This is a genomic window from Acinetobacter sp. YH12129, assembly GCF_013418685.1.
Lineage (GTDB): Bacteria > Pseudomonadota > Gammaproteobacteria > Pseudomonadales > Moraxellaceae > Acinetobacter > Acinetobacter amyesii.
In genome coordinates this window covers 1-56,736 of sequence record NZ_VPBP01000005.1, presented here as the reverse complement: position 1 = coordinate 56,736, position 56,736 = coordinate 1, and the positions used below count along the sequence as shown (strand labels likewise).

Genomic DNA, 56,736 nt, shown 5'->3' with positions numbered 1-56,736 from the left:
CTGAATCGCCTAAAAAGCCCCTAATAAGGGGCTTTTTTTATATTTAGTGAATGATATGACGCAGAGGTTTGTAGACAAATCTCTGTCCTATTTGCGTGTATAATTTTCTCCATTGATCGACATTTTCCAATGGCCTTGATCATCTTGATAAGGCGAGCGCTGAATGGTGAATTGTTGAGAGAAATTATCCTGACCGATGCTAAAGCTCTGATCACCAAAACTGCTCAAATGGGCTTTTATTCGCGACTGTTCAGCACCACTGAAGGTTTGGTTGGCAATACTTTTTTCAGTATGTTCTTGATGGTAATACGTCACTTCGCCCGACGATTTGATCACTAATTCACTGTGGTTGTTTTGCCAAGTCCCCACATAATTTTCATGGCCTTTGAGGAGCGGACTGTTTTGTGTACAGGCAGAGAGCATGAGCAGACAGAGGGGTGCAAATACGAGATGTTTTTTCATAATGAAATCTACCACGCAGGAGATTTCTTTAAATGTGCGCCTGAATGCTGAAACTTACAATAGGCTTTTTGAGGCTCATAGGTGATAAAAAAACTGAGGCAGAACAGTAGGCATATGTGATGTTTTTCAGGACACGCTCAACAAATCTTTGCAGTAGAAGAAACTTGCTTCATGCTAATTTAAAATCAATCAGTTGATGATGCTTCAGATTGATCATTTCAGCGCATGATAAAAAAATATAGAGATTGAACATAATGCAAGGATTCGTGGATTTTTGGAAAAGCTTTAGACTTTTACCCTCAGCATGGCTGTTACTGGTGCAGTTTCTGATCTTGGTTTTAACCGCGATTACCCGAGAAAGTCTGTCTTTTCGTGCGCTAATTTGGGTACTTGGGGTGTCGGTACTATTGATCATTGCCAAAGTGATTCGCCAAACTCCAATGTTTACGATTCTAGGACTGAGTTTTGTTGGCTGCGCCGTATTGTTTTCTACTTTGATTATGCTCGGTGTAAATCATCCGAATATTCAAATTATTGCGCATGGTTTTGAAGCCTGTGCGTATTTTAGTGCAGCCTATGGCTTATTACGCTATATGTTTGCCGATCGCTATTTAACCAAAGATGAACTTTTTGCAGCAGGGGCAGTATTTACCCTCATCGCATGGGGTTTTGCTTTTCTCTATAGTATTTGTCAGCTGATTTATCCGGATAGTTTTGTAAATCCTGCAGAGCCGGGCATGCAGTCGTGGTTAGATTTATTATTTTTAAGTTTTAGTTTGCAGTCTGCCACGGGCTTGTCGGATCTCATGCCTGTGAGTGCGCCTGCACGGGTCTTGGCTATGCTTCAAATGTTCTGTGGGGTGATGTATTTGGCTCTCATCGTTTCACGCTTAATTGCATTGCAATATATTGCCCATTTACCGGAACGCCATGAGCCCAAAGACAAATAATGGCAGGAAAAAAAAGGACGCAATTGCGTCCTTTTCTATATTCAGTATCTAATATGAATTAGAAACGGAATTTAGCATTTACGCCAACAGTTTGAGTGTCAAGCGCTACAGCATCTTCAAATGCATCGTTTTTAGCTTCATAGTTAGCATTTACATAGCTAGCACCAACTGAAACAGCTGGAGTAACGAAGTAGTTTACGTTAGCAGCTAAAGCTTTGTCAGGAGAACCAGCATAGCTAGATTCCATGTAAGAAACGCCAACGCTTAGTTTAGGGTTAAGGTAAAGTGTAGTGCCTAGGTTGTAAGCAGTAGATTCGCCATAAACTAAACCAGAATCAAAACCGATTGACATGTTAGTGCCATCGATTGGACCTACATATTTAGCACGTGCAGTGATTGCGTCTTGATCTTCAGAAATTGTTAACGTTTCAAGAGCTGCTTTAGCAACACCATTTGAAACAATGTTGAATGCATCTAAAGAAGCTTGATCAGCAACGCTTGTATAACCAACTGCAACTAAGAAGTTAGGTTTAAGAAGAGCACCAACTTCTAAAGCATAACGGTCGCCATTGTCATCAGCATTACCAGTTTTGCTATCTACGATAGTGTGGTTATAAGAAGCACTTGCATAAGCAGGTACTACTTTAGTTGGAATGTAAGCTTCACCTTTCACGCCATATACGTGAACAGCATCGCGTTCACCAGCTTCACTAGTTTCGCCATAGCTATAAGCAGCAGAAACATTAGATGCATGGTTTAGGAAAGCAGCTTCAGCTAAAGGACCTTTTGTAGAGTCAACGTTTTTAAGGTAGTAAGTACCTTGAACAGCGCCTGTGAAGTCTTTGTCGTTTGCAGTGTTGTCGATGTATTCTGCTTGGCCTTGAACTTCAAATTGGTAAGCTTGAGCACCGGTCATGGCTAATAATAAAGCAGTGGCTAAACCGAGTTTTTTCATGATTTTCTACCAGTTGTTACAAATGGATTAAACATTGAGCATTGTATTGTAACAATATATTAAGTCAATGATCCTAAAGGTTATTATTCAGTCTCTGACTCAGATCTTTATTTCATAATAAGAAATTCAGTTTTTACTCTAACTAATAAGTCACTGAAAAAAAATCATTGAGAACAATTAAGTAAGTTTGATTAAATTCTTAATTAAAAAAATACACTTGAAAAAATACACAACTTTTCAATCTGAAATAACAATTATTATTGTTATTTTAATTCAAAATAACATTTATTGTAGTGGGTAAATTCTAACGCTTTTCACGCATTTGAAGCGATAAATTGCGGCTTTGACTGCCGAATTGTTGGGCAAAAACTGTTTATTTGCATAGTAAATGGACGTTTTTGTTTTAAATCTGAGGTCTACTTCACTTAAATATGTGTCTTTGTGATAAATTTAATATCCTTGTGAAATACTTGGCTTTACATCAGGTTTTATTTGATTCATAATTTGCCAATCGAGTCGTCACACAGTTTAAAAGTGTGACTTTGACCCTGGTTCTCCATCATTTGTTTTTTATTCGCCCAGCTTTCCCCAAGGTTGGGCTTTTTTTTTGTCTAAAAATGGAACTTTACCGCAAAGATTATAGATAAAACGGAGATGGAATAAAAATAAATGCCCTTTTATGGTGCATATATTATTGAATTTATCATCGAGTTCAGTAGGTCCAGACAAAAAAAATCCTGATTTTCATGGAAAATCAGGATTTTTTAGCCAAAATTTTCGGGAAACTAAAATATTCTGCTGAGGAAGAAATTTAGTGTGCCCTAATACGGTGCATTCTGCACCAATTTATTGCAATTGTAAATATTTATTTAAGCAAGTTCATAAAAAAATTTATTCCTTTCAAATATGTTGCTGTTTTTTAGCAAATTATCTCGTTTTAAAATGATAAAAATGTGACAGATTCAACACATTTGTATAGAATTTAGCTGTATAAATGTTCATTTTATAAATTAATAAATTATTGATCATTAATTTAAATATTCCCGCGTTTAGTTGATAAGTGGGTTGGGGTATGCAACAAGTGTGGGGCATAAAATAGATGGAAACATTACGAACAGAGCATATTAGTAAGCGCTTGCAACTTGCGATGCTAGTAATCGTCTTGTCTATCGTATTTATTAGTGTTCCACTGATTGTGAGCAGTTATCAAAACTACCTCAAAAATGCTCAAGCGCTGAAAGAAATTCAGATGCTAAAAATGGTGGCAGATTTAACCAACCAAATTTCTCGTGAACGTGCGCCAGCTAACAGTGCAATGTCGAGTCAAGGTCTTCAGCGCGAGCAAAAAATTATTGAGTTGGCTGAATATCGTCAAGGCGTTGATCGGCAATATCAAGATACACTGAAAGTTTTAAAAGAAACGGGCTTTGCACCGATCGCCCAGCAGTTAGAGTCCAATTTATATCCATATTTGTTGCAGGGTCGCAAAACGGTCGATCAATATATTGCGCTGCCGACACAACAGCGTGAAGCTAAAAAATTGGATCATGCCATTTTGGCGATGTTCCAAGCTTGGGATCAAAGCTATATTGCCATGCAGAAATTGGTCAATCATTCACATGGTAAAGATACCCGTGTATCGAATTATTACACGCTGATTTTATTACTGGCAGAATTACGTGATCAGGCGGGACGAGTCGCATCAAATATTATGGCTGCGGTATCATTTCAACAGGAAATTCCAGAGCAAAATTTAGCGCGGAGTTTACAAACCCAGCGTCAAACACGCTATCTATGGGAATTGATCAATGTCGTGCAGTCCGAACATGACAAAACACCCGAGTTTAAACAGTTACATCATGCGGTACGAACGGAATTTTTAGATAAAGGTTTGCCAATTATTGATGGTTTGGCTCAAAAAAGTCTTCAACATCAGCGTTATCACATGGATGGCACCCAGCTCACTGATGCAATGGTCAATAAATTTGTCACAGTGGTGGAATTGCAAAGTTATATTTTAGATTACAGTCTCAAAGTAGCTGCGGATGAACAACGTGAAGCGCGAAATAAATTGATTTTCACGCTTTTTGTCTCGCTCGTGTCATTACTGACTGCATTATTAACGATGTTCTATGCCAAGAAATGGGTGTTTGAACCTTTAATTCGTGCTCGTAATCAGTTATTTAAACTGGCTCGGCACCGACAAATGGATCAAGGCGTGATTGAACCTGCCAAAGTAGGTTATCTCAGTTTATTTGATGCCATTCAGCATATTGAAAACATGTTGGAACAACGTGATGCCTTTGAATTTCAGCTTAAACATATTGCCAATACTGACTCACTCACCAATGTCGCCAATCGTTTTGCCTTAGATGAATATATTAAATTTCGCGACAGCCAAAATTCAGGCTTTTTACATACAGCACTGATCGTGATTGATATTGATCACTTTAAACAGGTGAATGATCGCTATGGGCATATTGTCGGCGATTTGGTGATTCAACATGTTGCCAATCAATTACGACAACATATTCGTTCATCCGACTTGGTGGTGCGATATGGTGGAGATGAGTTTTTAGTCCTGATCGAGGGGATTGATATGCTCAAAGCCCAGCACATTGCCGAAACCATACGGCATGATATTCAGCATGTGAATTTCAATTTGGCAGAAGACGAAGCAGATCTCATCGTGACGGTGAGTATTGGTGTTGCAGTGGGTGTCAAAAGCTGGATCGATTTATTAGAGCGCGCAGACCAAGCATTGTTTAAAGCCAAAGCTGCGGGGCGTGATCGTGTTTCAGCCTAAACGCAGCTTGGCAGATTCATATAGTTAGCCAGAAAAATCAATTAATCTTCATCTTTATATAATTTATTGCAGGCTTGTTGGTTCATTTGGCTGCCGTCTTCATTCCAACACTGGGCTTGGGTAATTTTGCCTAAATCGTACTGAAGCACCGCTTCAGGTTGCCCATTGTCATACCAAATTTTATAACTGTTATGACGAACGCCATTACGATAATAACCTTGGCGTTCTAGTTTGCCGTTTTCAAACCACATTTTCAGCTCGCCAATCAGTTTATTGTTTTGAAAATTGGCATAGGTCCACGGTTTACCATTACTGTACCAGCGTTGGCGCAGGCCATTTTCGATCCCATTTTTATAATTTTGAGAAAAAGCCAGTTGGCCATTCGTATGCCAAATTTTGTAATCCCCCTGCGACTCACCATTGATGATGCTACTTTCTTGCTCTTTTATCCCATTGGCAAACCAAAACTCAAGTTTGCCCTCGTACTCCCCATTTTTATAAGCAATGCGGCTACGGGGTTTGCCGTTGGGGAAGAAACTTTCAAATACGCCTGAGCCTTGAATACCATCTGGAAAGTGAATGAGATGTTCACATTCACCATTTTTAATTTTGCTATTACTCAGAAAGATGGTGGTCAGGGCATTGCCATTGGCATAGACATATTGATTTTCAAAGATCCCATTGTGTGGTGTCGGGGTGCTGAGGGCTTTACACTGCAGCTTATCTTTCCATGGGCTAAGATCGGGGTCTTCTTGTGAGACAAACAGCACCATGTATTCGTTTAGATAGCCATCGGCAAAGCTATATATCGGACATAATAAGAGGCTGAAACTTAAGATAAATTTATTCATTGTTAGTATGCTTTTATATTTTAAAAAATTAAAAATTATTCGTTGTTGAGTCCACGATAGGCGTCATCATAAGGATGTTTTGTTTAAAAATAAATAGTCGATATGCTGAGTTTTCGACAGATTGAAGACTGTTGAAAAGTAAACAATTCAGGTTTGAACTTCATCTTATACTATGGACTTTAAACACCATAAAAATAGTGCAATGAAAAAAATATATCTATCGTTGATGACTGTCCTGAGTTTGACAGCATGTACAGCAAATGAAGGCATGTTGGATTCATCTCAACACTTAAAACAAACGGCTCAAGCCAATTTAGAAAATTCACGGGTGAGTGAGATTCTGTCTTTATTTAATCAAGCACAAACACAGGCAGTTTTTGTCACATTTGATGGTCAGCGCATGAGCCATTATGGCAATGACTTACAGCGCGCCCAGACAGCATACATTCCTGCATCTACCTTTAAAATGTTAAATGCTTTAATTGGTTTGCAGCATCAGAAGGCGACAACCACTGAAGTTTTTAAATGGAAAGGTGAAAAACGTGCTTTCCCGTCATGGGAAAAAGACCTGACTTTGGGTGAAGCGATGCAAGCGTCTGCGGTGCCTGTTTATCAGGAACTGGCAAGGCGAATAGGTTTGGCGTTAATGCAACAAGAAGTCAAACGGGTCGGTTTTGGCAATGCCAATATTGGCAAACAGGTGGATAATTTTTGGTTGGTTGGGCCGTTAAAGATTACGCCCGAGCAAGAAGCCAAATTTGCGTATCAGCTTGCGACAGAGAAATTACCGTTTGATGTCGCGGTACAAAAGCAAGTCAAAGACATGCTTTATATTGAAAGTCGTGGCGATGCGAAGTTGTATGCCAAGAGTGGTTGGGGTATGGATGTAGAGCCGCAAGTTGGGTGGTATACCGGTTGGGTAGATGATGGTCATGGCAAGATTACAGCGTTTAGTTTGAATATGCAGATGGCAGCAGGGGATGATGTGGCGGAGCGTAAGCAGTTGACGTTGGATGTGTTAGATAAGTTAGGTGTATTTCATTATTTACGTTAATTTTTTGAATTTTGAATTTTGAATTTTGAATTTTGAATTTTGAATTTTGAATTTTGAATTTGCATGTCTTCACTGTAGATTGGGTTTGAGTTTCCATTACGTGGGAGATTCCTATTTTTGAAAGCACAGAAGTAAGCAAAATGCTTTTGTTTGGCTGAGGGCACATCCGTGCTGCCCCACTCAAACAGGCGACATCCATGTCGCCGTCATGTGATTGAATGTAGTGAAGTACAAGAATTTATGTAGAAATGGCTTTGTTTAAGCTCGTATAAAGTAATTTTCTAGCCTCTAAAATTTTAAATCTATATTGAGCAGTTGTTTCAACATTGATAGCTCCATTTTTACAAAGTGTATAAGCGTTAAATTTTCCGAGTAATTCGCCATAAATTCTTAGCTTTTCTTATTGTTCAATATATCCATGTAAAAGAATTAAACCTTCATTTTTGCTAAGTAAATTAAAGTCATTAAAAAGTGCGTGTCTTAGAGGTTAAAGTCTGTCTGAAATCTCATTAAGAGCTGGTTGAGATTGTTTTGTTTCAAATTCAAAAAATGCCCAAATTTTTAAAACGAGATGATTTATTTCCTCGAGATCTTTGGAAATATTGGTCAATAAATTACGATTATATAGAAGGTTATCTTTTGCTACTGATGCTGAAATATTTGCCTTTTGATTTAAGTAGGTAATTACGCCAGTTATCAGTGCTCCTAAACCAATTTTTACGGCTGTATCAATTATCTCTAATAAAGTCATATAAATAAAAAACGGTGAATGAATCACCGTTTTATCATGCACTTAAAGGAAAGAGAATCTTATTTCAACATCGGCTTTAAAAATTTCGCTGTATGCGACACTTTATTCTTCGCAACAACTTCAGGTGTACCTTCCGCAATAATCATACCGCCACCTGCACCACCTTCAGGGCCTAAATCCACAATCCAATCGGCCGTTTTAATCACATCCAAGTTATGCTCAATCACCACGATGGTATTGCCCTTATTACGTAGCTCATGCAGGATGTCGAGCAATTTGGCAATATCATGGAAGTGCAGACCTGTCGTCGGTTCATCAAGCACGTACAAGGTTTTGCCTGTATCGCGTTTCGCCAACTCACGTGCCAATTTCACACGCTGTGCTTCACCACCTGAAAGTGTGGTTGCAGACTGACCCAAGCGGATATAGCCCAAGCCCACTTGGTTCAAGGTTTCCAAACGACGGTGAATCACAGGAATGGCATCAAAGAAATGCATGGCATCTTCAACCGTCATTTCTAAGACATCTGAAATATTACGACCTTTATAACCAACTTCTAACGTTTCACGGTTATAGCGCTTGCCGTGGCAGGCATCACAAGGCACATACATATCAGGTAAGAAGTGCATTGCAACCTTAATCATACCGTCGCCTTCACAGGCCTCACAGCGACCGCCTTTCACGTTAAACGAGAATCGACCTGCAGCATAGCCACGTGCTTTGGCTTCAGGGGTTTGCGCAAACAGTTCACGAATAGGGGTAAACAAACCGGTATATGTTGCAGGGTTTGAACGTGGTGTACGACCGATTGGGCTTTGGTCAATATCGACGACTTTATCGAGGAACTGTAAGCCATCAATCGAATCAAATTTCTCAGCCGTTAATGTGGTTGCACCATTCAATTGAGTCGCTGCAAGCGGCAATAATGTCCGGTTAATCAGCGTCGATTTACCTGAACCTGATACACCTGTCACACAGGTCATCACACCTAAAGGAATAGTCAAATCGACATTTTTCAGGTTATGACCCGCAGCGCCCATTAACTTAATTTGCTCTTCAGGTTTTGGCGGTTGTGTGCGTGTTTTCGGCACATCAATACTGAGCTTTCCTGATAGATATTGACCAGTTAATGAATCTGGATTTGCCAAAATTTCATCATACGTCCCTTCGGCAATCACATGACCGCCATGCACACCTGCACCGGGGCCAATATCAATAATATGGTCGGCGGCACGGATCGCATCTTCATCATGTTCTACAACTAATACGGTATTACCTAAGTCACGCAAACGTACTAGGGTTTCCAATAGGCGGTCATTATCACGCTGATGCAAACCAATAGAGGGTTCATCCAGCACGTACATTACGCCCATCAGGCCCGCGCCAATTTGCGAAGCCAAACGAATACGCTGAGCTTCACCACCCGACAGTGTTTCTGCCGAACGCGATAAACTTAAATAGTTCAAACCGACAGAGACTAGGAAGTGCAAACGTTCACGAATCTCTTTGAAAATCTTGTCAGCAATTTCGCCTTTGGCACCACTTAAGTTGAGGTCTTGATAATAGCTTTCAGCATCGCCAATCGACATTTTGGTGATTTGCGCGATGGTTTTATCTTTAACTCGAACATGACGTGAAATTTCATTGAGACGTGAGCCACCGCAAGCATCACATGCGGCATTGGATAAATACTGTGCTAAATCCTCACGCACATAGTTCGACTCCGTTTCACGATAGCGACGCTCTAGGTGAGGTAGAATCCCTTCAAAGGCTTGCACACGTTTGTGCGAACGACCACGTTCATCAATATAGCTGAGGTCAACTTTTTCCTTGCCTGTACCATACAGGAATTTCTTTTTGGTCTCGGCATCGAGTTCATTCCACGGTGTGTCTAGAGAATAACCAAAATGATCGGCAACTTTTTGGATCATGCTGTAGTAATACGGACGTTGACGGTCCCAACCACGGATTGCCCCTTGGCTAATCGAAACTTCATTATTGGGAATCAATTTGTCAGCACTAAAATGGCTGCGTGTGCCTAAACCATCACAAACAGGGCATGCACCGAATGGATTGTTGAAGGAAAATAGCCGTGGTTCAAGTTCACCAACGGCACGTTCACATTCAGGGCAAGAGTGTTTCGCAGAAAATACGCGATCTTCTTGTTCGCCTTTCATCCACGACAAAATGGCAATATCGCCACCCATACGTAGTGCAGTTTCAAAGCTTTCTGCAATCCGGTTACCGAGGTCATCACGAACTTTAAAACGGTCAACAACGACTTCGATGGTGTGCTTTTTCTTTTTGTCGAGTTCAGGCGGAGTATCAATATCAATGACTTCACCGTCGACACGCGCACGGACAAAACCTTGACCTTGTAATTGTTCAAATAAGTTGGTGTATTCGCCCTTACGCTCTCGCACCACAGGGGCAAGCAACATAAGCGCTGTGCCTTCTTCTAGACCTTTGACGGTATCGACCATTTCAGACACAGTCTGAGCCACCATCGGGAGGTCATGTTCAGGACAGTATGGCGTGCCGACACGGGCATAGAGTAGACGTAAATAGTCGTAAATTTCGGTGATCGTTCCCACCGTTGAGCGCGGGTTATGGCTCGTTGATTTTTGTTCGATGGCAATCGCGGGACTTAAGCCTTCAATCGAGTCGACTTCGGGCTTTTCCATTTGCGAAAGGAATTGACGCGCATAGGCAGATAAGGACTCAACATAGCGACGTTGACCTTCAGCATACAAGGTATCAAAAGCCAAAGAGGACTTCCCTGAACCAGAAAGACCCGTAATGACCACAAACTTGTCGCGTGGAATATCGAGTGACACATTTTTTAAGTTATGGGTACGTGCGCCTCGAATACGGATATGGCTTTGGCTCATGCAAGGGGTCCTAAAAGATTCATCGAAAAACCTATATATGATAGCGCATGAAAAATGTTCAAGCTTTATTTAAATGAAATTAAACGTCAGCCTATGACGGCTAAATTAACCTATTGTCAAAGCTGTAAACTTTATCTAGGGTAATTAATAGAAAAATTGCATTCATCCAGTTTGAGCTGTTAGGGATGGATCATCATTTTGCAGTTTAGGCAATCTATCCTAAGCGAGTTAAAACAAAAAGGAAAATCACATGATTGTTGGAAAATTTTTCATCGCCCTGATTGCACTCTTACATATTTATTTTTTAATTTTGGAAATGTTTCTCTGGGATAAACCTTTAGGCATGAAAGCCTTTGGCAATAGTGCAGAAAAAGCAAAACTGACCAAGGTGCTGGCACAAAATCAGGGACTCTATAATGGCTTTTTAGCAGCAGGGCTGATTTGGTCACTGTTTGCACCTGAAAGCTATGCCGTTGCACTGGCGAATTTCTTTTTGGGCTGTGTGTTGGTTGCAGGGATCTACGGCGGCATCACGGCGAGTAAAAAAATTATCTATATTCAGGCGCTGCCAGCCTTAATTGCTTTAATAGTGGTGAATTTGGTCTAAGCAAATTATGTTTTGAAGCGTAGACTACGTGGCTTGATGAATTGATGTGTGGAAATGGCTAGGCATGCTGTCCTTATTTCTCAAAAGCTTAATGGGTGCATTTGTTGTGGTATTAATTGCCTTGCTATCTAAAAGTAAGGCGTTTTATATCGCAGGTTTGGTCCCATTGTTTCCGACTTTTGTGCTGATTGCCCATGTGATCGTGGCAAATGATCAGGGTGCATCCGCATTACAAAAAACAGCGTTGTTTGGACTCTGGTCTCTCATCCCATATTTCATTTATTTATTAATGGTGTACCTGCTCGCTACACGTATGAGCTTAACGGCATGTTTGAGTGTAGCAACGTTGAGTTGGGTGCTTGCTGCGGCTGTTTTGATTTATGCATGGCAGAGTTTTCAGTAAGCATCAAAAGCCTATATCGATGCTGATTTAGATCAATTTTTTATGGGTTCTAGATCATTTATAAAACTATAGATTTGGCTAAAATTATGATGAATTTCCAATCGTTAAATGTGTGATTTTAAATGTAAGTATTTGAATAATTAATTATAATTCTGACAGAACAGCAAATAATCATGATAAGAGCAAATAATGTTAAAACAATTTTGGGTGATCATCAGCCTCATGTTTTCAAGCCAAATCCTGTGGGCTGAAGACAGTCAAATCCTCGCGTTTGAACAGTTTATTGACCCTGCAGCCGAGCAGCGTTATAGCGTGAGCGTGCCTGCGGTCGCACAAAATGAACAGCTATGGTCTGTGGTATATATGGTGCTACAAACCAACCAAGTTCCTGACAATACTGTTCTGGACTTTAAAGTCGTTCCCCAAGGCTTATTGTTGAAAAATAATCCTGCACAAAAAATACAAGAGTATGCTTTTGATGGTGTACAGTTGGCACAGAAAAAAGACTATGTACTGTCCCAATTCTCCGATTTGAGTGAACAACTGAAAGATCAAACGGGCAAGAAAGTGCTGGATGCATCACTCTTTGATACCAGTCGTGCCCATGTATATGCCCGCGTAGAAGATTGGGTGCCTGACTATAATGCACAAGCAACTCAATTGAATATTGAACTGGGTAAACTTAATGAAATGCAGGTGAAAGGGCTGTATTTGATTTTAGGCAAAGGTGAAAAGCCCAAGGATTTATTGGCCATTGCTCAACTAGATCCGATGGTCAAATCACAATTTCATTCAGAAGAGATGCAGGAACGCAAAGCAGCGCGTAGTGAATTGCGTGAAGCACGTTTTGCGATTTTTTTGGTGATTATCGCGATGGGGATTTTTCTCGGATGGTATCGTTTTAAACGCTAATGCTTAAAATGATCATGCAAGGTCATTTTAAAAACCGAATCCAACCGTATTAAAAAAAGGATCTAAAAGTAATTTTAGATCCTTAAATTTTTATACAGCTAAAATCACAGGTTTATTCAATGGGCCAAGTCCGCTGTTGATACGCGCTGTCCCAGAACATCCATTCTAATTTTGCGCCGTTCGTGTAAGCCGCATGCATTTTTTCACGTGTATCTGCATCACAGCGAGCCGCCACTCGATCAATGGTTTGAATCACATTTTGTACAGCGCTGTTGAAGTCTTTACCTGAGTAGGTGTCGATCCATGCTTGGTAAGGGTTATTCGGCACAGATTGGCTGACAATGGCTTTGCCGACTTCCGCATAGATCCAAAAGCAAGGCAGGAGTGAGGCAAGGACCACAGGGTAACTTTCTGACCATGCTGTCGCTGTTAGAAACGAAGTGTAATGATGGCAGGCAAGGGTCAGTGGAGTATTTTCAAACTGTTCTTTGCTAATGTTGAAACCTTGCATAAAGTCATTGTGCAGACTGCGTTCCACCACGATGGCAATTTTTGCCGCTTCAGAAAACTGAATCACATCGTCGGCATCAAATGCCTTGGCTGCACACACTGCAAGTGCACGACCATAGGCCAATAAATAATGGGCATCCTGAATGACATAGTGACAAAAGGCGTCGCGGCTTAAGCTGCCCTGAGCCAATTCCTGATTAAACGGTAGATGGAGTATCTGCTGATATAACGCGGTATTACGTTGCCAAACTTCTTCAGAAAAACGCATTGAACATTCCTGTCGTTAAAAATGAAAGACGGGTCTACACCATGATGCGATGTAATTGAGAGACTCCATCTTAGAGTGTTTATTCAAAATGTAACGAATAATTTTTGGTTTCAATCCTGAAAAGCGGCATAATTGCGCCATAAACTTAGCTTCAAACTGGGTATTCCCTCATTTTGAAATCTTATTGAATGAATAGGTCGATCTATCATGATGAAACATTTTGGTTTCTCAATCGTCTTTACAATCGTGTGTCTTGCCATTTCTGCATATTGGGGTCTGAATCATGGCCCAAATGCAGGTGTGCAAGCCATGCTGACAGCACTGACCATTACTGCAATTTTGGCAGTGATGGAAGTATCATTATCATTTGATAACGCTGTAGTGAATGCATCGGTACTCCGTGGTTGGGATCATTTCTGGAAAATGATTTTCTTAACTGTCGGGATCGTGATTGCTGTATTCGGTATGCGTTTGATTTTCCCAATCGTCATTGTTGCTGTAACGGCTGACATGGGCGCTATGGAAGTGGTGCAATTGGCATTGAATAATCCAATTGAATACTCTGCAAAATTGATGGCACATCATGCAGAAATTGCGGCCTTTGGTGGTGCTTTCTTATTGTTGGTATTCCTGAACTTCTTCTTAGATGAAGGGAAAGATACCCATTGGTTCCGTTGGCTAGAGCGCCGTTTGGCCAATCTTGCAAACGTTCCTGCGATGTCCGTGTTTATTGCCCTAATTGCGTTATTGGTAATGGCAGCAAACGTGGCCGAAGCCTCTCGTCTAGCGGTAGTGATGGCGGGTATCTGGGGGATCGTGGTGTATATCGGTGTCCAAGTACTGAGTCATTTATTGGGTGGTGAACCTGAAGTTGATGAAAACGGTAATGCGGTTGGACATGACGCAAATGGCGTACCGACGGGCGTGATCAAAGCAGGTTTTGGTGGTTTCCTTTACCTTGAAGTACTCGATGCCTCATTCAGTTTTGATGGTGTGATTGGTGCATTTGCGATTACCTCTGATGTTGTGATCATTATGCTCGGTCTTGCCATTGGTGCTATGTTCGTGCGTTCGATGACCATTTACCTGGTGGATAAAGGCACCTTAGATGCTTATATCTTCCTTGAACATGGTGCGCATTATGCGATTGGTGCTTTGGCCTTCATTATGTTGGCGAGTGGCACAGGTCTGCATGTCCCTGAAGTGGTAACAGGCCTGATTGGTGTGGCATTTATTGTTTGGGCGGTGATTGCCTCAATTCAATATAAAAAGCGCCAAGAAAGTCTAGGCTAATTTAAATTTGCCTGAAATCTCCCAAAAAGCGCAGCATTAGCTGCGCTTTTTATTTGTCCAATTATCAGGATATTTAAAATCAATAAAAATCCTGCTTCGTTTTAAGCTGAATGTCCTATAATCCCATTCCAAGATTAATGAATTTTTAACCAGCTATGATGAATGCTCTTGAACGACGCTCAACTTTTGCTTTGAGTAGTATTTTTGCCTTACGTATGCTGGGGCTGTTCATGATTATTCCTGTTTTCTCTGTGGCAGGTCAGCAATATGCAGGGGCTACACCGGCACTCATTGGTTTAGCGGTGGGTGTTTATGGTTTAACTCAAGCGATTTTACAGATCCCGTTTAGTCTAATTGCAGACCGTTATAGTCGTAAACCGTTGGTGGTAATTGGGCTGCTGTTGTTTGCTTTAGGTGGTGCAATTGCTGCAATGTCCGATAGTATCTACAGCGTAATTATCGGGCGTGCGATTGCTGGTGGTGGTGCTGTATCTGCGGTGGTGATGGCTTTGTTAGCCGATGTTACACGTGAAGAACAGCGTACCAAAGCCATGGCCATGATGGGGATGAGTATCGGTTTGTCCTTTGTGGTCGCGTTTAGCCTTGGGCCTTGGCTCACAGGTTTAGTCGGCATCTCGGGTTTATTTTGGGTGACCACCATCATGGGACTTGCCGCGATTGCGATGTTGCTATTGGTACCGAAAGTAACGCGTCATCATAAAAATTTTCAACAAGGTTATCTGACGCAGTTAAAGCAAGTACTGAAAATGTCTGATCTAAATCGTTTACATGTTTCAGTCTTTTCATTGCATTTACTGCTCACAGCGATGTTTATCTATGTGCCGTCTCAGTTGATTGACTTCGCCAATATTCCCTTGCATTCGCATGGTTTGGTGTATTTGCCGCTTTTGGTCGTGAGCCTGTTTTTTGCATTTCCAAGTATTATTTTGGCGGAAAAATATCGCAAAATGCGCGGCATTTTCTTGACCGCCATTGGTGGCATTATTTTAGGATTGGGCATCTTAATTTTTGGTTTCGAATCAAAATATATTTTGCTGACAGGCTTAGGTTTATTCTTTATCGCATTTAATGTGATGGAGGCATTATTACCGTCATGGTTGTCGAAAGCAGCTCCAATTCAATCCAAAGCGACTGCCATGGGGGTGAACGCCAGCAGTCAGTTTCTGGGGGCATTTTTTGGTGGTATGATTGGTGGGCAACTTCTGTTGCTAAATGATACGGCAATGGGATGGGGCATCCTGACAGGGCTAGCCATTTTATGGTTGATCATTAGTTTTGGGTTGGCTCAGCCGCGTTATTTATCGTCTATGGTTTTCAGTTTGCCTGAAGATAAAGAAACGGATGAATGGACTTCTCAGCTTTTAGCAATTCGTGGTATTGAAGAAGTTGTGGTGATGTCTGACCAGCAAGTGGCTTATGTAAAAGTGGATAAGCAGCAGATGGATGAATCTGCGCGACAACATTTAACGCACTTGTTAGGGAAAGAGGTAGCCATTTAAGCATAACTCTTATAAAGTAAATAATAGAAACAAATAGGAAGAATACGTCTGATGCGTGGTGTAAATAAGGTCATTTTAGTTGGTACTTTGGGTCGTGACCCTGAAACAAAAACTTTCCCAAATGGTGGTTCTCTCACTCAGTTTTCAATTGCAACGAGTGATTCATGGACAGATAAAAATACAGGTGAACGTAAAGAGCAAACAGAATGGCACCGTATTGTGTTACATAACCGCTTAGGTGAAATTGCACAGCAATATTTGCGCAAAGGTTCTAAAGTTTATATTGAAGGTTCATTACGTACTCGTCAGTGGACAGATCAAGGCGGTCAAGAGCGTTACACGACTGAAATTCGTGGTGAACAAATGCAAATGCTTGACAATAATCGCCAACAAGGCGAACAAGGTCAAGGCGGTGATTTTGGTCAGCCTCGTTTTAATAATCAACAAGGTGGTTATAACAATAACCAAAACCAAGGTGGCTACGGTAATAGCTCAAACCAAGGCGGTTATGGCAATAACCAACCGGCTCAAGGCAATAGCTATGGCAATAACAACCCAGGTGGTTTTGCGCCAAAACAACAGCCTGCACCGACACCGGCTCCTGCAGCAGCAGATTTAGATGATGACTTACCGTTCTAATGAACCTTAAACACAGCGTTTAAAACGGTAGATCATCATCAAAAAAAGCCCTCAATCTTGAGGGTTTTTTTTCGCAGGTCTCATCTTGAAAGATCAGTTTCATTTTGCAATTGAGTCGATGACTTATTTTTTTGCAGAAACCCACATGGTAATCACGGCTTTAAAAACTGCTTCATTACGTGTGTTGTTCACCACGACATTCACCAAATAATCACTCCCTGCATTCCAGGTAAAATTAACATCGACAGGCGTGGCAATGGCCGTTAAATCTGTATCAGCTTTTTTCAAATATTCCACAGTCATGCCTTTGGGAATCCAACGATGGCTGCTCGGAACGGTCACATCGGTCATGGTTCCGCCAGCCAATTCAGCCATATTACACATGGCAATCGCGTGGACAGTGCCAATATGATTCAGCACGCTGCGCTGTTTTTTTATATGTAGTTCACAGTATTGGGGCTTTAATTCATCAAAAACAGGCGAAATACTGCTGAAATACGGTGCTTTCAAACACAGCAATTTTGAAAAAGTCCATTTCCCTGCGGGTTTGTTTTGGAAGGTCTTCCATAATTTTAATGCTTGGCTCATGCTTAATTATCCGTCATTATTCAGAATATAATTCTAATACAGAATATTGTTCTGTTAATGGCGTAAATGACGTCACAGCTATTAAAAAAAGCCAACATTGTTTTAAAATGACCCGATCAAAGGGAAGGTATCGATGTCGTCAAATCAAGCATTATTGCAACGAATTTACAGTGGTCGCCGAGCGGAACTTAAACGGCAGATCTTAGGAGAAGCCCTTGCATGTTTTTTAGAGCAAGGGATTGAAACGACGACGATTGAATATGTACGAGACCGTGCAGAGACCAGTGTTGGCGCGATTTACCATCATTTTAAAAATAAAGATGGTTTAGTGGCGACATTGTATTTTGCAGCGTTGCAAGATCAATTTGCGAAAAGGGCAGATGCCTTGACACAGGCCCAATCGCTGCAGGAAGGCATTCAAGCCATTTTGTGCTCGTATATAGACTGGGTCGAAGCCTATCCTGATTTTGCAGAATTCTTATATGCTGCAGGGTTTAATATGCGTAAGGAAACGCTACAAGCCGAGTTAAAACAACATAATCTACAACGCAATACCGCGCTGCTGGATTGGTTGACCGCACAATCCGATTGGCATTTGATCGAGCATTTACCCAAAGAATTAATGATGTCTTTGGTCTTAGGGGCAACGGAAAATTATTGTCGGGCATGGTTATCGCATAAAGTCAAAACGCCACCATCACACTATAAACAACAGTTTATACAGGCTGCTTGGCAGGCCCTCTGTATGGATATAAAGCCTTGCTCTCATTGAAATTGATTGGTTTTCTCGATGGAAAGGCAAAGATTGATTTAAATAGTAAATCTAAAAATCCGATAGTTTTTATAAAAAAGTTCGGTTTTACCTATGATTTGATAAGTCGTATTCTAGCTTCAACAGATAAGCAATCCCTGAAATGAGTTAGAGGAATATCAAATGAGTTTAATTAATACTGAAGTAAAACCATTTAACGCTACCGCTTACCAAGACGGTCAATTTATTGAAGTTTCAGAAAAAGACTTCTATGGTAAATGGTCTGTGGTGTTTTTCTATCCTGCTGACTTTACTTTTGTATGTCCAACAGAATTAGGCGATCTTGCTGATCACTATGCTGAATTCAAAAAAATGGGCGTAGAAATTTATTCAGTATCTACTGATACACACTTCACGCATAAAGCTTGGCACGATTCTTCTGAAGAAATTAAGAAAATCGAATACCCAATGGTTGGCGATCCAACTTGGACACTTGCGAAAAACTTTGATGTTTTAATTGAAGCGGATGGTCTTGCTGACCGTGGTACTTTCGTAATTGACCCTGAAGGTAAAATCCAAATCGTTGAAATCAATGCAGGTGGTATTGGTCGTGATGCTTCTGAATTGATGCGTAAAGTAAAAGCTGCTCAATATGTACATGCACACCCAGGTGAAGTATGTCCTGCAAAATGGAAAGAAGGTGAAGCGACGCTTGCACCATCGATCGACCTAGTGGGTAAAATCTAATTTAGTGATCCAACCGTAGATTTAAAAAAGCCAGAACTCAGTTCTGGCTTTTTTTTGTGGTCTAGAACATTAAACTAAATAGCCATCATGCTCCGGAGCATAGTCACGAATTCCAGCGACTAAATAGTCAATTAATCTTTCCATGACTAGGCGCTGACCTTTTCGCGAAGCATATACCAATTGTACCGTACCGACATTTGAGCACCATTCGGGGAAGAGGTGAATTAAACGACCTGCCTCAATATCTGCTTGTACCGTTAAATACGGTAAGTCTGCGATGCCTAAACCATCGAGTACCGCATAATAAGCACCTGCTAAGTCATTGCTTTTAATCCGAGGTTGTAAGGCAATTTCAATCTGCTCTTGCTGTCCCGTATGATGCAAATGCCATTGATAGCGGTTTTTCTGTGTGCCCAAAACGATACTCGGAAATTCTGTCAATTCGGTAATATGCTTTAACTCGCGTCCTTGTAAAAGTTCAGGACTAATCACTAAGCAATGCACGGTTTTAATCACGTCACGTACAATAATGCTCGAGTCTTCATTCTTACTAAAATTGGTACGAATCGCTAAATCAATGTCGTCATGCAAGACATCTACACGGCGGCTAGACAGCTCGAGTTCAACCTGAACTTTGGGATGATCTTTTAAAAATTGATTTAACAAGGGGCGAATTTGATGTTCCATCATGACCGGTGGACAGCTAATTTTAACCAAGCCTTCAAGTTCACTTTTTTGCTTCAGGAGTACCTGATGCGCACATTCGACTTGTTCGATCACTTTTATGCATTCTTCATACAATTCTTGGCCTAATGTCGTGACCTTAAAGTGTCGGGTAGAACGCTGAATAAGGGTGACATTATATTTGGCTTCAAGATCTAAAATGCGTCGGCTTAATTTTGATTTTGTAATATTCGATGCTTCACTTGCAGCGCTAAAACCGCCATGTTTCACCACCAAGTAAAAGTAGTAATAGTCATCAAATGAATGCATGGATCACCTTATGCAGTGAAAAATTATTTCAATTCAAATTATCATACGTCAATTTATATATCAGGTATAAAAAAAGCGGCTCGGAGCCGCTTTTTACTACTGAAGGATTATTTCTTTTCAGTATTTTGCGTATAGCTGTTGATGAGGTTGCGGTAGTCCGGTATATGGTTGCCGAAAAGCGCACCTAAACCTTCAATATCATTACGCCAGTCGCGGTGTAATTCACACGCGGTACCAAACCACGTCATAAGCTGCGCACCCGCTTGCGTCATACGTTGCCAAGCTGAGTCACGGGTTAAATGGTTGAATGTACCTGAAGCATCGGTCACCACAAAGACGTCAAAGTCTTCTTCTAAAGCAGACAAGGTTGGAAATGCAACACAAACCTCAGTCACTACACCGGCAATAATCAATTGCTTTTTGCCTGTTGCTTTGACGGCTTTCACAAAGTCTTCATTGTCCCAAGCATTAATTTGACCTGGGCGTGCAATATAAGGTGCGTCAGGGAACATCTCTTTTAGTTCTGGAACCAATGGACCGTTTGGACCTTGTTCAAAACTGGTGGTGAGAATCGTTGGAAGATTAAAATATTTTGCGGCTGCAGCCAGTGCGAGCACATTATTTTTAAATTTATCTGGATCAATGTCGCGAACCAATGAAAGTAGACCTGTTTGATGGTCAACTAAAAGTACCGCGGCATTATCTTTGTCTAAACGAACGTAAGGTTTGCCCATTTTATTGTCCTCTTTCCTGTTTGCAAGTACGCAGGATCAGATGAAATCTGCGTGTTAACTAGATTTAGAATAGTTGTAAAAATGAGACAATGAAATGGGTTTAAATGAGAAGCTCAATCATAAAATTGGGATAATTCATCGTTATATATGACTTAAAGCTTAGAATTTCTGAATTAATGCTTGGTTTTGAGTGAGGTGCAGATTGTATGTCTGAGTATTGTTCTAAATTTGAGATATAGAATGCTATCTGGATGATGGCCATCAAGTATTTCAAAGCTTAAAATAAGCGCTATGTTCATCCTATCGTATGAATATAGGAGCTAAGAAATGAAAAAAGTAATAGGTGTTTATCGTAATCAGCAAATGCACTGGGTGGGCGATGGTTTTCCAGTCAAAAGCTTATTTTCCTATGATCGTCTAGGTCAGGCGATTAGCCCATTTTTGCTTTTGGATTATGCGGCACCTTATCAGTTCGATCCCACCACTGCACGGCATGGTGTAGGTTCACATCCACATCGTGGTTTTGAAACGGTGACTATCGCCTACAGCGGTGAAGTGACTCATAAGGACTCAAGTGGTGGTGGCGGCACAATTCAAACAGGCGATGTGCAATGGATGACCGCAGGGTCGGGTCTGGTGCATGAAGAATTTCATTCGCCTGAATTTGCTCAAGCAGGTGGTCTTTTTGAAATGGTTCAATTGTGGGTGAATTTACCGGCAAAAGACAAAATGACCCAGCCTCGTTATCAAGCGATCACACGCCAAGATATTCCTCGCATAGACATGGATGAAGGTGCAGGGCATATTCGGGTGATTGCTGGTGAAATGGGTGGTCACCTTGGGCCTGCACAAACCTTTAGTCCAGTGAATGTCTGGGATGGTGAATTGAAAGCTCAATATGAAACCACCTTACATGTACCTGAAGGGTATAACACCATTTTGGTGGTCTTGAAGGGTGAGGTTGTGGTGAATGAAAGCCATAAAGTTCAAGACAGTTCGATGGTCATGTTTGCCAAAGATGATATCGCCATTCAGCTACAAGCGTTGCAGGACACACAATTTCTGTTACTTAGCGGTGAGCCACTAAATGAGCCGATTCAAGGTTATGGCCCATTTGTGATGAATAGCAAAGCTGAAATTATTCAAGCCTTTGATGATTTCAATAACGGAAAATTTGGTGAAATTGCGCTAGCGCATGAGGCTTAAGTGAAATTCATGCCGTTGAAATAGCCGAAAAAAAAGCCTCTGAACAGTCAGAGGCTTTTTTATTGAGCGCTGTAGTATTTATAGTTGTCATGATTTAAATATCATTTTACTTTTTATAAATTGTGATGAATTTATCACTTTCTTATGTGGCGCATCTTAGCGAGACTTGGCTTTAAAGTAAACCGAAAGTTATAAAAATGGTTAATTTAATTGTTTGGTTTTATAGAGTAATTAAAATTTTAAAGAAAAATATGTTTAAAAAACAAAGCTTAAATTGTGTGCTTTTTGACTGTAAATATTTGTAAATTTAACTTAAAAACGGCTGTACTGAAATCCATACAAAAAGTGCGAATCTGGTATTTTTTAATAGCTATTTTTAACTTCTGATCAGTCATACTTTTAAACTGTGTTTTATAGATGGAAAAGAAAATTGGAAATTGCAGTCATCGGTAGTGGCATGGCTGGGCTGGCTACCGCAAGAATTCTTAAAGACGCAGGGCATAACATTACAATTTTCGAAGCTCTGCCTGGTCGTGGTATGGATAGCCACAGCACTGAGTTTGAAGGCGGCTTGATTGATGCCCCTTTGCGTGTGATGAATCCACACCTCTGGAAAAATACCTTAAGTTTGGCGACCCATTTAGGGATTAAAACTTTCCCCGTCCGTACCTATATGGCATGCAGTTGGCTATTTGAAGATCGTACAGAAACGTGGTTGACCACCAGTCGTAGCCGTATTGGTAATTTCCCAATTATTAATAACCGTAAAGGCTTACAACAATATGGCTGGCGTTTAGTCAAAGGGATGTTGCAACTCAAAGCGGCGATCACTCGATTTTTTAAATCAAAAAATCAGGACATCACGCTTGCCGAGTTCATTAATAAAAATGAAATTGAAGAAGTATTTTGGCATGGTGCGGTCATGCCTGTGTTGTATACCATTTGCACCTGTAACCCGAAAACGATTGGGGAATGGCCTGCGAAACCGTTGTTGATTTTCTTGCGTCAATTGACCAATGGCGATGCCTTGCTGCGTATCCAAGGTGGTACACCTGCGTTGGTTGATAAACTGATTGAAGGTTTAAATATTCAAAGTGGTACGGCAATTACCAAAGTGCTCGAGCAAGACGATAAAGTCTTGGTGGAAACTGAGGCCGGTGCACATCATCTATTCGATCGCGTGGTTGTTGCGACACCAACCACCAAAACGGAAGAATTTTTAGATTCTACTCAGTTTGCTGACGATATTGAGCTCTTAAAGAAATTTAAATTTGAGCAAGGTCAGTTGGTGATCCACACTGATCAAACGGTGATGCCGCCGAAGCGCAAAGATTGGTCTGTACTAAGTTATATGATGGATCGTAAATTTACTCGTCAGCAATTTACCGTGTGGCTTAACTCAATCGAGCCGAGCTTGGTGGGTAAAACCCCTGTGTTCCAAACCTGGCAGCCAGTGACACCGATTGATCCTAAAAAAGTGATCTCTTCGGTCAGTTTGACACGTGCAGTGGTGGATTCACATACCGTGGCGCTGAATAAAGAGTTACAGCAACGCCATTTATCCCCTGAACGTAAAGTCTTCTTCTGTGGTTCATGGTCTTGTGACGGTCTGCCGATTTTAGAGTCTGCGGTAACGTCTGCTATGCATATTGCAGAAATTTTTGGTGCGCCATTGCCGTTTGTGGGTTTAAAACCTAAAGTGGAGGTTGCCCCTCAACTCGGTTACTAACATGAAATGGCTTCAAGCAATTCGTCAGTACGTCCCTAGCCATAAATATGCGATTAACAGTCGACTACTCGGAGATGATGCGGAGCTTGCTTGGAGCAATTTGGGCTATTGGAATGATGCAAAATCATCCTATCCTGCAGCCTGTCAAAAACTCGCTTTCCATCTTGCCGAATCCATTCAATTAAAATCTACAGATCGTGTTTTAGACCTTGGTTGTGGGCAGGGCGCGAGCTTGGTTTTTTGGATGGAACATTTTCAAATTCAAAACTTATCCGCAGTCGAATTGCAAACCGAATGTGTGGAAAAAATCCAAAAAAATTTAAATTCAAAAATCAAAATACAACAAGATTCATTTTTGAATTTAAAAAATATTTATCCACAAAACTGTATGGATGCCGTACTGTGTATTGATGCTGCGTATCATAGTGATTTGAATTTATTGCTTTTATCAGTTGTTAATGTTTTGAATTCAAAGGGACGCTTTGCTTTTCACTATTTGATGTTGTCCGATGCGTTTTTGAATTTAAATTCAGTGCAACGATTGAAATATCAAAGTCTGTTGAAAGCAGCAGATGTGAATTTGAAAAATTTAAATTCAAAGCAAAATTTACAACACCAAGTGCAACAGGCAGGTTTCGAAAATATCCAGATTGAAGATATCAGCGAATTCGTATTTCAGGGTTTTGCCGATTATATTCAAGAACAAAAAAGTCAGATGAGCCTGAGTCATGCGGATCAATTCAAAATCAAGATGACGGCAAAATTGTGTGAGAAGTTGTATCGAGACGGGCTGATTCGTTATGTGCAGATTAGCGCGAGGAAGCCATAAAAAAGAGGCTTTAAAAACATCAAAGCCTCACTAAAAAGCGAGGCTAAGAAATGGTGCCGGCACACGGATTCGAACTGTGGACCTACTGATTACAAGTCAGTTGCTCTACCAACTGAGCTATGCCGGCGTTGTGGAATGCATTCTACAGATTTTTTGAAGTGGTGCAAGTTAAAAAAACAGCAAATCGAATGTAATTTATACGTTTGATTTATTCAGCATTCGACCGATGTTTGGCTCTAAAAACCAGAGAAATAAAAATAGGTAATGTTTCGCCCACAAGATGTGGGCGAAAAAATAGGATGGGTGAGCGTTGAGTGCTATTTCATTCTTAAAATTTGGTCTAGATCCTGTGCGCATTCTTCAAGTGTATATGCCATCTCCAGTTGCATTTGGGGGCGGAGTTCATTGGCGAGCTTTCGCCATTCGTCAATCAGACGCTGTGCTTTTTGAATTTTATGTTTATTGATGTCTTTGGCAAGGGTTGGGGTATAGCCACCACGTTTGGCGTTCTTGATCTGCTTAACATAATTCTGGCTGTTATTCATGTTCTCTCCCGAATAGCAGTGATATATGAAAGGTGTTTTTTTAAGTTTTTCGTTGATCAAGTTAAAAGTACCGCAATCGCGTTTCAGTTCTATGATGTTTAAATTAATGAATAATTTTTTGAATGGCACCTATATTGAGAGGATGATTTATTTTTAGCATAGGCTTAAGTAATTGTCTTTAGAATATAAAATTTGTATTTGTAAATATACGTGTACTTATTGCTGCCAATAAAAAATCCATAAGTCGTGCATTAGGAAAAAAACGTGTGATTTAAATCCATCAATCAGGACTTAAATACTGTGAAGTTATTGAGCTAAAAGGCTAAAAGATGAATTAGGGGGATATTTAATATTGAGGATATTACAATTAAAAAAGGCCTAAATATTATTAATTTAGACCTTCGTTCTGCTTGGCATTGCAGTTTATTCTGGCGGTGAAAGAGGAAGTCTGAATTTAGTTATAAGTTACTGAAAATAATAATTATAAAAATGCATAAAATTAAATATACCGACAAATATACCGACAAGTGAAAAAAGAAAAAAATATCAGATCACGTATCGTTAATTTGATTCCTTAATAATCGATATACGAAATCATATATATTGAATAAGGTTGATAGCAGAAAAAGATATAAGCGGCTGAGCACTGAATTTGATCCTTTATCTCTACTGTAAAGCTCATACCTTTTTACAAATCCTAATCGAAATCTAGGCTAATTCGGAGTTAACCAAGCATTCAAAGGTCCTACATGCTTCTTAACACCATGAGCATAAGAAGACTGATGGTAGGGAGCTCCTTGATAAAGAATATAATCACAAGTCTTCTCGAGTTCTTTGTAAACTGCATTGTCCGTAGCACAGCTATATAAAAGTGCTATACCTATATTTTTACTATCTTTTGAAGCTTGTACGGTTATGTATTCGCCTGATTTGATAGGTTGGCCAAAAAAATGACATTGCCACCCATTATCTCTGAGTTTTTTTACTATTTCATCGTTCATCTTAGTTGAGAGAATTGCTGCGCGACCTAACCAGCCATCATCAGAGGCAGTAGGGTTAAAAGGTAGGCAATGATCAATTTGTAATTGCTGCAAGATATGGTTTTTAATGGCCTGGGTATTTAAGCAAGCAAAGACATCATTACGAAAAGACTCTGATCTTCTATCTAAAGTTGGTGGGAAAATTGAAACCTTAGATTGTTTCATTGCAAAACATTCAATAAATGCTAATGCTTGAATTAGCCCCATGGCTCGAAAAAAATTAGAGGGATTTTGCCAAATTTCTGATTTAGCATGTGCAAAAAAGTGCCGGTTAAAACCAGAAGTATTTTGATAGTTATCAGTGTTTTCATAAAAACTATTTTTAAGCCAGTTTCCAATCAACATAATAATTCTAATACGTTCATTCATTACCTTTAGAACATCATCTTGGACATACTCTTCAGGAATCCAATCTACACCTAATATATGATCATGCTTTATATTGTCTATAGCACGTTTTATGCATCGATCAACTTTAGTTTTTAAATCAAGATTCTCAACGGAGTCCTCAATAATAGTATTTAAAATATCTTCAATTATTGGAATTAAAGATGCTATAGAAGTCACTTTCATTCCGCTATAAAAAGCTAAAATTGATTCTTTAATTAATGGTACATGTTTTGATATCGCTATTGAATCAGAGAAAGTTTGTACAGTTATTGGAATAATATTAGAGAAGTTATATACAGTTGGGAAAAACTCCTTAAAGCGGTTTTGGAGCTCTTCTCTAGACAAAATATCTTGATAACCAATTTTCAAATTGGTTATTTTGAACCCTTCATTTATTTGCTCACGAGTCATAAATACAGGTAGAAACCAGTCAACTTGAGTCCAGAAATTCTCTTCTTTTTGGAGTGGTAAAATATTATTTTGATAAATTTTAATTTCAGATAATTTATAACGTGGCATTAAGACGGTGGCATTCTCTAAAGTTGTAAGCTTAATTGCAGGAATAGTTTGATTAAAACCAAACTTAGTTTCTTCTATTTCTAATATTTCAATTTCTTGATCCATACAGTCAGAATGGATTTCTTCAAGAGTAATTGTTTGCATCTTATTTTGGTTGTTAAATTTAAACCAAATTCCTTTAATTTTATTTAATGATTCTTTAGGCATGATTTTTACTCTGATCTTAGAATTATGATCTCCAATCCTAAATTGGAGGTTGGACGGGATCTGAATGAACTACACTTTTAGTGCAGTTAAAAGGTGTGCTCTTGAGTGTATATCTGAACAAAATATCTTTAAACAGGAACTCTTATTTATAGAAAGACCATCAGTGCTTAAAAAAAAGCCTACTTCATGAATATGGCGTTTTTTATGCTTTTTGAATCAAAGATAAACTTTTATGCTTTCCGCATAAAAATACACTTTTGAATGAATAATGATCTACTACACCACAACGAAAACTGATTGTCTTTTAAGCTTAATGCAGTGCATTTCTAACGGCAGTGCAAAGTTTTGGTTCTCTGATTCTGTTAGTTTTTCAAAGTTCCATACTGTCATTCCAAAGTTGATCTTGGAGTATGGTCTCAATCTGGATGAATCTTTACGCAAGCGAAAATCAGATTATGGGGAACCAGTGTGGAGTTTAGTTATCAATTATGATCCGGCAAGGAATGATGTATTCCAGTTCTGGTTATTTACCACAGGCTATAGAGAAGCACGAAGAAGTAAGCTGACGCTAAAAGAAATACTCGCTAAAAATTCCAGCATGGTGCAAAAGCAAAAGCTCAACAGTATTTTGACTGTCAAAAAAGAGAAGCTGCTTCGCTATGGAGATTATGTACTTGGACAGTACATAGAGTTCAGCGACCTTAAACCTCAATTTGCTAAGACTTATTATCACCCGGAACAATTTGGAGTGATATTTAATACCAAGACAATCCGAACAAAGACAATTGATAGTAATAGGAATTCAACTTACCGGATATTTAAACCGTTCGATAATTTTGAATTAAATCGTCTGGCCGGCATTAATAAAAATTTTGGTTTCGCTTTTCTCGAAAATAAACATACTCGCTGGAATAAAACCTCCGTAAGTCAGTTTTTATTAAATCAGTTTGGAATTAAGTTTGATGCTAATACCGGTTATAACGACCGATTAAAAGAACTGACTAGGGTATTACGTGGAGTTCGTAAAAAGCACTTGGAGTTTTTCCAGCGTCATTCTCAGAAGAAAGTCCGCTACACCTGGTATTTATCAAAAGATTTTATGCAGTCGGCTGAAAGGGAGTTAGATAAGAAGATTGATTTAATCTCTACAGGTAAGGCAGATCGATTAAAAGAAGCTACATATCGACTAAGTGCACATGGTAATTTCCATGGTACCCGGCACCAAATTGGAAAGTTACAGGCCAAGACCAGATCAAAATTAAATAGTAGGGATCCAAACCATAAGAAACTAAATCAAATGTATTTCCCTCAAAACCTTCACTATGTACGGTTTACTGCTAAAAAGGCTCAGAATATGAAAGAGTTTGAATTGGCATGCCAGAATGCAGACAAGATTTATATAAATAAAAAGAGTCGGTCGAGAACTAAAGCTACTCACTAATCTATTTCAATCTCTAATAATCTTTGGAAATTGAAATCTACCCAATATTGGGATCATTCCGAAAACGGTAATATTCCCAATATTGGGATTTTGAACGATCCCGTTTTTGGGATTTTGAATGTACCCGTTTTTGGGATGCAGAACCTATCAATGAATCAACCATAGAATCTATCACTCTCTGAGAGCTATCTAGATCTATTTCTTGCCAGTGAATTATCTTGATGATAGGTACAGGTAAAACACAATTTATGAATGGATTTGATTTCTAGCCCAAAGATTGATTATGGATATAGTCAAATTTCTTACTGGTTTAAGCACAGTGAGCTTTTCTTTAGAAAAACAACTAAAGGTACATTAAAAATTATTTCACGCTTAGAACGCAAATCTGAGCGATATGTGGAAGCTCAAAATTATGCAAATGATATACAAGCTGCCAGCTAAAAAAAGATTCAGTTTTAGTGAAATTAGTGGAGTAAAAGAGGTGTTTCGCGCTCTCCCTCGCGCGCGCGCGCGTTTTGTTGGAAATACACCCATTTTTTAAGTGCTCAAATTGCTTATTAATGGGATCAAACGCATAGGGGGGGATATGGGTATTTTTGTTGAACTTAATAATTTTGAAGCATCAAAAAGATTAATTTTTTTAAAAACAGAAATCTGGTACGGCGCACCAAATTATTTGGAGATGATTAGGGAGTTGAAAGAGCATTATGAAATGACGAATGAAAAAATTGCTTTTTTGCTTCCAGTTTCAGGTCCATCAACGGTAAATGATTGGGAGTTTGGCAGCACGCCAAATTATGAAGCAGGCGAAGCATTTATTGATTTGTGGAAAGCTTTTACTGAAAAAACCGATCAGGACATCCCTCGAATTAATCACTGGAGAATATGATTGATGACTAAGCAGCCAGCGTATAGACCTTTAGATTGTGATGATATGGAGCGATCGATTCAGCTCTGCAATGGAATTGAATATTTAATTGACGAATTCCAAAGAGCAATTAATGGTAAAGAGCCCAACCAGTTATATGAATCTAGCTATCAAATGCAATTACTGAAGATTGCTGATAATTTGGAGGAGTTGATTTATCGGCTAACTTATTTGGCGGATAAAAATAATAAGGAATTCTATTTTCAACATTTGTTTTCAATCCTTAAAAGTTTAACTACTGCACCAAATGTATTAATTATCACGGCGTATTACTTAGATCCTAAGAATGAGTATAAGCGCATAGTCAATCGGAATACCTTCAACTTTGAAATAGAGCAAATTGTTAAAAAAATTCAGTTTATAAAACCTGTGCTGCAATCACTTTCTGTTGGGCGTAAGTCTGGCATTAAATACATTGCACGCTATGTTTAGCAATCTTTGATCGCACGGGAAAGGAGTAATTTGTGCTCCTTTTTTCATTCTAAATATACCCATTTTTTGAGGACTAACGCCGTTTTAATTTACAGGTATGAAATAGCATTCGATACAGTGCTTGATTACTTAGGAATTAAAAATGAAAGAACAATGTAAGCAGGCCGTAGCCAAGGCTTTAGGAAAAGCATCATTAAATGCTCAAGAAGTTCAGAATATTGAGGCTAGAATCAATCAGGCTATGGTTAATCTAGCGCGTAAGGATATCCAAAAATGGAGAGGGCTCACAGATTTAGAGAAGCTATCTGCAGCCAGCAAGCAAGTAGCGGAAGACATACAAGCTGACTTTGCTCGTAAGAAGCGAATAGCCGTACAAGACATTCTTATCCAAAATAAAAACCTAGCCATTCTTCAAGATCCAGCACTCAAGATAAGCGCATCAGAGCGTATAGACCGGATGGTTGCAGCGTATGGCGATATGTCAGGCATTCAGTCTGCAGACTCTAAGACCAGAGTGATAGCAGACCTTTACCGGGGGCAATTGGTAGACACCTATCTAAATATCAAAGGTGGCCTGGGCATATTCACCGATAAGGTTATGGTCCAAAACATCATCAAGGAACTACATGGGGAAAGCACTGGAGACGCTACGGCGCTTAAAGCTGCTCAAGGCATTAGTAAGACCTTTGATGACATTCTAGAGCGTTTTAATCGTGCAGGCGGTGACATTAAAAAACGCCGTGATTATGCATTGCCACAACACCACAGCCCACAAAAAGTAGCTGAGGCAGGTCAAGAGCAGTGGACTAATGACATTATCAACCTGATCAAACGTGAGGACTTTGTAGACGCTCAAGGCAATCTAATGCCTGATGATGAATTAAGAGGTGTATTAGGGAATATCTACACGTCTATTGTGACGGACGGTGCCAATAAAATCGAAGTAGGTAAGGGCTATGTCGGCGGCGGTGCAAAGGTCACTAGCAAGCACCAGGAGAGCCGTGTACTTAACTTCAAGAATGCAGATGCATGGATGGACTATCAATCCCAATATGGTGGTATGCAGCTCGTAGACATCCTGGAAAGTCACATTACAAGCATGTCGAAAGATATTGCCTTAGTGGAAACCTTTGGAAGTAACCCACGCCCAGCCATGCAGATCCTTATGCAGAGTGCTAGGCATATCGACACTGTACAGAATGGTATTAAGCCGGACAAAGTAAACAAGTCCCTTGTACGTGCTGAGACTATGTTTGATGAGTTCACCGGGCAGAATCCACCAGAGAGTAAGGTGCTTGCCAATGCTGGACTAACATATCGCTCCATGAATGTGGCATCCATGCTGGGCGGTACTGTCCTATCCTCTGCCACTGATCAGGCTATGATGCTGAAAACAGCCCACGTAAATGGAATTGCATACCGGAAAGTATTTGGTGAGATGCTTCGGATGTTGAATCCAGCAAATGCAGAAGACAGGCGTTTCGCTCATAGTCTAGGGCTTGCCACTGAGGAGATGCTAGGTTCTCTTAATCGCTGGTCGGACGATGGCCTAACGTCTGTGCATGGCCGTGCTGAACAGATTGCTAAGGCTTCAAGTTCTCTAGCTACTCAGGTGCTACGTGTATCTGGCTTAAACGCTCTTACTGCTGCATCTAAGATGGGCTATTCCACTATGATGATGAACAAATTTGCAGATTTAACACGCTCTAAAAACTGGAACGATCTTAGCGCCGTAGACCGTGAGTTAATCCAAGGGGGTGGCCTCTCAGAAATGGATTGGAAGGTGATGCAATTAGCCGAGCCAATAATAGATCGAAAGGGCAACCCATTAATGCATGCCCAAGCTATCCAACGTATTCCAGATGAGAAGCTCGCTGAGTTTGGCGATCCAAAACGAATTAAGGATGAAGTATCAACCAGACTGCATACTCATATTCTTGATGAGCAAGGTATGGCAATTATTGAGGCAGGCATTCGAGAGCGTACCAAGTTCCAAGTAGGCAGAGCTGGTACAGAAATGGGGGAGTTTTGGCGCTGTGTAACTCAGTTTAAATCGTTCCCTCTAGCCTTCCTTATGCGACATGGCAGCCGTACCCTATCTAAAAACGGTTGGGCTAGTAGGGCTTGGTATGCTGGCTCATTACTTGGCATGACTACATTACTTGGTGGATTAGTTGTTCAACTTAAAGAGCTTGCCTTAGGTAATGATCCGGCTGCCATGTTTGATGATGATGACAACCTGGAGACAGAAGCAAAGTTTTTCACTCGTGCCTTTGTTGCTGGTGGCGGTATGCCAATCATAGGTGACATTATGGTGGCAGGTATGGACCCAAGTGGGCGTGATACTACTGACTTTTTAGTTGGTCCAGTAGGTAGTGATGCAAAAGCTATCCTATCTCTAACCTTCGGTAACCTGAATCAATGGTATGAGGGCAAGGATACTAATGCTGGCAACGAAGCTTACCGATTGCTTAAAAGCAAAATCCCTGCTCAAAATCTTTGGTATACAAAGGCTGCTACTAACAAACTAATCTTTGATGGCCTTCAAGATGCCATTGCACCAGGTTATCGTGAAAAGCTTATTAGAAAGGCCGAGCGTGAGCAGGACCGGACACAGTGGTGGGGAGAATGGGATGAGATAGAAGCCCCGGATTTTGGTAAAGCCATCGGGCAATAAAAAAAGGAGCTTCGGCTCCTTTCTATTTTTCTATAGATAGGATATGTATTGTTCATTTGAAATATCAAAATAAAGAGAATTGAGATGCTTTATATTCTGGCTCTGATTATAGCAATAGCCATTAGTAGTTTAGGATTCATGCTATACCAAAATAAAATGAATCAGGTCAGAGTTTTTGATAGTAGAGAGGAGTTAACAGCCTTCCTCCGTAAAAAATATACTTCAGAGGTTAAGAGTAATCAGCCTATCCATGGTTTCGTATTAGATGAAGCATCCCTGCAGATAACCTTACAAGATCCAGCTATGGCAAGCTTGGGACGATCGGCCATTGATGTACAAGTAAATCTTGTGACTAAAGATGGGTATCAGGAAGTAAGTGCACCATGCGGAAATGTGCAAGCCCAATTCAAGAAAGGAGATTTCGTGGTCGTACTTCCGATCCATAATGAACGTCATGGATTTTGGCATTATGTGACTATTGCTAAGTTACAGCCTATTTATGATGGTAAGAAGAAGAGCTGGATAATTTCTGAGAATTACCTGCAGGCATAGGACGAAAATAAAATGATCTTAGATCGAGAATTTCAGCTTGAACTTATGACAAAAATGGCCGAGGTATATCCAGCTGCTTATAATTTTTCACAAGATGAGCGATATAGGGATAGTGACTTTCGAACAAAGCTTTTCACTAATCTTTATTATTTACAGTCTCACGGATTATTAGAGGAAAAGAGTATTCATTTAACCCTTGGATTCGGTGGAGGGCAAACTTGGACTCTAGGAAATACCAGGCTAAATCACAAAGGTATGGATTTCTTGGCTGATGACGGCGGACTATCTGCAATCTTGGGTACAGTTACAATCAAATTTGAAACTGAGCAACTCAGAGCTATTCTGGTTACTAAGATCATGAGTTCTGATCTTAGTTATGAGCGTAAAACCACTATGCTTGATGCTATTAAAGAACTACCTGCAGAGGGATTAAAGCATCTAACAATGAAAATTGTAGATGCTGGTTGGGATAACATGGATTCTCTTATGAGCCTTATACAGAGTGCAATAACATAATGAATTCTCACATTTGTGGATACAGCTTAAGAGATAACAGCTAATGACCCTATACATCTCGACACCTGAGCTATTGAAGCGTTATGGAATTACTAAAGGTACTCTGATCAGCTGGAGAAATAAGAAGAATTTCCCTGAACCAGTCATTAAAGCGCATGGACGTTCCAGTAGCCGTTACGGGATCAAAGCGGTCGATACCTGGGAAAGAGACAGTGGCTTGCTTGACTCACTTGAAATACAGCCTCTGATAACACCGTATACATAATTTTAGTAGAAAAAGGAATTTCACATCATGAAGAAGATAATAGCGGTCTCTCTAATGGCTCTTATGAGCTCAGTCGCTTTGGCCACCCCAATTACACTTCAGCATTCTAAGACTAGCTATGTGAACTCTGGCATCTGTTCCGCCGTAGTGGATGTGACAATCCATGATTTTCTTGGAACCTATGACAAACTGTATTTAGACCTGGCAGCAAAGGACAGATCCGGCAGAGTGCAGGGGACCTCTAAGAATGTAATAACCTACGGCGATATACAAAACCTCCAAGGTAAAGCATTTGGGAGTGTCTTTATCGAATCAGAGACTATGTGTGGTGCAGATCGCACCTGGACAGTTCAAGTTAAGCGCGCCGTATTAGTCGTAGATGGCAAAAAAGAAGATTTGCTGAAAGCTAAAAAAGTTCATATTGATGATTTTCAGCCTATGAAATTTAAAGTTAATTAACAATATTCGTAATTTATTGGTATGTTCATGCAAATACTGAAAGATAATTTTGGGATGATTCTGATCACCATCATCACTATTTCATATTTATATTTAAGCTGTAATTTTATAATTAATTTAGATGAGTTTAATTCATTGGAGTTAAATGAGAAAGGAGATTTTCTAGCTGGTGTTTTTTCGCCTTTAGCTTTTTTATGGTTGGTTTATGGATATCTCCAACAAGGGCGCGAATTAAAGCAAAATACTAAATCATTACGTCTTCAAGCCACTGAATTGAAAAATAGCGTTGAGGAGCAGAAAAAATTAATAAAAATTCATGAGGATGATCAAAAAGTTCGGCATGAACAAGCTAAACCAATTTTAGAATTTGAAGGTTTACATTTTGATCCTGAACAAGAAGTGATGGTAGAGGCCAATCCTTTTACTGGAGAGCACGGTTATGAGCATAAACAGCAGGATATAAGCTTTCATTTAAAAAATTTAGGATCATCTATTAAGAAAATAAAAATTTTTAGGAATGAAAATTTAATTGAAAGTATTACTTTGCTGGAAAAAGGTGCAAAAAAATTTATAGTTATTTATTTAACAGATGAAGAACAAGATAATTTGCATAGGAATTCTAATTTTGAACTTCAGTTTACATTGTCTTATTTGGATATGTTGGGATTAGAACACTCAGAACTATACCATATTGGGCTTAATGATCGATTTGAAGATGATTATGGTATGGCTTATTACAAATGCCACATAAGAAAAATTAATATATCTCTAAGTTAATTATATTATTCCTTGATTTGAGTCCGCCATTTAGATGATAGAAATGGCGGACATTTTGATATCAAAGTAACTCTAACTGACCAACTTCATATCTATAGGTTTGCCATTCGCCCTCGCGTGGAAAGCGCTCAATACCGGTTTCACTTTTCCAAAGTTCAATGAATGCTTCGCCATGTTCAAAATTTGGAATACCACCACGCGCCCACTCAGACACGGTAGAGGCGCCAGATACAGGTAAGACGAATGCAATCTTTTCATGTGTCCATTTTAAGCGGACTAAGTCTAAGATCATTCGATTGAAGTCTGGACGTTTATAACCGCGGCGTTTAACCAAAAAATCTTTAACCTTTTTCTTTGTTTTTAAGTTAATAAAACGAGCATCCTTTGGTTTTTTAAAGGCAGTACTATCCAGGCCACAATCATTTGTAAACATCATCACTGAACTCCTTGGATTTGTAATAAGGCTTCTGGGTCTAAGTTCGTAAATTGACAGTACTTCAGCTGGGCATGCATGTAAGTGGTACCAGCTTCGCCGTGTCGGTTCTTCCCTACAATGGCCTCGGCAATGCCTCGATATTGGGATTCCTTGTTGTAAACTTCATCTCTGTATAAAAATACGATTTGATCTGCATCTTGTTCAATTGCACCTGATTCGCGCAGATCCGACATCATCGGTCTTTTGTTTGGGCGCTTTTCTAACTCTCGATTGAGTTGTGATAAAAGAACAATGACACACTCAAACTCCTTGGCCATGGCTTTGAGCTCACCAGTGAAATAGGCAATCTTTAAATCCTCTCTGGCGAATGGTTTAGTTGTCTTCATGATCTGAAGGTAATCGACAAGTACGACACCAATAGAACCATATTGATGTTTTACTTTACGGATAGATTCCCTGATATTTGCAATAGATGGTCGGGAAGTATCATTGATCTGCATTGGCACTTCTTTCAGCATCACCACAGCATCTGTATACGCCGTAAATTCATTTTTAGGTAACAGATGAGGGGAATTGCGTACTACCCCAATATCTGCCGGTGCAATCGCGCAACAGAGACGCATGGCGATCTGCTCTTTAGGCATTTCGCCAGACATGATCAGGGCAGGCTTTTTCTGTATGACTGCTACATTGTTTGCAATGAGCTGGAGCATCGTAGTTTTACCCATCGCGGGCCGTGCAGCCACTACCATTAGACATCCAGGTTCGACATCACCTAACTTTTTGTCTAAGTCATATATACCGGTCTGGATTCCTTTAATCATCGAATTGCCAGCAAGTGCGGCTTCAATCTTGCGGTGCATCTCAAGAAATGTATTGGATGCAGCATCATGGATATGAAAAAGGGATTCACTTCCCGATTCAGTATTCAGATCTGCAAAAGCAGCTTGAGCATTTTGGACAAGCTCACCACGGCTAATTGTTAAATGTTTGGCCTGGTGAATTACTTTCATCGCTTCATTTATGACGTGACGGCAAGTTGTTAAATCTTTTAATTTTTCTGCATACGATTGCAGATTGTAGAAGCTGGAAGGGGCGTCACTCATTAACTGCATGAGATATTTTTCACCGCCCGAAGCCTCTGCATGATTACGCATTTCTAGCCATTGGTTGACGAGTACAGCATCATATGGTGAGTTCTTTGCATCAAGGTCTACAATTGCGTTAAAAATCAGTTTATGGCGTGTTGCATGAAAATCTTGTTCAGTCAGTAGGTTTTCAATTTGAGCATAAGAGCCAGAAACCGTCATCAAAGCTGCAAGGACAGCTTGTTCAATTTGTAGGTTATGAATTGGGGTAGTATTGGTATTCACTGCATGCTCCCTAGTAAACTTTTAGGCTTACTATCGGCCAAATTAATAGCTGGTTGCTCAGCTGCTTCAGTAAAGAGTTCAGCTTGATTCACATAATGTGGATTCACTTTTTTATAACGTTCAAATTTATCTATGATCCATGCCGTGAATTTATGCAATTTCTTGGCATCAGACATGACCTGTCCATCGAAATGAGAATTGAATGCACTCAGTTCAAATTCAAAGCTTGGTAACCCCAAAATCAAAGCAGTATTTTTTTCGTGACCTGCAATTTTGAGTTTAATTTCCAGTGATTGTAGATCAGGCATCCAATCGTGCTCGCAAGAGAGATTTATTGATAGATTCCCTGATAGATTCTGCACCCCAATTTTGGGGTCATTCAAAATACCGTTTTGGGGATTGTTCTCAAAATTGGAATAATCCCGATTTTGGGGTTGTTTAATATTCCCGTTATTGGGTTGATTAACCTTAGATTTAATATCTTTCTTGGAGTTTAAATCATCCCGATTTTGGGTGTATTCTTCACGACCTTTAACACCATTGAGTTTTAGAATTTTTACCCGTTTAGTTGGCCCTGTTCGTTCACCGGTATCGATTATTAATTGAAGTTTCATAAGCTCTATAAGAACTTTTTGGACAGTTTTTTTATCCAGCACGGTATCTTTGGCAAGCCGTTCAATGCTTGGCCATGCCGTATGATCTTCGCCGGCTCGATCTGCTAATGAAAGCAGAACGAGGCGCTGTGAGGAGTTATTTACTGAAACTGCCCAGGCCCACCGAGTTGCATCAATGCTCACTACGCCCTCCTTGCTGCTTATGATTTTTCAACACAGTATTCCAAAGACGTTCTGGAGTAATACGTACTGATTCAACATATGCAGCTGATGGAGACGGTGCTTGCTGATCGACAACAGGCTCTGGCTGTATTTTGATTCTTTCTGAGGAGATAGAAGGCTTATCCATTTTTAGTAGCCTCCCATTCCGCTTCATGCTTTTCGCGTTCAACATCGAAAGTGTTGCTATGACTCTCTGCCCAATACGCAGCAATATGAATTAAGTGCTCAAGAGTCCCAAAGACGGCGCCATGAGTACCTTGCTTGATAGTTTCTTTGACTACTTCGACTTCATCTTTAATTTGATAAAACATGGTCTCAAGCCATGATGTATTTTCATGAGCAAGAGAGTAAGCATCGAACAGATCCCCAGCACCGTACTGATCATCAGGCTTATGCGTATGTCTGTTAAGTTCACGCATGTAAGTGTCTGCTTGACTGTTAGCAAGCTGCTGGGAAATTATTATTAGATTTTCTAGTTCAGCAAAAGCAGAGGAGTCGGCTTTATCATTTTCTTGTACAAATGCTTTAACGAAAGCCGTTGCTTTGTTGATCTGGTTAGCCAAAGTTCGAAGTTGTGTGGCAGCTTCAGATGCAAGTGAATAGGCACTGATAATATCAGCGACACTGTAAAAAGGAATTGATTGTTCTGGAAATTGAATTTGTACTTTAGCGTTCATGATGAATGCGCTCCTTGTGTTTGTTTAGGAGCTTTACCAGTCACGACCAAGTGAGGGTGGCAAAGCTGAAAAGGGTTGGTCGACAGGTACACAAGAGACCTGCACATCCGAAGATGTCCCTCTCCAGCTTCACCATAGAGATGCAGAAGCATAGAGATTTTACGCATAAAAAAAGCCCGTAGCGGACTGTATGCGCTTGTGTATTCATAGCCGACCAAAGCTAATTCGATGATTTTGCACCGAACACGATCAATATAGCCGATCATTTTTAATTTGAGAAGCCTTAAACAGAAAATATTTTGAAAATTCATGGCCGCTCCCCAAACCTTTTAGCTAGGATCTGCATACCTTTTGGCAATATGAAGAACTCAGTCTGTGTGTAGCTATATGATTGGCCGGAAGGTTTTACGCCTTCTTTAAGTGAGTATTTAGTTTCACAGTAGCCGCGGTTTTCAGAGTAGTAAGTAGATGCTCTGGCACCATTTAAGTAACGATCCCAATTATGCTTTCTCAACCATTCCGCCAATGTCTGCTGTTTGATATTCAGGATCTTGCATGCTTGCTGAAACTTAACGCCATGCTCTGTATGCGTAATTGTTTCGATGGCTTTTGAGAGTACTTGGTTTTCAGCACTTAACTGGAGATTCTGTTTAGCTTGGACTTCAATGGCCTGCAGGAGATGCTGAGGATTGCTGATATCGAATGCTGGAGTCTGCTGCTCAAGCTCATACCAGCGTTTTACAATTGCTGCGGTAAACTCCGGGCAGAGCTGCGCAACCACAGTAATTGAATCAAGCTTTCCTTGTTCACCAGAAAACACATATTCAGTACTTGTACGGCCATTTGTAGGCTTTTCCACCGTTGGTGGTAAAGCTATAACGAGGCGTTCAGCTAAACGTTCGATAGTCCTTTTTACAGAATCTAGGCGTATTTTCGTAATAGCTGCGATATCCGAACTAAGCATCTGTTGCGATGGCAAAAAGGAAGTGATGGAAGTATTCATAATTAAGCCTCCAACCTTTTAGAAGCCATCCATGCTTCAATATCTTCAATGCGCCATGCAGTGATACGCTCAGTTAATTTAATTGGGGTAGGGAACTCTCCAGCGCGCACTTTGTCCCAGATAGTTGTTTCACCCATTGGCAGTAAACCCTGGCGCTCAGGACGTGCTTTGATGATCCGGGTTGTTCCATCTTTAGCGATGTACTTGCGTTCTTTACGTGCAGCCGTAGTTGCAAGTTGTGACATGCGATAAAAGCCTTTTGGCGCCGTAGTTTGTTGTTGAGTAGACATGAAAAAACCTCTAACTATGTGCCGTACTGCAACGGCGTTAGAGGTAGTATGTTGTTGGTTCTTATGTGTTAATAGATGGAAAGTTCCACTTGATCTATATTAAGTTTCACTTGATATAGGTTTTTCTTTGGTCCTTCCAGGCTCTCTAGCATATTCAGGAGCTACTTCTTTAATCCAATCTTTTATTGATATTGGATGATCTGGTAATTGAGTGTGGTGTTCAGTCTGGTTTAACTCAGCATAGACCATGAAAGTCATTTCTTTAATTTTGATTTTTCTATCCGTATCTTGATTCCATAGATAAGTAGCTAAAGTTTTTGCTGCTAATTGAGCACGCTCTTTGGCGGGGCTTTTTCCTCGGGGCTTTAGATCTATTCTCTTGGCCAAAGTTTCACGAGTTTCAACTGGTGTGTCTTTTTGAATTAAAGAGCCTTCAATAATTCTGGATAGTTGATAGTGAGTTATTAGAATATCTGTTCTAGATAGGGCTTGGGATACAGCTAGTCGTCCTTCCTTTTCAATTGCACTCTCGATCACAGGAATGGGCGTGACAGTATTATGGCTGAACAGAGTATTTTCCTCCCAGAGTTCTATCCAAGCAATATTGATGTTTTCTACAGAAGCCATAACATCTGCAGTAAGGGTGCATTTACCGAGCTCTTGTATCAACTCAGGATGAAGAGGTGGTTTAAAGGCTTCTAAAAAAAGGTTCTTGGGATTTCCTGTAAAGGAATCTTGGATATCTAAAATATTGCTGAAAAAGATACCTAAGCTACCATCGGCAACAGTATTTTTTCTTAAAATTAATTCGTTAATTAGTTCTCGCGTTACCTCAAGCAGACACCCTTCACGTAAAGCTATATTAAGTCTTGCCGTAATAATGGCCTCTAATGTGGCATCCATATCGAAATGTAGCTTTGTATATCCGCCATGTTTATTAACATCGGCATACTCCTCCCATTCTTCCGACATTTCTTCGCCGTAGGCTGCGTAACCTTTCCAGCCTCTTACAAAAATGTAGAGTTGTAGGTCATATACCAACGCCATATTTAATAGCTTCTTGGCATCATAGTAATCAACTTCCAAGGCTCGGTTTAACTCTTTTGCTGCATCTTTCAATGTATAGAAAGGAGCTGGATTTTTAATATCTTTAATATTACTCATGACCATTTATCCTTTTAGAAAACGCAGCAGAGTTATGCCATTTTGGTATTAGGTTTAAAGTGAATTAAATTTTCACTGTCATTATTTGGCTTGAATTTCGATACATCACCACCTTGACGAAGTGTGTCGAGGTAATCAGCCCAGAGCTGCATCATTTCACGTCGACGGCGTAAAAACTTGGTTCGGTTATATGCTGTGCCATTAGGGTCTTTAACCTTATGAGCGAGCTGGTGCTCTACAATATCGGTTCTATATTCGATTTCTTCATCCAGGAGTGTTCGCGCCGTTGCGCGGAATCCATGAGCTGTATGTTTCCCTTTAAAACCCAATCGTTTTAATACCTGGGTAAGGGTGTCTGTGCTCATGCATTCAGATGAAGTTTTGACACTTGGAAAAACGTATTTTGAAGTGGTCCGCAATTCTTCAAGTTCTTTGAGAATGTCATACGCTTGAATTGATAACGGTACGATGTGGTCTTGATTGGTTTTACTTGCTGCAAAGGACAGGCATCTATTTTCAAAGTCTACCGATTCCCAAAGTAGGGTTCTGATTTCCCCAGGGCGCTGGTAGATATATGCTGATAGCTTTATTGCTAACTCAGTTCTAATTCTCGTACGTGGAAAGTCTTTGGTTAAACGCCATGTTTTACGCAACAGATCTGCCAGCTCTTTCTCATCTGTCACAGCGTTATGATTGCCTTTAGTCGGCTGGGGAAGAATGATGTCTGGAGCAGGGTTGTAGGTAATGATTCTTCGCTTCAATGGAAGCTTGAGTACCATGTTTATAATGGACTTAATACGTCTCGCTGATTCAAGTGCACCACGTTCAATAATCGCATCAGTCACATCACGTTCCAGCTGTTCAGTGGTCAGATCTGCAACTGGTAACTTTCCAATAAACGGCAATATATCTTTATTCAGTTTGCGAATTGTTTCGTGGTCTACCTTTCCCTCGTGTCTACGGATCTCTAGCCATTCTGCAGCAAATTTACCGAAAGTATTCTCTAAGGTTTGAAGTTGCTCACGTTTCTTATTATTACGTTGCTCAGCTGGATCGATGCCATCTAACAACATCTTCTTAAATTCATCACGTTTAGATCTTGCTTGCTCAAGGCTAACCATTGGATAGGTGCCGATTGCCAGGGTGTTATATTTTTGAGTTACTGGTCGACGGTAATCCATTCGCCAGTATTTCGCTTCTGTTTCATCAATCAATAAATACAGTCCACCGCCGTCCGGGTGTCTCTGCTTCTTTGCCCCACTCACATCAAAGCTAAGATTTTTAACCTCTTTAGCAGTTAGTTTATTAGACTGTTTTGCCATTCTGATTTCTCCTGGTTGTCGGTATAAAATCAGCGCTTTTGGAGAGTTTTCGGTCAAAACTTAGCTGATTTGGATTTATACCGACAAATATACCGACAAAGTTGTCGGTATACTACCGTTATTCCCCGTAGTGCATCGGGCATAAAAAAAGGCTCAACCCCTTTAAGATCAAGCCTTTTGCACTACGGTGAACTACCGTAAAAGTCGAATTTGGCGGTGAAAGAGGGATTCGAACCCTCGAAACGCTATAAACGTTTACACACTTTCCAGGCGTGCTCCTTCAGCCACTCGGACACTTCACCTTTTGCGCGGTGGATAATAGCGAAAAAAATATATTCTGCCAAGAGAAACAATTGAATTAGACAAAAACATCTTGAGCGGTGCTATGATTCGCAAAAATCCTGTCTAAATTGAAGACAATTATATGCAAAGTACTGCACAAAAAGCCGCATTGCCTGCCATCACCTTGGCAGCTTTGGGCGTAGTATTCGGAGACATTGGGACGAGCCCATTATATGCGCTGCGCCAATGTTTCCTCACAGCACACTTGGCGATTAGCGAAGCGTCTGTGCTGGGTATTCTGTCCCTGATTTTCTGGTGCATCATGCTGACGATTAGTTTTAAATACGTCAGCATCATCATGCGCGCAGATAACAATGGCGAGGGCGGTATTATGTCGCTGTTGGCCTTGAATCTACGAACCACACGAATTGCCGAAAACAAAAAAATCTACCTGATTGCCCTTGGCTTTATTGGGGCATCTTTGTTCTTTGGTGATGGGATCATTACCCCCGCAATCTCTGTGTTATCCGCGATTGAAGGCTTAAGTATTGCGACGCCGATGTTTAACCAATGGCTGCAACCCTTATCGATCGGTATTTTAGCGGGGCTATTTTTAGTGCAACGCCATGGCACAGGCACGATGGGTAAATTCTTTGGGCCTTTAACGCTCATGTGGTTTTTATCCATTGGTGGTTTTGGACTATGGAGTATTTCGCAAACGCCATTTGTGTTGACCATGATCAGTCCACATTGGGCCTTCAATTTTGTGGTTCAGCAGCCTTATGTTGCATTTTTGACTATGGGTGCGGTTATCTTGACGATGACGGGTGGTGAGGCAATCTATGCCGATATGGGGCATTTTGGCCGACTCCCAATCCGCTTGGCATGGTTTATTGTGGTGATGCCGTGCTTGCTGTTGAACTATGCGGGTCAAGGTGCTTTGCTACTGCGTAATCCTGAAGCTTTAGCCAATCCATTCTATATGCTGATTCCTGAATGGGCATTGTATCCAATGATTGCTTTGGCAACTGCGGCCGCGGTGATTGCCTCTCAAGCGGTGATCACAGGGGTATTCTCCATGGTCAATCAGGCGATTCAATTGCGTTACTTGCCGCGTTTGACAGTGAAACATACCTCTGAAGTTGAACGTGGTCAGATTTATTTACCATTTATTAACTGGGCATTGTTTATCTCGGTGCTGATCTTGATCTTGCTGTTTGAAAACAGTGCGAATTTGGCCAGTGCGTACGGCGTAGCTGTGACCATGACCATGCTCTGCGGTACGATTTTGATCTCAGTTTTAGCTTATGGTTTATGGCGTTGGCCGGTTTGGAAAGTGGCGATTTTTGCAGTTCCATTTTTATTGATTGATTTGATTTTTGTTGCATCGACATCATTAAAAATCGCAGCGGGCGGTTGGGTTCCAATCCTGATTGGTGCGGTATTGTTTACGATTTTAATGACGTGGAAAGATGGACGGGCATTGGTGCTCAATCGGCTCGGTAAAGATGCTTTGCCTATTGACCTGTTTATTCGCAGTGTTAGCATGGGTAGTGAAACCAAGTTTGTTCCAGGTGATGCCGTATTCTTGACAGGAACGCCTGAGATCGTGCCTCATGCCATGTTGCATAATATTAAGCACAACAAAGTTCTGCATGAACGCAATATTATGGTTACGGTCAACACCCGAGATGTGCCATTTGTACCCGAAAATGAGCGGGTGATCACGGAAAAACTAGATGATCGATTCTATCGAATCACGATGTTTTATGGGTTTAAAGATCAGCCGAATATTCCTGCCGCTTTGGAGCATGCGTATCGTGAATTGGGATTTGAATTTGATTTAATGCAAATCAGTTTCTTTATTTCCAGAGACCGTATTATTCATACCTTGGGTGAAGGCATGGCACCTTGGCGAGAAAAGCTGTTTATCTCTATGCAGCGAAATACCAGTCCAGTCAGCGATTTTTATCAAATTCCAACCAACCGTGTGGTTGAGTTGGGCAGTCAGATTGAAATTTAAGACGTAGATTGAACTTTTAAGCATAGATTTAAAAGTTAGACACGAAAAAGCCAGATCAATTCTGGCTTTTTTTTATCTGTAATAATTAAACTTTTTAGTCCAAAGACATAGAGATCATTCTGTTGCTTTTTCCTGGGAGGAGTATGCGAGCAAAACAACAGAATGAAGATGTTGCGTTATTTGATCCTTGAAAATACGCTGATTAGTTGATTGTCGCGTCTACATCTGCAGAGGCTTCAGGCGCAGCTTGGATGGCTTCGTCAGCAACAGGTGCTTCTGGGTTGGCTTGAATTGATGCATCTGCAGGATTTACACTTTGAGTCTCAGGTGCTGCCATAAAAGCATCTTGTTGTGCTTGAGGAGCTTCAGGCAATGCAGCCGATGCGCTATCGGCATTCACTGGCGCTTCTGCAGAAGAGGCAATGACGGGTGCAGCGTTGTTATCCGCTGATACGGCTTCAGGTGCTTGCTGTGCTGTTTCCACAGGTGCTTCAGTTACCGCGGCTTCAGGTGTATTGGCCACTGCTGTTTGTTCAGTTGGAACGGACTGCTCTGTAGGTGCAGCAGCTACACTTTGTTGTTCATTTGCGAGTGCATTTTACGCTTCAGTCACGGCTTGTTCAGCATTTGCAGGGACTGCAGGGGCATTCGGATCGATTTGGTTTGCCTGAGCCTGTTCAGGGTTTAAGGGCTGTTCTGTTGCAGCGGCATTGACTTGTCCGGCAGGAGCTTCAACCAATTGAACTTGGCCACTTGAAACTAAGTCCTGAATGGAACCAGGTTGACCATTCACGGTGGTCACAATTTTGACTTTAGATAAGCTTTCTAATGTATCACCGGGTTGAATCGGCGGCTCTGCAAATGCTGCTGCGCTCATTAAACCTGAAATTAAACCTAAACCTAAAATTTTAGAATGCATAATCACTCCGTATATTTTTATCGCAATTTTTCGTATTTTTACCTTGTCATAATTCTTGAGGCGAATTCAATGAAACATACGCAACTGCTTCATGACCTCCTATAAAGAACTGCACAACTGCGACATAAAGTTACATCAACTGCTGCTTTGTTAAACAATATTTGTGTGATTGTTAAGCAAATTAAAAAAGAAAAGTGTACTAAAATATGCACCCTTGCTAAGCTGCGGAAAAATAGTCCTTTTAGAAGTCATTGTTGTAAGTCATGGTCAAAAAGAAACGCAATTCAGCAAATCCACTTTCACAGTTATTTGGGCAAAATGGCATAAAAGTGCTGTTGGGTCTGGTGGCAACAGGAAGCTTTGCTATTGCTTTCGGGCAAGAAAAAATTCAACAACTTGTTTCTATGAGCAGCACTTCAAATAGCGCCTGTTTGGACCAATTTTATCGTGAAGTGCCACCTTATTTGGTCCGTGAAAGCCTACATAAAAACAGTTTTCCACTGTGTTTTAATGGCTTTAATGTCATGTATTCAGGGATATCCAAGACACCGCTTTGGGTTGCAGAAGCATTAACCCCCGCACGCCTGAGTCAAAAAATTCCGCGTGAAGATAACTTTCATGAAGAGACTCGCGTGCCGTCTGAATATCGGGCTTTGCTGTCAGACTATAAATCTTCAGGCTATGACCGTGGACACATGGCGCCAAATGCCGATATGCCCAATAAAGCTGCGCAGTTAGATAGTTTTTCTTTGGCCAATATGGTGCCGCAAGCTCCAAAAAATAATCAGCAAGTGTGGCGTGAGTTAGAAGAAGCCACACGGGCGATAGTGACCAAACAAAAGCAAGATGTCTATGTGGTAACGGGGCCGGTATATAGTGCGAAAAAATTAAAAACCATCGGGCAAGGGGTCATCGTGCCGACCGCTACTTATAAGGCGATCTATTTGCCGAAAAAAGGTGTTGCAGGCGTGTACTATGCGGACAATACCTTGCGTGATACGGCACCGACAGTCAAAGTCATGAGTATTTGTGCGCTAGAAGAACTGACTGGAATTAATTTCTTTCCAGAATTAACTGAAGACCAAAAGCGTAATACCTACCGTTTGCCACTCAAAGCCACCCAAGTAAAAGCAAATCAAGATATCGCTTATTTGCATTGGGATGCTGAAAGCCAGTGTGCTGCAGATGTCGCAGAAGACAAGATTTTAAGTTTGCAAAAAGAGTTTAAATCGAGTGGTGGTTCTGTGGGAGAGACATCCATGGCAAGCAGTGAAAATGACAACAATCAAGATGCCTTGGTCAAACAATTGATTGAAGAAATTCTGCAATATCTGCTACAGATTTTGAAATAATTGAGTAGATAATAGCGCTGAACTGCGAGCGATGAAGAGGATCATTGCTTGCAGTTGAAATCTTTTTCACGTATTTCTATTGCTGCATCACTACAACAAAAAACAAGGATATCCATCATGTTCAAAGCATTTGAAAATGACACTGCGTCGCATGCAATTCATGACTTAACACTAGAAAATGGCCAAGATCGAATTAATATTTATGGCAATTTACAGGTGACGAAAGACCAAGCAGGTTTAGCTGCAGCGAAAGCTTTACAGGCATTTTTCAATGATGTGGTGACCACGCTTGAGGCAGAAACCAACTTAGCTGAAAAAATAGCGCAGGGCGGTGAAGAAAACGAAGTGGAAAATCCATTTCTTTAAAGCTGTGTCATCGGCCGTCGAAGGAAGCAAAGCTCAATTCGGGATGAATGAAAAAAAGCTCACAGATTGTGAGCTTTTTTATGGTGTCTTCTTCTATTTATTCGTCTTTTGCCATCAGTTTATAGATGACCGCACCAATCACCGCACCAATGATTGGGGCTACCCAAAATAGCCAAACTTGTGATAGCGCAGCAGTTTCAGCAAAGAATGCCACACCCATACTACGCGCTGGGTTGACCGAAGTATTAGTGACGGGAATGCTGATCAGATGGATCAATGTAAGCGCAAGACCGATCGCAATTGGGGCAAATCCAGCAGGGGCACGTTTATCCGTTGCTCCCATGATCACAATCAGGAAGCCAGCCGTCAGCACAATTTCAATGACTAACGCTGAGAGCATAGAGTATTTACCTGGAGATAATTCACCATAGCCATTGGTGGCAAAACCGCCGACTCCTGTAAATCCGGCCTGACCTTGTACAATGATGAATAGAATAAATGCGGCGAGGGTTGCACCCAGCAATTGAGAAATAATATAGGGTGCTAGTTCTTTGGCTTCAAAACGACCACCGGCCCACAAGCCGATACTCACGGCAGGGTTAAAATGTCCCCCTGAGATATGACCCAGCGCATAAGCAGCCGTTAACACCGTTAAACCGAAGGCCAGTGCCACGCCTGCGAAGCCAATGCCAAGTTCAGGAAAGGCCGCAGCCAAGACCGCACTACCACAACCACCAAAGACCAGCCAAAACGTACCGATCAGTTCTGCTAAATATTTATTCATTTAAAATTCCATTTGTTTTTGTCATTTGGAATAGATTTTCAATCTTTCACTCAGCATGAGTGCAATATAGTTGTGAAGTGTTGTTTTATTCATTTATTGAATATGCATAGATTTAATGGATTTTGCTGAAAATCACAATATATAAAATGATAACTGCGTCACATTTTAACTTACTGCTTCAATTTGCGATAAGCGCCATTGCTGTGGGGTTAAATTTCGCCATTGTTTAAACGCACGTTGAAATGCACTCTGTTCTGAATAACCCAGCAGTAGCGCAATTTCTTGCAAACTTAAATGTGGGTCTCTTAAAAATTCTTCAGCCATCATACAGCGGACCTCCTGCATGCGTTGCTGATAGGTGCTGCCTTGTTGTTGTAAATGGCGTTGTAATTGTCGGACGGACAGATTCAGTTGAGTAGCGACATGTTCAATTTGGAACTGATTTTTTTGTAAACCCATTAAGATGGCTTGCTGTAAGCGTTGGTCGATTTGCGTGGTATTCGGCAGCTTTTCCAATAAAGACTGTGCCTGTTGCATTAACAGTTTTTGTAAGGTCTGATCGCCTTGGGAAAAGGGGCGAGACAGTTCTTGAATGGGAATAATAACCTTCGACTTTTCTTGGGAAAATCGAACTTTACAGCGAAAATATTGTTCATACTGAGCGACATTTTTCGGTGCAGGATTATGAAAATGCACTTCGTGTAAATTAATATCTTCAAAACGCATGAATAATTTTAGAAACTGCAGCATTAAGGCAATCGCAATTTCATCGGTCAATTGATTGGCCATATTCATGGGTAAATCATTCCAACCGATCGAGAAAAAATCATTTTGAATATCAATCAGCAATGGACTACCATCGAAGATTAAGCGATGAAAATCATGGTAGCGGAGCAGCGCTTCGCCTAAGTTTTCACAGGACAGGGCAATATACGCAATGATGCCAATATGTTTGGGTTGCACATGTTCTGCAATTTCTAAACCCAGCGCTGGCTTTTGGATCTTTTGATCTAAATCCATCAATAAATCACGCCAAACGGCATAATCAAAACGTTCTAAGTTTTGAACTTTATTCAGTTTTTCAGGAATGGCAATGCCTTGAGCTTGGTGATAAGCATAGAGCAAATGGCCCAGTCCTCCATAGACCGATCCTGTATAGTCCTTGAGTTGTTGCATATTTTTTTAATTCTAAATTTTGTCGTGTTTTGTCAATAATATTAAAAAAAACGGTCAATATCTAGCCCTCTTCATTACCTATAGTGGAGCTAAGAAAAGGAGATATTGGTCATGTTAAAAGGTTTTATTGCAGGGTTGGTCGTCGCCAATGCCTTTGAATGGGTCGCGCATAAATATGTTTTGCATGGGACACATCGGTCAGGCAAGCCACGTTTTAGTCCAGTACCGAAAAGCATGAAATCACATTGGGAACATCATCGTGAAGTTCGAAAAACAGATTTTCATGATCATGGCTATGTTGAAGGTGTACAGAACTGGCGCACGAAAAATGAAATATTGTCACTGGTGGCAGTTTCAGCGGTATTTGTCCCGCTGTTTTATCCCATTTCCAAAGGAATGAGTTTGTCTGTGCTGTATTGCGCAGGGAATTATTATTATATCCATCGTCGCGCACATCTTGAGCCAGAGTGGGCGATGAAAAAGATTCCATGGCACTATGACCACCATATGAACTCAAATCAGGATGCCAATTGGTGTGTGACTAAGCCGTGGTTTGATTATATTTTAGGGACTCGAGTGATCTCCTCGGCAAAATTACAGGAACAGAACCCATTGGGTGTGTTACTACCGACAGCGATTGCGAAACCATTGTCACACTGGGTCAATCGGGTATTTCCTGCAAAGTGGGTCGCTGAGCGTGAAAAGCCAGTTGCACTTCTTGAAACGGTTTAATGTGAAAGCGTTGTACGTTGTGACAACAAGCTTTTCTACCCAATTGAGTTGTCGCAATTTGTCAACAAATTATGAATCTACTGTCAATCAAATGCAGTGCAAATGCCCTATATTTAAATCATCAAAAGGCTTGTACACGACGAGTTGATTGATGAAGTTGCTATGTATATTTTTTCATTTGTTTTAAGTATCAGACCAAGTGCTGTAGTTTTTCTTGGTTTATAGGAGCCGACAAGGCTCCTTTTTTTATGTCTATAGTGGATGAATTAAATTGACGATTCGCTGCTACAACTCCATGGCGTTGCATCAAAAACACCAAAGCAAAAAAAGAGCGAATCATCGCTCTTTTTCAATCTTCATTGAAAACGAATCAATTAAAGACGCATTTCAATGCCTTGTTCTGCTAGATATTTTTTCGCTTCAGGAATGGTGTGTTGACCAAAGTGGAAAATAGAGGCTGCAAGCACCGCATCTGCGCCACCTTTTAAAATGCCATCGGCCAAATGTTGGAGATTACCGACACCACCAGAAGCAATGGTTGGAATGGTCACACGGTCATTGATGTTACGCATCAGTTCAAGGTCATAACCGGCTTTGGTTCCGTCAGCATCCATCGAGGTGATGAGTAATTCACCTGCACCGAAGTCCGCCATTTTTACTGCCCATTCGATGGCATCGATACCGGTTTCTTTACGACCACCGTGGGTGAAAATTTCCCATTTATTGTCGCCAGTTTTTTTCGCATCAATCGCAACCACAATACACTGTGCGCCAAAACGCTGAGAGGCTTCTTGTACAAATTCAGGGTTATAAATAGCCGCAGAGTTAATCGAAACTTTGTCCGCACCCGCATTTAATAACAGGCGGATATCTTCTACTTTACGCACGCCACCACCGACTGTTAATGGCACAAATACAGACTCAGCCATACGCTCTACCGTACGGTAAGTGGTATCACGACCATTTGAGGTTGCGGTAATGTCTAAGAAGGTAATTTCGTCCGCACCTTGTTCGTTATAACGGCGTGCAACTTCAACTGGATCGCCTGCATCACGAATATCAAGAAATTGAACACCTTTCACTACACGACCGTTGTCCACGTCGAGGCAAGGAATAATACGTTTAGCAAGCATAATTTTTTCCAAAAATAACAGCCGATTATGAAACTTCGCGACTTAGATGCTACACCTTAGTAGTCGGAGCGGTTATTCTATCAAAAATATGTAAGTTTTTTCGCAGGTTTTCTATGTCGGTTTATACCACTTTGACTTTAAAGGAAGTTCAGGATTTTGCAGCACCTTATGGACTGGAGGTGATTGACCTGATTCCGATTCAAGGCGGTATTCAAAATACCAACTATTTTATTGTTTGCGAAAATGGCACGCAGTATGTATTAACTGTTTTTGAAGAGATGGACGAGCAAGGTGCAGGGGAACTGGTCCCTGTACTTGAACATTTGGGGCAGGCTGGTCTAGCTGTGCCTGTACCGCTGAATCATTCGGGTAAAGCGATTCATAGCTTAAAGGATAAACCTGCACAGATTGCGCCACGCATGCAAGGTCAACATCCCATGCCTGCGAGCTTAGCGCAAGCAGAAGCGATTGCTGTAGCCCAAGCGAAAATGCATGTGGCTTTACAAGACTTCCCTTTGGAACGTGCAGAATATCGTGATCATGCTTATTGGTTACAAGTTTCACGCGATATTCGTCCAACATTAAATGAAGCAGATACCACGTTGCTCAACAATCTGTTGGGCTTATATGACATCTTAACGGCGATGTATCCAGACCGTCCTGCCGGTTTTATTCATTCTGATCTGTTCCGTGACAATACTCTATTTGAAGGCGATCAACTCAACGGTATTTTAGACTTTTATGAGTTAAATAAAGACGAACTCTTGTTTGATATTGCTATTACTTTAAATGACTTCTGTACTGAATATCCGGATGTGCATTTGAATGAAGACAAAGCCATTGCCTTTTTAAATGCCTATGAAAGCGTGCGCCCATTAACCGCAGATGAAAAATCATGTCTAGAGTTATATTTGGCAATGGCGGCGGGTCGCTTCTGGATGATGCGTTTACAGGTGGCACAGAAAAATGCGGCAGAAGGCCGTACAGGGGATGATATTTTGCAGAAAAACCCTGCTGAAATGCGTAATATGCTGATTGAACGATTAAAATTCGTCACAGCATAAATTTTAAAAACAACGAGAGGGAAAAGCATGCGTGATCAAGGACGCTTAGTAGAATGGTTTGATGACAAGGGCTACGGCTTCATTCAACCGAACGATAGCACCAAAGATCGCGTATTTTTGCACATCAAAGACTTTTCCCGTCCCGGCCCACGACCAATCGTGGGCTGTGCGTTGGATTATGCTGTGATCTTAGACGAACGCGGACGCTTTCGTGCGCAGCAAGTGCATTATTTAAAAGCCTCACAAACCAAAGCTGCACAACGCCCCAATAAAAAAAATGTGGTACAGATGCCGCGTCAGGCAGAGCCGATGCAAATCGTGTGCATCATTTATATTCTAGCCTTAGCGGGCTTGTCTGTGGCGGGTTTACTCAGTGGCATGGTGCTGCTTTTTGTGAGTATTATCAATGTCCTGACCTATTGGTTCTATGCGCAGGATAAAGAAGCTGCGCAAATGGGGAATCGACGCGTGCCAGAAAATACACTGCATCTTTTGTCTTTTTTAGGTGGGTGGCCGGCGGCATGGCTGGCTCAGCAACGTTTGCGGCATAAAACACAAAAACAACCATTTCGAAAAATATATTTCTGTACTATAGCCTTTAACATATTACTGATTTTATGGCTGATTTCACCATTTAATATCCTGCATATCTAGGATGGAATGATCCGCAAAATCATCATGACGGAGAGCGAAATGAATTATTCCATTGATAAAGATCCAAACCGCCTGCTCACGATTATTTTGTATATTCTTTATATTGTGGCGATTTTTTCTGCCGGCTTGCTTGCGGTCCTCGCGTTGATTATCAATTACGTCAAACGCAGTGATGTGCGCGGCACGATTTTTGAAAGCCATTTCACTTGGCAGATTCGCACGTTTTGGTGGTATCTCATTTGGAACATCATTGCTTTCGTGCCTTTTATTTTTCTGTTCTTTACCGGCAATAATGCCAATGCTTTTGCAGGTGTAGCACTGGGAGCGAGTACCTTCTGCGTCACGGTAATCGGACTGTCTTGGTTATGGATTGTGTACCGCGCGATTAAAGGTTTAATCCGTGTCAATGACAACCGACCGATGTATGAGTAATGCGAGTTTAAAGATTTTTAGCATAAAAAATCTTGGCATCAAAAAAGCGACCTTATGGGTCGCTTTTTGTTATGGGAAAGGATGCTGAAATTAGCGTTTCTTTAACCGTTTCGGCCGCCATTCACTCACAATCACACCGAGCACCACACACAGTCCACCAATGAGAGCGAGCGGTGTTAAGCGTTCACCCGCAAGCCGCCCAATGATCGCGGCCCAAACCGGTTCACCTGCATAGATGATTGCCGCCTGTGCAGGATCAACCATACGCTGCGCCCAGTTCATCACCAGTTGAATTACGGCGCTGGCTAGCCCCAATCCGCAGAGTACAGCGATTAATGGCCATTCAAATTTTGGCAAAGTGGTTTCACCCACCAGTGGCGCAAAGCAAAAACAGAACAGTGAGGCAAAAGCCAACTGTAGAACCGTCACTCTGCGCAGATTGACGCGGGGTGCAAAATAGCTGATCAAGATAATTTCAAAAGCAATGGCAATCGACCCGAGCAGCGTAATGATTTGCCCAAAATTGAGCTGAATAGCGCCAAAACCATTACCAGTTAAAAAAACCAAACCGACAAAAGCCAAACTTACTCCCAGCCATGTCATCAGATGTGGTTTATGCCGAAAACACAGCCACATAAAAATCGGAACTAGCGGTACATACAGCGCGGTTAAAAAAGCCGATTCACTGCTGCTGATGCTTTGCAAGCCGACTGTTTGCGTCGCATAGCCGATCGCGATCACCGCGCCAATACTTGCGCCTGCAATGACATCATATTGAGAAAAATGTCTAAGATATTTGAGCGATAACAGACTCACAGCCAGTGTAGCTGCGGCAAAACGTAGACCGACAAACAGCACTGGACTGCTAAAATTTAAACCGTATTGCACGGTGATAAAACTGGCGCCCCAAATCATGGTAATCAGGATGAGTGCGAGCTGCGGAAACTTGGCTTTCCAAGCAGATTGGACGGTTGGCATGAGTATTTGAATATTCAAAGAGGAGAAATAAAAAAAGAGGCCCGAAGACCTCTTTTCTGCTCGGGCAAATTATAAGCTTTGTTGATCAAGCAGTAATTGAGCTTCACGAAGGTTCAATGTCCCTTCATAAATTGCACGACCAGTAATCGCACCTAAAATGCCCGGTTGGCCTTTTAAGTTACGCACGTCGTCAAGGTTGGTCACGCCACCCGATGCAATAACAGGTAAGCCTGAATATGTTGCAAGGTTTACGGTTTGTTCAACGTTCACACCTTGCATCATGCCATCACGTGCGATGTCGGTGTAGACGATGCTCGATACGCCGGCATCTGCAAAGCGTTTTGCCAAATCAGTAGCTTTCACATCAGTGACATTTGCCCAACCATCCGTTGCTACCATGCCGTTCATGGCATCGATACCGACAATGATATGGCCTGCAAATTTTTTGCACGCTTCTTCAACAAATTCAGGCTCTTTTACCGCTTTTGTACCAATGATGACAAACGATACGCCTGCATCAAGGTAGTGTTCAATGGTTTCAAGAGAGCGGATACCACCACCAATTTGAATTGGTAATTCAGGCTGTGCTTTAGCAATCGCTTCAACCACAGGCTTATGAATCGGTGTACCAGCGAAAGCACCGTTTAAATCTACCAAATGTAAGCGACGCGCGCCTTCATTTACCCAATGCTGTGCAGTTGCCACTGGATCGTCAGAAAATACAGTATCGTCTTCCATACGACCTTGTTTTAAACGGACACATTTGCCATCTTTCAGGTCAATTGCAGGGATGATCAGCATGCTTTCGCTCCTTGCTCAATCAAATTAAGAATGAATTTGTACCTAATCTTATCAAATAAACGGCTATTCACTAAATGCTAATATCAGAATTGATGAATTAAAAAGCCTGACATGTGTCAGGCCAGTGCAAATAGAGGATTGGATTTTATTCTTGGTCTATAAAAATGCGCTGTGTATTAGTGTTTTTAGTCATTAAACATAAGCGGTTGTTTGTAATAAATCGCTGTTTACGGATTGAAGTAAGCTACCGACATCGTATAAGCCTTGATTGAGGGCTGTGGTACTTTCACCGACCACTTGAACGAGATCACCGACTACAGGAAGTTCAGTGGCAATCGATGTAGTCGGTGCAATGTCATCCAGTAAGGCATCTAAAGTGCCTGAAACATCTTGCACGACACTACCCACACTTGCTAAAGGATCGTTCAGGACGGATGTTAATAATTCGGTAGGATCAATACTGGCTACATAGTCGCCCGTTTCAGCCAACAAGCCAGTTAAATTACCCGTAGTTTCGCCTACTGCATCCAATAGACCGCCCAACAATGGCAGGTCAGAAAGTACATCTGTGATTGGTGCAGCCACCCCACTGAGATGATCAACCAAACCTGCAACTTCAGTCACAGTTTGACCGACCACACCAGTTACGCCATTGAGAGCGGTCTGTACACCGCCGAGAAGATCACCTGTCGCTAGTTGATCGGCTACCGCATGTAAGCCATCACCTAAGGTGCCGACTAACTGATTTTCAACTGCGAGTACTTTTTCGATGGTCCCACCAATGAGCGGAAGCTCAGTCAGTGCATCCGTTAAGGGCGCTGTTAAGCTACTTACGGTCTCTAATACGCTGTCTACTGTATCCAAAACAGTATTTAAAACCAGTCCAACTGCTTTACTGATCCCTTGTAAAGTCAGGCTGAGTACACCGCTGATTTTTCCTGTAAATAAGTTCAACATGTCAGATTCTCCAAGTTTTTAAATTATGATGTGTTATGTATTTGGCAGATTTGTTTTAGCAAAAGGGGACTGATGAAAACAAATTATGAAAGTATAGAATGAATGAGATAAATCATGTAATTCTGCTAGAAAATCTAGAGAGATCAAAATCTTAGTCGAATAAAAATATAAATGTGTATTAATGTAATTAAAATGAGTTAAATCAAAGATATAAATGTACTTAAAAGGTGCGATTTTATTTTTTTTAGACTGTGCTGTGACTATTTTTAAGGCAATAAGGTACTGTTCAAATCTTTAGCGCAAATAAACTGCAAATTCATTGGCACTCTTCAGCCGATCTTTGCACTTGGTCTTGCCATAGATTGGGGCAATATCCAGTTACAGAGCGGTTACATCGCTGAATATAATTTAAATCATTAAAATAGATTTCTTTCATAAGTCATTTTTCACTCAGCTCTAAGTTATAAATTCCAGCGATTAAATTGAATCTCAAACCAAGCCTTTTACCTCTATTTCGATAACGCTCAGCAAGGATTTTGAAGGTTTTCAGGCTGCCAAATACATGCTCAATTCCGATTCTTCTTTTATTGATTTCATGATTATAGATTTTCAATTCAGGATCCAATTTACAGTGTCTTTTGGCTTTTAATGGCAACAGGCTATTTGGATACACTGTATAAATTCCCTGATAACCCTTATCCGCAAGGATAAATGCACCTGCAGGAATCTGATTCAAGTTACGTTTGAAGAGTTCGAAATCATGTACGGCACCACGACTCGTACAT

The 56,736-nt window shown here is 40.8% G+C and carries 60 protein-coding genes, 2 tRNA genes and 1 pseudogene; 31 read left to right on the top strand and 32 right to left on the bottom strand.

What is annotated here, in order from left to right:
* Positions 1–87: 87 nt before the first annotated feature.
* Positions 88–462 (bottom strand): hypothetical protein, encoded by a 375-nt coding sequence (locus tag FTU65_RS04770; protein WP_180008801.1) that lies wholly within the window; start codon positions 460–462, stop codon positions 88–90.
* 254 nt (positions 463–716) lie between these two features.
* On the opposite strand from FTU65_RS04770, the gene FTU65_RS04765 reads away from it, so the two are divergent.
* Positions 717–1,412, top strand: coding sequence for an ion channel (locus FTU65_RS04765; RefSeq protein WP_180008803.1), 696 nt, complete (start codon positions 717–719; stop codon positions 1,410–1,412).
* Positions 1,413–1,470: 58 nt separating this feature from the next.
* Here the strand turns inward: FTU65_RS04765 and omp33-36 are convergent, their stop codons facing one another.
* Positions 1,471–2,367 (bottom strand): porin Omp33-36, encoded by an 897-nt coding sequence (gene omp33-36 / locus FTU65_RS04760; RefSeq protein WP_180066450.1) that lies wholly within the window; start codon positions 2,365–2,367, stop codon positions 1,471–1,473.
* A 1,099-nt stretch (positions 2,368–3,466) separates the two neighbouring features.
* Between omp33-36 and FTU65_RS04755 the strand changes: the two genes are divergently transcribed.
* Positions 3,467–5,173 (top strand): diguanylate cyclase, encoded by a 1,707-nt coding sequence (locus FTU65_RS04755; protein ID WP_180065209.1) that lies wholly within the window; start codon positions 3,467–3,469, stop codon positions 5,171–5,173.
* 41 nt (positions 5,174–5,214) lie between these two features.
* On the opposite strand, the gene FTU65_RS04750 is transcribed toward FTU65_RS04755, so the two are convergent.
* Entirely contained in the window at positions 5,215–6,024 is an 810-nt protein-coding gene (locus FTU65_RS04750; protein WP_180065210.1) for a toxin-antitoxin system YwqK family antitoxin, read from the bottom strand.
* Positions 6,025–6,226: 202 nt separating this feature from the next.
* On the opposite strand from FTU65_RS04750, the gene blaOXA reads away from it, so the two are divergent.
* Positions 6,227–7,078 (top strand): class D beta-lactamase, encoded by an 852-nt coding sequence (blaOXA, locus tag FTU65_RS04745; protein ID WP_373683454.1) that lies wholly within the window; start codon positions 6,227–6,229, stop codon positions 7,076–7,078.
* A 487-nt stretch (positions 7,079–7,565) separates the two neighbouring features.
* On the opposite strand, the gene FTU65_RS04740 is transcribed toward blaOXA, so the two are convergent.
* Both FTU65_RS04740 and uvrA read right to left on the bottom strand, forming a co-directional pair.
* Positions 7,566–7,829, bottom strand: coding sequence for a hypothetical protein (locus FTU65_RS04740; RefSeq protein WP_180065211.1), 264 nt, complete (start codon positions 7,827–7,829; stop codon positions 7,566–7,568).
* Positions 7,830–7,888: 59 nt separating this feature from the next.
* Complete coding sequence (uvrA, locus tag FTU65_RS04735; protein ID WP_180066448.1) at positions 7,889–10,720, bottom strand: excinuclease ABC subunit UvrA; 2,832 nt, start codon at positions 10,718–10,720, stop codon at positions 7,889–7,891.
* Positions 10,721–10,970: 250 nt separating this feature from the next.
* Between uvrA and FTU65_RS04730 the strand changes: the two genes are divergently transcribed.
* The 3 genes from FTU65_RS04730 (at position 10,971) to FTU65_RS04720 (ending at position 12,642) form a co-directional block, all read left to right on the top strand.
* Positions 10,971–11,327 carry a DUF1304 domain-containing protein gene (locus tag FTU65_RS04730; RefSeq protein WP_218948501.1) on the top strand — a complete coding sequence of 119 codons (357 nt, stop codon included), beginning with the start codon at positions 10,971–10,973 and terminating at the stop codon, positions 11,325–11,327.
* Positions 11,328–11,391: 64 nt separating this feature from the next.
* Positions 11,392–11,730: a GlpM family protein gene (locus tag FTU65_RS04725; RefSeq protein ID WP_180066446.1), complete on the top strand. Its 339-nt coding sequence runs from the start codon at positions 11,392–11,394 to the stop codon at positions 11,728–11,730.
* Positions 11,731–11,919: 189 nt separating this feature from the next.
* Positions 11,920–12,642 carry a hypothetical protein gene (locus FTU65_RS04720; protein ID WP_180066444.1) on the top strand — a complete coding sequence of 241 codons (723 nt, stop codon included), beginning with the start codon at positions 11,920–11,922 and terminating at the stop codon, positions 12,640–12,642.
* Between the two features lie 112 nt (positions 12,643–12,754).
* On the opposite strand, the gene tenA is transcribed toward FTU65_RS04720, so the two are convergent.
* On the bottom strand, positions 12,755–13,420 hold the full coding sequence (gene tenA, locus FTU65_RS04715; protein ID WP_180066442.1) for a thiaminase II: 666 nt from the start codon (positions 13,418–13,420) through the stop codon (positions 12,755–12,757).
* A 207-nt stretch (positions 13,421–13,627) separates the two neighbouring features.
* On the opposite strand from tenA, the gene FTU65_RS04710 reads away from it, so the two are divergent.
* The 3 genes from FTU65_RS04710 to ssb all read left to right on the top strand — a co-directional run bounded on the left by FTU65_RS04710 (position 13,628) and on the right by ssb (position 16,872).
* Positions 13,628–14,713: a DUF475 domain-containing protein gene (locus FTU65_RS04710; protein WP_168378958.1), complete on the top strand. Its 1,086-nt coding sequence runs from the start codon at positions 13,628–13,630 to the stop codon at positions 14,711–14,713.
* Between the two features lie 155 nt (positions 14,714–14,868).
* A complete protein-coding gene (locus FTU65_RS04705) occupies positions 14,869–16,233 on the top strand; it encodes an MFS transporter (protein WP_180066440.1) in 1,365 nt (454 codons plus the stop codon).
* 51 nt (positions 16,234–16,284) lie between these two features.
* Positions 16,285–16,872 (top strand): single-stranded DNA-binding protein, encoded by a 588-nt coding sequence (ssb, locus tag FTU65_RS04700; protein ID WP_078193176.1) that lies wholly within the window; start codon positions 16,285–16,287, stop codon positions 16,870–16,872.
* Between the two features lie 123 nt (positions 16,873–16,995).
* Here the strand turns inward: ssb and FTU65_RS04695 are convergent, their stop codons facing one another.
* A complete protein-coding gene (locus FTU65_RS04695; RefSeq protein ID WP_180050626.1) occupies positions 16,996–17,460 on the bottom strand; it encodes a hotdog fold domain-containing protein in 465 nt (154 codons plus the stop codon).
* A 133-nt stretch (positions 17,461–17,593) separates the two neighbouring features.
* Between FTU65_RS04695 and FTU65_RS04690 the strand changes: the two genes are divergently transcribed.
* Together FTU65_RS04690 and ahpC are read left to right on the top strand one after the other, a co-directional pair.
* Positions 17,594–18,232, top strand: coding sequence for a TetR/AcrR family transcriptional regulator (locus FTU65_RS04690; RefSeq protein WP_180066438.1), 639 nt, complete (start codon positions 17,594–17,596; stop codon positions 18,230–18,232).
* Positions 18,233–18,394: 162 nt separating this feature from the next.
* On the top strand, positions 18,395–18,958 hold the full coding sequence (gene ahpC / locus FTU65_RS04685) for an alkyl hydroperoxide reductase subunit C (RefSeq protein WP_078190520.1): 564 nt from the start codon (positions 18,395–18,397) through the stop codon (positions 18,956–18,958).
* 69 nt (positions 18,959–19,027) lie between these two features.
* On the opposite strand, the gene FTU65_RS04680 is transcribed toward ahpC, so the two are convergent.
* Both FTU65_RS04680 and ycaC read right to left on the bottom strand, forming a co-directional pair.
* A complete protein-coding gene (locus tag FTU65_RS04680; RefSeq protein ID WP_180022377.1) occupies positions 19,028–19,951 on the bottom strand; it encodes a LysR substrate-binding domain-containing protein in 924 nt (307 codons plus the stop codon).
* Between the two features lie 107 nt (positions 19,952–20,058).
* A complete protein-coding gene (ycaC, locus tag FTU65_RS04675; protein WP_180022376.1) occupies positions 20,059–20,685 on the bottom strand; it encodes an isochorismate family cysteine hydrolase YcaC in 627 nt (208 codons plus the stop codon).
* 327 nt (positions 20,686–21,012) lie between these two features.
* Here ycaC and FTU65_RS04670 point away from each other — a divergent pair, with 327 nt between their 5' ends.
* The 3 genes from FTU65_RS04670 (at position 21,013) to FTU65_RS04660 (ending at position 24,449) form a co-directional block, all read left to right on the top strand.
* Complete coding sequence (locus FTU65_RS04670; RefSeq protein WP_180066436.1) at positions 21,013–21,891, top strand: pirin family protein; 879 nt, start codon at positions 21,013–21,015, stop codon at positions 21,889–21,891.
* A 430-nt stretch (positions 21,892–22,321) separates the two neighbouring features.
* Positions 22,322–23,620 (top strand): FAD-dependent oxidoreductase, encoded by a 1,299-nt coding sequence (locus FTU65_RS04665; RefSeq protein ID WP_180002759.1) that lies wholly within the window; start codon positions 22,322–22,324, stop codon positions 23,618–23,620.
* A gap of 1 nt (position 23,621) precedes the next feature.
* The gene (locus FTU65_RS04660) at positions 23,622–24,449 is read left to right on the top strand and encodes a cyclopropane-fatty-acyl-phospholipid synthase family protein (RefSeq protein ID WP_180066434.1); all 828 of its coding nucleotides are present in this window, start codon (positions 23,622–23,624) and stop codon (positions 24,447–24,449) included.
* A 51-nt stretch (positions 24,450–24,500) separates the two neighbouring features.
* Here the strand turns inward: FTU65_RS04660 and FTU65_RS04655 are convergent.
* From FTU65_RS04655 to FTU65_RS04645, 3 genes are all read right to left on the bottom strand, one after another.
* A tRNA-Thr gene (locus FTU65_RS04655) sits at positions 24,501–24,576 on the bottom strand.
* Positions 24,577–24,766: 190 nt separating this feature from the next.
* Positions 24,767–24,994: a hypothetical protein gene (locus tag FTU65_RS04650; RefSeq protein ID WP_078190515.1), complete on the bottom strand. Its 228-nt coding sequence runs from the start codon at positions 24,992–24,994 to the stop codon at positions 24,767–24,769.
* A 713-nt stretch (positions 24,995–25,707) separates the two neighbouring features.
* Positions 25,708–27,150: a hypothetical protein gene (locus tag FTU65_RS04645; protein WP_180066432.1), complete on the bottom strand. Its 1,443-nt coding sequence runs from the start codon at positions 27,148–27,150 to the stop codon at positions 25,708–25,710.
* Between the two features lie 313 nt (positions 27,151–27,463).
* Between FTU65_RS04645 and FTU65_RS04640 the strand changes: the two genes are divergently transcribed.
* The 10 genes from FTU65_RS04640 to FTU65_RS04600 all read left to right on the top strand — a co-directional run bounded on the left by FTU65_RS04640 (position 27,464) and on the right by FTU65_RS04600 (position 35,197).
* Positions 27,464–28,591, top strand: a complete 1,128-nt coding sequence (locus FTU65_RS04640; protein ID WP_180066504.1) for a hypothetical protein — start codon at positions 27,464–27,466, stop codon at positions 28,589–28,591.
* 252 nt (positions 28,592–28,843) lie between these two features.
* Positions 28,844–29,032 (top strand): hypothetical protein, encoded by a 189-nt coding sequence (locus FTU65_RS04635; RefSeq protein ID WP_000364294.1) that lies wholly within the window; start codon positions 28,844–28,846, stop codon positions 29,030–29,032.
* Between the two features lie 145 nt (positions 29,033–29,177).
* Positions 29,178–29,480 (top strand): hypothetical protein, encoded by a 303-nt coding sequence (locus FTU65_RS04630; protein WP_180059340.1) that lies wholly within the window; start codon positions 29,178–29,180, stop codon positions 29,478–29,480.
* 3 nt (positions 29,481–29,483) lie between these two features.
* Positions 29,484–29,951, top strand: a complete 468-nt coding sequence (locus tag FTU65_RS04625) for a hypothetical protein (RefSeq protein ID WP_180066430.1) — start codon at positions 29,484–29,486, stop codon at positions 29,949–29,951.
* Between the two features lie 142 nt (positions 29,952–30,093).
* Complete coding sequence (locus tag FTU65_RS04620; protein WP_180066428.1) at positions 30,094–32,628, top strand: hypothetical protein; 2,535 nt, start codon at positions 30,094–30,096, stop codon at positions 32,626–32,628.
* Positions 32,629–32,712: 84 nt separating this feature from the next.
* A complete protein-coding gene (locus FTU65_RS04615) occupies positions 32,713–33,180 on the top strand; it encodes a hypothetical protein (RefSeq protein WP_180066426.1) in 468 nt (155 codons plus the stop codon).
* A 12-nt stretch (positions 33,181–33,192) separates the two neighbouring features.
* The gene (locus FTU65_RS04610) at positions 33,193–33,696 is read left to right on the top strand and encodes a hypothetical protein (RefSeq protein ID WP_180066424.1); all 504 of its coding nucleotides are present in this window, start codon (positions 33,193–33,195) and stop codon (positions 33,694–33,696) included.
* A gap of 43 nt (positions 33,697–33,739) precedes the next feature.
* The gene (locus FTU65_RS16235) at positions 33,740–33,961 is read left to right on the top strand and encodes a hypothetical protein (RefSeq protein ID WP_257222957.1); all 222 of its coding nucleotides are present in this window, start codon (positions 33,740–33,742) and stop codon (positions 33,959–33,961) included.
* Positions 33,962–33,988: 27 nt separating this feature from the next.
* Entirely contained in the window at positions 33,989–34,420 is a 432-nt protein-coding gene (locus FTU65_RS04605; RefSeq protein ID WP_180066423.1) for a hypothetical protein, read from the top strand.
* A gap of 27 nt (positions 34,421–34,447) precedes the next feature.
* On the top strand, positions 34,448–35,197 hold the full coding sequence (locus FTU65_RS04600) for a hypothetical protein (protein ID WP_180066421.1): 750 nt from the start codon (positions 34,448–34,450) through the stop codon (positions 35,195–35,197).
* 61 nt (positions 35,198–35,258) lie between these two features.
* Here FTU65_RS04600 and FTU65_RS04595 read toward each other — a convergent pair whose 3' ends face one another.
* From FTU65_RS04595 to FTU65_RS04550, 11 genes and pseudogenes are all read right to left on the bottom strand, one after another.
* The gene (locus FTU65_RS04595) at positions 35,259–35,633 is read right to left on the bottom strand and encodes a hypothetical protein (protein WP_180066419.1); all 375 of its coding nucleotides are present in this window, start codon (positions 35,631–35,633) and stop codon (positions 35,259–35,261) included.
* Positions 35,633–37,006, bottom strand: coding sequence for a replicative DNA helicase (dnaB, locus tag FTU65_RS04590; RefSeq protein ID WP_180066417.1), 1,374 nt, complete (start codon positions 37,004–37,006; stop codon positions 35,633–35,635). The genes FTU65_RS04595 and dnaB overlap by 1 nt, the downstream gene beginning before the upstream one ends.
* On the bottom strand, positions 37,003–37,803 hold the full coding sequence (locus FTU65_RS04585; protein ID WP_180066415.1) for a helix-turn-helix domain-containing protein: 801 nt from the start codon (positions 37,801–37,803) through the stop codon (positions 37,003–37,005). The genes dnaB and FTU65_RS04585 overlap by 4 nt, the downstream gene beginning before the upstream one ends.
* Positions 37,793–37,969: a hypothetical protein gene (locus FTU65_RS04580; RefSeq protein WP_171488347.1), complete on the bottom strand. Its 177-nt coding sequence runs from the start codon at positions 37,967–37,969 to the stop codon at positions 37,793–37,795. Before FTU65_RS04580 ends, FTU65_RS04585 begins: the two co-directional genes overlap by 11 nt.
* Entirely contained in the window at positions 37,962–38,519 is a 558-nt protein-coding gene (locus FTU65_RS04575; protein ID WP_148334679.1) for a hypothetical protein, read from the bottom strand. The genes FTU65_RS04580 and FTU65_RS04575 overlap by 8 nt, the downstream gene beginning before the upstream one ends.
* Positions 38,516–38,830 (bottom strand): annotated as a pseudogene (locus tag FTU65_RS16445) (hypothetical protein). The gene FTU65_RS04575 and the pseudogene FTU65_RS16445 overlap by 4 nt, the downstream one beginning before the upstream one ends.
* A complete protein-coding gene (locus FTU65_RS04570) occupies positions 38,827–39,522 on the bottom strand; it encodes a phage antirepressor KilAC domain-containing protein (protein WP_180066413.1) in 696 nt (231 codons plus the stop codon). The pseudogene FTU65_RS16445 and the gene FTU65_RS04570 overlap by 4 nt, the downstream one beginning before the upstream one ends.
* Positions 39,523–39,524: 2 nt before the next feature.
* The gene (locus FTU65_RS04565) at positions 39,525–39,812 is read right to left on the bottom strand and encodes an AlpA family transcriptional regulator (RefSeq protein ID WP_180066411.1); all 288 of its coding nucleotides are present in this window, start codon (positions 39,810–39,812) and stop codon (positions 39,525–39,527) included.
* Positions 39,813–39,911: 99 nt separating this feature from the next.
* On the bottom strand, positions 39,912–40,976 hold the full coding sequence (locus tag FTU65_RS04560; protein ID WP_180059352.1) for a hypothetical protein: 1,065 nt from the start codon (positions 40,974–40,976) through the stop codon (positions 39,912–39,914).
* 32 nt (positions 40,977–41,008) lie between these two features.
* Complete coding sequence (locus FTU65_RS04555; protein ID WP_068535170.1) at positions 41,009–42,298, bottom strand: integrase arm-type DNA-binding domain-containing protein; 1,290 nt, start codon at positions 42,296–42,298, stop codon at positions 41,009–41,011.
* Positions 42,299–42,509: 211 nt separating this feature from the next.
* A tRNA-Ser gene (locus FTU65_RS04550) sits at positions 42,510–42,600 on the bottom strand.
* Between the two features lie 122 nt (positions 42,601–42,722).
* On the opposite strand from FTU65_RS04550, the gene FTU65_RS04545 reads away from it, so the two are divergent.
* Positions 42,723–44,603, top strand: a complete 1,881-nt coding sequence (locus FTU65_RS04545) for a potassium transporter Kup (protein ID WP_078193161.1) — start codon at positions 42,723–42,725, stop codon at positions 44,601–44,603.
* A gap of 202 nt (positions 44,604–44,805) precedes the next feature.
* On the opposite strand, the gene FTU65_RS04540 is transcribed toward FTU65_RS04545, so the two are convergent.
* Entirely contained in the window at positions 44,806–45,126 is a 321-nt protein-coding gene (locus FTU65_RS04540) for a hypothetical protein (RefSeq protein ID WP_180066409.1), read from the bottom strand.
* A 75-nt stretch (positions 45,127–45,201) separates the two neighbouring features.
* Positions 45,202–45,522: a hypothetical protein gene (locus FTU65_RS04535; protein ID WP_218952792.1), complete on the bottom strand. Its 321-nt coding sequence runs from the start codon at positions 45,520–45,522 to the stop codon at positions 45,202–45,204.
* Between the two features lie 263 nt (positions 45,523–45,785).
* On the opposite strand from FTU65_RS04535, the gene FTU65_RS04530 reads away from it, so the two are divergent.
* Both FTU65_RS04530 and FTU65_RS04525 read left to right on the top strand, forming a co-directional pair.
* On the top strand, positions 45,786–46,874 hold the full coding sequence (locus FTU65_RS04530) for a DNA/RNA non-specific endonuclease (protein WP_078193159.1): 1,089 nt from the start codon (positions 45,786–45,788) through the stop codon (positions 46,872–46,874).
* A 117-nt stretch (positions 46,875–46,991) separates the two neighbouring features.
* The gene (locus FTU65_RS04525; RefSeq protein ID WP_180002780.1) at positions 46,992–47,240 is read left to right on the top strand and encodes a hypothetical protein; all 249 of its coding nucleotides are present in this window, start codon (positions 46,992–46,994) and stop codon (positions 47,238–47,240) included.
* A 97-nt stretch (positions 47,241–47,337) separates the two neighbouring features.
* Here the strand turns inward: FTU65_RS04525 and aqpZ are convergent, their stop codons facing one another.
* Positions 47,338–48,024 carry an aquaporin Z gene (gene aqpZ / locus FTU65_RS04520; protein WP_180002782.1) on the bottom strand — a complete coding sequence of 229 codons (687 nt, stop codon included), beginning with the start codon at positions 48,022–48,024 and terminating at the stop codon, positions 47,338–47,340.
* 165 nt (positions 48,025–48,189) lie between these two features.
* Complete coding sequence (locus tag FTU65_RS04515; protein ID WP_168378986.1) at positions 48,190–49,200, bottom strand: AraC family transcriptional regulator; 1,011 nt, start codon at positions 49,198–49,200, stop codon at positions 48,190–48,192.
* 111 nt (positions 49,201–49,311) lie between these two features.
* Between FTU65_RS04515 and FTU65_RS04510 the strand changes: the two genes are divergently transcribed.
* Positions 49,312–49,932 carry a hypothetical protein gene (locus FTU65_RS04510; protein ID WP_180025920.1) on the top strand — a complete coding sequence of 207 codons (621 nt, stop codon included), beginning with the start codon at positions 49,312–49,314 and terminating at the stop codon, positions 49,930–49,932.
* 374 nt (positions 49,933–50,306) lie between these two features.
* On the opposite strand, the gene hisF is transcribed toward FTU65_RS04510, so the two are convergent.
* On the bottom strand, positions 50,307–51,068 hold the full coding sequence (gene hisF, locus FTU65_RS04505) for an imidazole glycerol phosphate synthase subunit HisF (protein WP_306674445.1): 762 nt from the start codon (positions 51,066–51,068) through the stop codon (positions 50,307–50,309).
* A 110-nt stretch (positions 51,069–51,178) separates the two neighbouring features.
* Here hisF and FTU65_RS04500 point away from each other — a divergent pair, with 110 nt between their 5' ends.
* Genes FTU65_RS04500 through FTU65_RS04490 form a run of 3 tightly spaced genes read left to right on the top strand, consistent with a single transcriptional unit; the run spans position 51,179 to position 53,215 of the window.
* Positions 51,179–52,129: a homoserine kinase gene (locus tag FTU65_RS04500; RefSeq protein ID WP_180002790.1), complete on the top strand. Its 951-nt coding sequence runs from the start codon at positions 51,179–51,181 to the stop codon at positions 52,127–52,129.
* A 27-nt stretch (positions 52,130–52,156) separates the two neighbouring features.
* Positions 52,157–52,783: a DUF1294 domain-containing protein gene (locus FTU65_RS04495; RefSeq protein WP_180066407.1), complete on the top strand. Its 627-nt coding sequence runs from the start codon at positions 52,157–52,159 to the stop codon at positions 52,781–52,783.
* A gap of 39 nt (positions 52,784–52,822) precedes the next feature.
* The gene (locus FTU65_RS04490) at positions 52,823–53,215 is read left to right on the top strand and encodes a hypothetical protein (protein WP_168378990.1); all 393 of its coding nucleotides are present in this window, start codon (positions 52,823–52,825) and stop codon (positions 53,213–53,215) included.
* A 90-nt stretch (positions 53,216–53,305) separates the two neighbouring features.
* Here FTU65_RS04490 and FTU65_RS04485 read toward each other — a convergent pair whose 3' ends face one another.
* The 4 genes from FTU65_RS04485 to FTU65_RS04470 all read right to left on the bottom strand — a co-directional run.
* Positions 53,306–54,193, bottom strand: coding sequence for a DMT family transporter (locus FTU65_RS04485; protein ID WP_180066405.1), 888 nt, complete (start codon positions 54,191–54,193; stop codon positions 53,306–53,308).
* A 69-nt stretch (positions 54,194–54,262) separates the two neighbouring features.
* Positions 54,263–54,994: a 1-(5-phosphoribosyl)-5-[(5-phosphoribosylamino)methylideneamino]imidazole-4-carboxamide isomerase gene (hisA, locus tag FTU65_RS04480; RefSeq protein WP_078190493.1), complete on the bottom strand. Its 732-nt coding sequence runs from the start codon at positions 54,992–54,994 to the stop codon at positions 54,263–54,265.
* A 192-nt stretch (positions 54,995–55,186) separates the two neighbouring features.
* A complete protein-coding gene (locus tag FTU65_RS04475; protein WP_180066403.1) occupies positions 55,187–55,951 on the bottom strand; it encodes a hypothetical protein in 765 nt (254 codons plus the stop codon).
* A gap of 439 nt (positions 55,952–56,390) precedes the next feature.
* Positions 56,391–56,736, bottom strand: a 346-nt coding sequence (locus FTU65_RS04470; RefSeq protein WP_180004523.1) for a transposase family protein, incomplete at its 5' end; no start/stop codon positions are given.

Bases quoted from the DNA above. Each gene is read 5' to 3' on its own strand.
- FTU65_RS04770 (WP_180008801.1), bottom strand. From the start codon at position 462: ATGAAAAAACATCTCGTATTTGCACCCCTCTGTCTGCTCATGCTCTCT.
- FTU65_RS04765 (WP_180008803.1), top strand. From the start codon at position 717: ATGCAAGGATTCGTGGATTTTTGGAAAAGCTTTAGACTTTTACCCTCA.
- omp33-36 (WP_180066450.1), bottom strand. From the start codon at position 2,367: ATGAAAAAACTCGGTTTAGCCACTGCTTTATTATTAGCCATGACCGGT.
- FTU65_RS04755 (WP_180065209.1), top strand. From the start codon at position 3,467: ATGGAAACATTACGAACAGAGCATATTAGTAAGCGCTTGCAACTTGCG.
- FTU65_RS04750 (WP_180065210.1), bottom strand. From the start codon at position 6,024: ATGAATAAATTTATCTTAAGTTTCAGCCTCTTATTATGTCCGATATAT.
- blaOXA (WP_373683454.1), top strand. From the start codon at position 6,227: ATGAAAAAAATATATCTATCGTTGATGACTGTCCTGAGTTTGACAGCA.
- FTU65_RS04740 (WP_180065211.1), bottom strand. From the start codon at position 7,829: ATGACTTTATTAGAGATAATTGATACAGCCGTAAAAATTGGTTTAGGA.
- uvrA (WP_180066448.1), bottom strand. From the start codon at position 10,720: ATGAGCCAAAGCCATATCCGTATTCGAGGCGCACGTACCCATAACTTA.
- FTU65_RS04730 (WP_218948501.1), top strand. From the start codon at position 10,971: ATGATTGTTGGAAAATTTTTCATCGCCCTGATTGCACTCTTACATATT.
- FTU65_RS04725 (WP_180066446.1), top strand. From the start codon at position 11,392: ATGCTGTCCTTATTTCTCAAAAGCTTAATGGGTGCATTTGTTGTGGTA.
- FTU65_RS04720 (WP_180066444.1), top strand. From the start codon at position 11,920: ATGTTAAAACAATTTTGGGTGATCATCAGCCTCATGTTTTCAAGCCAA.
- tenA (WP_180066442.1), bottom strand. From the start codon at position 13,420: ATGCGTTTTTCTGAAGAAGTTTGGCAACGTAATACCGCGTTATATCAG.
- FTU65_RS04710 (WP_168378958.1), top strand. From the start codon at position 13,628: ATGATGAAACATTTTGGTTTCTCAATCGTCTTTACAATCGTGTGTCTT.
- FTU65_RS04705 (WP_180066440.1), top strand. From the start codon at position 14,869: ATGATGAATGCTCTTGAACGACGCTCAACTTTTGCTTTGAGTAGTATT.
- ssb (WP_078193176.1), top strand. From the start codon at position 16,285: ATGCGTGGTGTAAATAAGGTCATTTTAGTTGGTACTTTGGGTCGTGAC.
- FTU65_RS04695 (WP_180050626.1), bottom strand. From the start codon at position 17,460: ATGAGCCAAGCATTAAAATTATGGAAGACCTTCCAAAACAAACCCGCA.
- FTU65_RS04690 (WP_180066438.1), top strand. From the start codon at position 17,594: ATGTCGTCAAATCAAGCATTATTGCAACGAATTTACAGTGGTCGCCGA.
- ahpC (WP_078190520.1), top strand. From the start codon at position 18,395: ATGAGTTTAATTAATACTGAAGTAAAACCATTTAACGCTACCGCTTAC.
- FTU65_RS04680 (WP_180022377.1), bottom strand. From the start codon at position 19,951: ATGCATTCATTTGATGACTATTACTACTTTTACTTGGTGGTGAAACAT.
- ycaC (WP_180022376.1), bottom strand. From the start codon at position 20,685: ATGGGCAAACCTTACGTTCGTTTAGACAAAGATAATGCCGCGGTACTT.
- FTU65_RS04670 (WP_180066436.1), top strand. From the start codon at position 21,013: ATGAAAAAAGTAATAGGTGTTTATCGTAATCAGCAAATGCACTGGGTG.
- FTU65_RS04660 (WP_180066434.1), top strand. From the start codon at position 23,622: ATGAAATGGCTTCAAGCAATTCGTCAGTACGTCCCTAGCCATAAATAT.
- FTU65_RS04650 (WP_078190515.1), bottom strand. From the start codon at position 24,994: ATGAATAACAGCCAGAATTATGTTAAGCAGATCAAGAACGCCAAACGT.
- FTU65_RS04645 (WP_180066432.1), bottom strand. From the start codon at position 27,150: ATGCCTAAAGAATCATTAAATAAAATTAAAGGAATTTGGTTTAAATTT.
- FTU65_RS04640 (WP_180066504.1), top strand. From the start codon at position 27,464: ATGCAGTGCATTTCTAACGGCAGTGCAAAGTTTTGGTTCTCTGATTCT.
- FTU65_RS04635 (WP_000364294.1), top strand. From the start codon at position 28,844: ATGGATTTGATTTCTAGCCCAAAGATTGATTATGGATATAGTCAAATT.
- FTU65_RS04630 (WP_180059340.1), top strand. From the start codon at position 29,178: ATGGGTATTTTTGTTGAACTTAATAATTTTGAAGCATCAAAAAGATTA.
- FTU65_RS04625 (WP_180066430.1), top strand. From the start codon at position 29,484: ATGACTAAGCAGCCAGCGTATAGACCTTTAGATTGTGATGATATGGAG.
- FTU65_RS04620 (WP_180066428.1), top strand. From the start codon at position 30,094: ATGAAAGAACAATGTAAGCAGGCCGTAGCCAAGGCTTTAGGAAAAGCA.
- FTU65_RS04615 (WP_180066426.1), top strand. From the start codon at position 32,713: ATGCTTTATATTCTGGCTCTGATTATAGCAATAGCCATTAGTAGTTTA.
- FTU65_RS04610 (WP_180066424.1), top strand. From the start codon at position 33,193: ATGATCTTAGATCGAGAATTTCAGCTTGAACTTATGACAAAAATGGCC.
- FTU65_RS16235 (WP_257222957.1), top strand. From the start codon at position 33,740: ATGACCCTATACATCTCGACACCTGAGCTATTGAAGCGTTATGGAATT.
- FTU65_RS04605 (WP_180066423.1), top strand. From the start codon at position 33,989: ATGAAGAAGATAATAGCGGTCTCTCTAATGGCTCTTATGAGCTCAGTC.
- FTU65_RS04600 (WP_180066421.1), top strand. From the start codon at position 34,448: ATGCAAATACTGAAAGATAATTTTGGGATGATTCTGATCACCATCATC.
- FTU65_RS04595 (WP_180066419.1), bottom strand. From the start codon at position 35,633: ATGATGTTTACAAATGATTGTGGCCTGGATAGTACTGCCTTTAAAAAA.
- FTU65_RS04580 (WP_171488347.1), bottom strand. From the start codon at position 37,969: ATGGATAAGCCTTCTATCTCCTCAGAAAGAATCAAAATACAGCCAGAG.
- FTU65_RS04575 (WP_148334679.1), bottom strand. From the start codon at position 38,519: ATGAACGCTAAAGTACAAATTCAATTTCCAGAACAATCAATTCCTTTT.
- FTU65_RS04570 (WP_180066413.1), bottom strand. From the start codon at position 39,522: ATGAATACTTCCATCACTTCCTTTTTGCCATCGCAACAGATGCTTAGT.
- FTU65_RS04565 (WP_180066411.1), bottom strand. From the start codon at position 39,812: ATGTCTACTCAACAACAAACTACGGCGCCAAAAGGCTTTTATCGCATG.
- FTU65_RS04560 (WP_180059352.1), bottom strand. From the start codon at position 40,976: ATGAGTAATATTAAAGATATTAAAAATCCAGCTCCTTTCTATACATTG.
- FTU65_RS04555 (WP_068535170.1), bottom strand. From the start codon at position 42,298: ATGGCAAAACAGTCTAATAAACTAACTGCTAAAGAGGTTAAAAATCTT.
- FTU65_RS04545 (WP_078193161.1), top strand. From the start codon at position 42,723: ATGCAAAGTACTGCACAAAAAGCCGCATTGCCTGCCATCACCTTGGCA.
- FTU65_RS04535 (WP_218952792.1), bottom strand. From the start codon at position 45,522: ATGCATTCTAAAATTTTAGGTTTAGGTTTAATTTCAGGTTTAATGAGC.
- FTU65_RS04530 (WP_078193159.1), top strand. From the start codon at position 45,786: ATGGTCAAAAAGAAACGCAATTCAGCAAATCCACTTTCACAGTTATTT.
- FTU65_RS04525 (WP_180002780.1), top strand. From the start codon at position 46,992: ATGTTCAAAGCATTTGAAAATGACACTGCGTCGCATGCAATTCATGAC.
- aqpZ (WP_180002782.1), bottom strand. From the start codon at position 48,024: ATGAATAAATATTTAGCAGAACTGATCGGTACGTTTTGGCTGGTCTTT.
- FTU65_RS04515 (WP_168378986.1), bottom strand. From the start codon at position 49,200: ATGCAACAACTCAAGGACTATACAGGATCGGTCTATGGAGGACTGGGC.
- FTU65_RS04510 (WP_180025920.1), top strand. From the start codon at position 49,312: ATGTTAAAAGGTTTTATTGCAGGGTTGGTCGTCGCCAATGCCTTTGAA.
- FTU65_RS04500 (WP_180002790.1), top strand. From the start codon at position 51,179: ATGTCGGTTTATACCACTTTGACTTTAAAGGAAGTTCAGGATTTTGCA.
- FTU65_RS04495 (WP_180066407.1), top strand. From the start codon at position 52,157: ATGCGTGATCAAGGACGCTTAGTAGAATGGTTTGATGACAAGGGCTAC.
- FTU65_RS04490 (WP_168378990.1), top strand. From the start codon at position 52,823: ATGAATTATTCCATTGATAAAGATCCAAACCGCCTGCTCACGATTATT.
- FTU65_RS04485 (WP_180066405.1), bottom strand. From the start codon at position 54,193: ATGCCAACCGTCCAATCTGCTTGGAAAGCCAAGTTTCCGCAGCTCGCA.
- hisA (WP_078190493.1), bottom strand. From the start codon at position 54,994: ATGCTGATCATCCCTGCAATTGACCTGAAAGATGGCAAATGTGTCCGT.
- FTU65_RS04475 (WP_180066403.1), bottom strand. From the start codon at position 55,951: ATGTTGAACTTATTTACAGGAAAAATCAGCGGTGTACTCAGCCTGACT.